Consider the following 48,866-nt stretch of genomic DNA (forward strand, 5'->3'; position numbering starts at 1 on the left):
CCCAGGCCGCGTCGCTCAAAACCAAACGATCCATCACACCCAAGGCGACCTCCCCAAAAGAAGCCTTGAATCTGATTTGCACTTAAATGGGAATCCTTAGAGTCCACACCACCTAGAGGTCCTTACGCCGCCGCGAGCAGCGCGCTCGCATGGTCGAGCACCCGCTGTTTGACGGCATCGGCATCGGATGGCTTCACCTTTGCGCTGACGGTCAATTCCACGAGCGGCGCGGCGGGATCGGCGGCGATCACCTTCGACACATTGACCGACGGCGCGGTCCGCTCGTCGATGCGCGGATCCTCGCGCAACTCCTTCAGGATCTGGTCGGCCAGCGCATTGGCCGAACCGGCCCTGACGGGAAACATCACCTTGACCTCGCCTGTGCCAGGATAGGCGTTGTGATTGATGATGGCCGCGCCCCACACTTGCCCGTTCGGAAGCAGGATCTGCGTATTGTCGGCCGCGACGAGCTCGGTCATGAACAGCGACAGTGATCGCACCTTTCCGGTCTTGCCGCCGACCTCGACGTCATCGCCGATGTGGAAGGGCCGAAACAACAGCAGCATCACGCCGGCAGCGAGATTGGAGAGCGTGCCCTGCAAGGCAAGACCAATGGCGAGTGATGTCGCGCCCAGCACGGCGACCAGACTCGCGGTCTGGATGCCGAAGAGCTGAAGCGCGGCGATGCCGACGATCGCCAGCACGCCGTAGCGCGCGACGCTGGCAACGAACAACGTCACGAGGGGATCGACCCGGTGCCCGACGTTCAGCATGCGGGTGACGAAGCGCTGCATTGTGCCGGCCAGTACCAGCCGATCGCGAGCAGCAGGATCGCGTAGACCGCATTCAGCCCATACAGGACGAGCGAAGCTTTCAGCGTATCGAAATTGATGGTCATGGCGGCTTCCACCCGGACAATCGGTTGAGAACTCACCGCGACGCGAAACGATCCCTTCGTTGCGCGCCATCCGGGCTACGAGAGCTTGCATTACAGGTCTTCTCTTTTGAAAAAGCACGCAAATTTTGTCGAAATCGATCATCATCATTGCGTTGCAAAAGGGCGACCAAGCGTCATCGTTCGGTTCCGAGCTTGCGCGCAACTATATTGGCGCAATAATAGCGGACTACGTTGTGGCCTGGAATCAACCCGGTCCTGCTTTCTGGAGGGCGACGGCGTGTTCGCTCGCTACACTGCTCTGGCAATCGTCATTGCCGCCTTGGCCGCCTTTGATAGTGCAGCCGCACAAACGGCCAACCAGCCGCCGGATACGATGGCGGCGCGGGTGGAAGCCTGCACGCCCTGTCACGGCAACAAGGGCGAAGGCACCAGCGATGTCTATTTCCCGCGACTCGGCGGCAAGCCGGCCGGCTATCTCTACAACCAGCTCCTCGCCTTCCGCAGCGGCCGGCGCAAATATCCGCCGATGAACTATCTGCTGGAGTTTCTGCCTGACCCGTATCTGGAGGCAATGGCGGAGTATTTTGCCAACGAGCATCCGCCACTGCCGCCGCCGGCGCCGAGCGAGGTCAGCAAGGAAGTCCTCGCGCAGGGCGAGTTGCTTGCAACCCGCGGCGATGCGGGGCGCAACATTCCTGCCTGCGTCAGCTGCCATGGCCCAGGACTGACGGGTATGCAGCCCGGCATCCCCGGCCTGCTTGGCCTGCGCGCCAATTACATCAGCGCCCAGCTCGGCGCCTGGCGTTACGGTACCCGCACCGCGAAATCGCCCGACTGCATGCAGGTCGTCGCGGGCCATTTGACCGAGGCTGACGTCACCGCCGTTGCGGCCTGGCTCGCGACGCGGGCGGCGCCCGCCAACCCGGCGCCCGTGCCGAAAGGCACCTACGCGCTGCCCTTCGGCTGCGGCAGCCAGCCCAACTGACGAGGCGGATGATGGGCTCGAAACTGTCGATCGCACTCCTCGCACTCGCCGCGTTCACCACGGCCGCGCAGGCGCAGGACAAAACCAGTGACATCATCGCGCGCGGCGAATATCTCGCCCGTGCCGGCGACTGCACCGCCTGCCACACCGCGCCGGACGGCCGCCTGTTCGCCGGCGGACGCGCCATGCCGACGCCATTCGGCACGCTCTACACTTCCAACATCACGCCTGACCCGGAAACCGGGATCGGCAAGTGGAGCGCCGACGACTTCTACAAGACCATGCATAGCGGCCGCTTTCCCGACGGCGGGTTGATCTATCCGGCCATGCCGTTTGCGTCCTACACGAAGGTCACGCGCGCCGACAGCGACGCGATCTTCGCCTATCTCCGATCGATCCCGCCGGTGAACCAGAGGAACCGGCCGCACGAGCTGCGCTTCCCCTATGACAACCGCCAGCTCATCCTCGGCTGGCGCACGCTGTTCTTCAGCGAGGGCGAGTTCAAGCCGGATCCGAAGCAATCGGCGGAATGGAATCGCGGCGCCTATCTGGTCGAGGGCCTCGGCCATTGCGGCATGTGCCATTCGCCGATCAACGCGCTCGGCGGCACCTCACAATCCGACGCCTTCAAGGGCGGCCTGATTCCAATGCAGAACTGGTACGCGCCCTCGCTCACCTCGAGCCGCGAGGCGGGACTCGGCGACTGGAGCATCAAGGACATCACCGATCTGCTCCAGACTGGCGTTTCGGCGCGCGGCGTCGTCTACGGCCCGATGGCCGAAGTCGTGCACAACAGCCTGCAATATCTGAGCGACGAGGACATCAGGGCGATGGCCGTCTACCTGAAGGGCATCTCGGAGCCCTCGCCGCCTCCGCCGGCAAGCTCGGCGCTGCCGACCACCGAAAGCAGCCTGCTGATCAGCCTCGGCAAGACCGTCTACGACAAGCACTGCGCGAGCTGTCACGGCCTTCAGGGCGAAGGCAAGCCGCCGCACTGGCCGCCGCTCGCCAACAACCAGTCGATCGAGATGCAGTCGGCCGTCAATCCGATCCGTATGGTGCTCAATGGCGGCTATCCGCCGGGCACCCAGGGCAATCCGATGCCCTACGGCATGCCGCCGTTCGCCGGACTCCTGTCCGACAACGAGGTCGCCGCCGTCGTTTCCTACATCCGCACGGCCTGGGGCAATCGCGGCACGCCGGTCTCGGCGCGCGAGGCCAACGAGCTGCGCTCTGCACCGCTGAATTGAGATCCGCCATGTTCAATTCCGATCCGCCGACCAGTCCAGCCGCCGCAGATCAGGCCGTCGACGAAGTCGTCGCACGTGGCCCATCCGGCGCGATCGTGCTCGCGGGCATTGCCTCGGCCTGCGTGGTCGCGATGTGGCTGGCGTTCTATCTGTTCGTCTTCCTGCCGCGCGGGTCGCTGCAATGAGCGCAGAGGAAACCCATCACAGCGCAGACGTTGCAGCCCGCGTCGAACGGCGCTGGGCCGCCATTTTCGTCATCGTCATCGTGATGATGGCCGTCCTGGCGGCGTTCGCCGGTATCCATCGCGCGACCATGCCGCAGCCGCGCGTGGAGACCACCGACCCGTCTCGCCTGCATCTGTCCGGCGAGTTCGTCGAGAGCAATCTCGGCAGCGTGCTGGAAGCCAATGGCAACGTGACCGTGCGCGCGATCGGCCAGCAATATTCTTTCACGCCGGCCTGCATCGTGGTGCCGGCCGACACGCCGATCACAATGCGCGCTACCAGCGCCGACGTCGTGCACGGCATCCTGATCCAGGGCACCAACATCAACACCATGCTGGTGCCGGGCTACGTCTCCGAGCAGCTCATGCGCTTTACGAAGACCGGCGACTATCTGATGCCCTGCCAGGAGTTTTGCAGCTTCGGCCACGAGGGCATGTGGGGCAAGGTCAAGGTGATCGACAAGACCGATTTCGCGAACCGCGCGAAGGCAGGCGGGAGGCTGAGCTGTGTTGGTGAATAGGAAGCTCATTCTCGCCCATTTCTGGTTTGCATTCGCCGTGTTCGGCGTCGCGCTCACGCTCGGCGCCTGGCAGATGTTCATTCGCAGCCCGATCGGCACCTGGCTTTCCAACCCCGAGCTCTATTACCGCTCGCTGACCGCGCACGGCACGGTGATGGGCTATGTCTTCCCGACCCTGGTCGCGATGGGCTTCGGTTATGCCATCAGCGAGTCCGCGCTGGAGCAGCGCCTGGTCGGCGTCCGCTGGGCCTGGGCCGGGTTCTGGCTGATCGTCGGCGGCAGCATCATGGCCGTGATCCCGATCGCGCTGGGGCGCGCCTCGGTGCTCTACACGTTCTATCCGCCGCTGATCGGCAACCTCTTCTACTATCTCGGCGTCGTGCTGGTCGTGGTCGGCTCCTGGATCTGGGTCGCGCTGATGTCGATCAATCTGCGCGTCTGGCGAAAGGCCCATCCCGGCGCACCGGTGCCGCTGGCGATGTTCGCCAATGTCGCGGGCTCATATCTGTGGGCATGGACCGCGGTCGGCGCCGCGCTCGAGCTGTTGCTCCAGATCATTCCCGTTGCGGCGGGGCTGAAGGCCACCATCGACGCGGGACTTGCCCGCGTGTTCTTCTCCTGGACGCTGCACGCCATCGTCTATTTCTGGCTGATGCCGACCTACATTGCCTACTACACCATCGTGCCACGCGCGATCGGCGGCCGCGTCTATTCCGACAATATGGCGCGGATTGCGTTCATCCTGTTCCTGGTGGTGGCGATGCCGATCGGCATGCATCACACCTTCGCCGACCCGCAGGTCGGTGCCGGCTTCAAGTTCGTCCATTCGGCCTTCACGGCGCTGGTCACGCTGCCGACGTTTCTCACCGTCTTTACGATCTGCGCATCCGTCGAGATCGCTGCGCGCCTCCGCGGTGGGCGCGGCATGTTCGGCTGGATCAGGGTGCTGCCCTGGGACAACCCGATGATGCTGGCGCTTGCGTTCTCCTTCGTCATGCTCGGCTTCGGCGGCGCCGGCGGACTCATCAACATGAGCTATCAGCTCGACGCGTCGATCCACAACACGCAGTGGATCACCGGCCACTTCCACCTGATCTTCGGCGGCGCCATCGTGATCATGTATTTCGCGATCGCCTATGATCTGTGGCCGCATCTGACCGGCCGCGAGCTGAATGATCTCCGCCTGATCCGCACCCAGCTCTGGCTGTGGTTCATCGGCATGATCGTCACCACCTTCCCGTGGCACTGGGTCGGGATTCTGGGCATGCCGCGCCGCATGGCCTATTTCGACTTCGGCGATCCCGCGATCGCGCCGCAGGCGCTGTCAGTGACCTTCTCCGCGATCGGCGGCTTCATCCTGCTGGCGTCGGGCATCCTGTTCCTGGTCATTCTGGCCCGCGGCATGCGCGCGCCTCAGGCCGAGGCCGGCAGCTATCGCTTCGCGGTTGCTGTGCATCAATCGGCGACGGTTCCGGTCGCACTCAACACGCACGCGCTGTGGGTGGCGCTGATGATCGCCCTCACCATCACCAATTACGGCTATCCGATCCTCACCTTGGCGACCACCGAGGGCACGTCGGTGCCCGCCGTCTATGTGGGAGCGCAGTGATGAGCGCGCGCGACCTCTTCACTTTCCGCAATCCCCATTTCACGCGAGGCGTCGGCATCACCGCCGCGATCCTGATCGTGACGGCGATTGTCGGCTTCATCGTGCTGCCCTTCGCGCAGCCCTGGGTCCAATTCGCAAATGTCTGGGATGCGATCTGCAGCGCCGCCGGTGTGCCGCAGCGCTTGGCAGGCGTCGCAGCCCCCGAGCAGGCCAAGCGCCTGTCGGAGGTCGTGCTGACCTCACACACTCTGTCGCGTCCGAGCCAGGAGGCGATCGGCCGCGGCGCGACGCTGGCGCAGCGCTGCGCGATCTGCCACGGCCCGACCGGCCTCAGCCGCGCGGATTCGCCCAACCTTGCGGGCCAATACGCGGCGGTGATCTACAAGGAGCTGCATGATTTCCGCTCCGGCGCGCGCACCAATGCCGTGATGTCGCCATTCGCGGTCAACCTGACGGACCAGGAGATCGCCGATCTCTCCGACTATTACGCCTTTCTGCCGCGGCTTCCCGCCTATCATCCGACGCCGCAACTGCCCAAGCCCAGCATCGTCATCTACGGCGCGCCAATGCGCGGGATCGCGCCCTGCGGCTCCTGCCATGGCAGCCTCGACAACAAGACCGGCAGCCCATGGCTGGAGGGACAGTCGGAGGCTTATTTGAAGGCGCAACTCCAGGCCTTCGCGTCCGGAGAACGGCGCAACGACATCAGCCAGCAGATGCGCAATATCGCACGCGCGATGACGCCGCAGGAGATTGAGCAGGCGGCGGCCTATTACGCCTCGCAGCCGCCGGATATCGTCAAGGCGGTGGATTGAAGTAAGCAACTCGTGCCCCGGACGCAGCGCAGCGCTCCTTCAGCGGTGCGCTGCAGAGCCGGGGCCCATCTATCGGAGTCTAAGGCAATGGGTCCCGGCTCTGCGCAGCAACGCTACGCGTCCGGGACCAGAGCTGCAACTACCTACGACGAAGCCAGCTTCGGCCGGCCGTAGATCGCATCCGCCCGCTTCTCGAACGCGGCTGAAAAGCGCGCGAACGCGGCGTCGAACATCGAGCCCATCAGCATCGCCAGCATCCGGCTCTTGAACTCGTAGGCGAGGAAGAAGCCGACGTCGCAGACGCCCTCGCCCCCCCTGCTCATCCTTGGGCTCGAACGTCCAGCGATTTTCCAGCTTTCTGAACGGCCCCTGCAGATACTCGACGAGGATTTTCAGGTTGGCGCGGTCGAGCGTGACGCGACTGGTGAAGGATTCCTTGACCAGCTTGAACGACACCGTCATGTCGGCGACCAGCACCTCGGTGCCGTCGGGCTTCGCCATGCGCTGGCGCACCTTCAGCGCGCTGCACAGCGGCACGAATTCCGGGTAGCGCTCGACATCGGCGACCAGATTAAACATTTCGGACGCGCTGTGGTTGACGCGGTGCTTGCTCGAAACTCGATGCATTGGATGTCAGCGGGCCTGAGCGGCCCGCGCTGCCTTCAGTCTTGCGAAATCCTCGCCCGCGTGATGCGACGAACGGGTGAGCGGGCTCGCCGACACCATCAGGAACCCCTTGGTGTAGGCAACCTTCTCGTAGGATGAGAACTCGTCCGGCGGCACATAGCGCATCACCGCATGGTGCTTGCGGGTCGGCTGGAGATATTGCCCGATGGTCAGGAAGTCGACGTCGGCCGAGCGCAGATCGTCCATCACCTGCTGCACCTCGTGGCGCTCCTCGCCGAGGCCAACCATGATGCCGGACTTGGTGAAGATCGTGGGGTCGATCTCCTTGACCCGCTGCAACAGCCGGATCGAATGGAAGTAGCGCGCGCCGGGTCGAACCGTGAGGTAGCGCGAGGGCACAGTTTCCAGATTATGATTGAAGACGTCGGGCTTGGCCGCGGCGACAACCTCGAGCGCGCCGTCCTTGCGCAGGAAGTCGGGCGTCAGGATCTCGATCGTCGTCGACGGACAGGCCGCGCGGATGGCTCGGATGGTCTGGGCAAAATGCTCGGCGCCGCCATCAGCAAGATCGTCGCGGTCGACCGAGGTGACCACGACGTGGGCGAGACCCAGCTTGGCCGTGGCCTCGGCCACATGCTCAGGCTCGGCCGCATCCAGCGCGTTTGGCAGGCCGGTCTTGACGTTGCAGAAGGCGCAGGCCCGGGTGCAGGTGTCACCCATGATCATGAAGGTCGCGTGCTTCTTGTCCCAGCACTCGCCGATGTTCGGGCAACCGGCCTCCTCGCACACCGTGTGCAGGCCATTGGCGCGCACGATGTTGCGGGTATCGGCATAGCCGCGGGTGTTGGGCGCGCGTACGCGGATCCAGTTCGGCTTCGGCGGTGAAGCCGAATCGGGGCGATTCACCTTTTCAGGGTGACGCGGGCGCAGCGGGTTCGAGATGGTATCGACAATAACGACCATGGGGTGTCCGGTCTGTTCAGGTCTTACCTAGTCGGTCTCGCCACGCATCGCAACCCGGCTCGCGCCGCTTCATGGAACATGGCAGATATGGGCAATATCTTGCTCTGTTCTCTGGCGATTCTCACCTCGAATGGCTCCAAACTCGAAGACCTCTACCCCGCGGCTTGGCAAGCCGCTGAAGCGTGCCTTTTTCGGGCGCAGCGTCCATGAGGTCGCGCCCGACCTGATCGGAGCGACCATGCTGGTCGACGGCGTCGGCGGCATCATTGTCGAGGTCGAGGCCTATCATCATACCGAGCCTGCAGCGCACTCCTTTAACGGTGCGACGCCGCGGAACCAGGTGATGTTCGGCCCGCCTGGCTTTGCCTATGTCTACCGCTCTTACGGCATCCACTGGTGCGTGAACTTCGTCTGCGAGAAGGAAGGCTCTGCCAGCGCCGTACTGATCCGCGCGCTGGAGCCAACGCACGGCATCGCCGCGATGCGCCGGCGCCGCCATCTCCAGGACCTGCACGCACTGTGCTCAGGACCGGGCAAGCTGACCGAAGCGCTCGGCATCACCATCGCGCACAACGCCCTGCCGCTGGACCGGCCACCGATTGCACTGCATGCGCGGACGGCGGACGTCGAAGTCGCAGCAGGCATCCGGATCGGTATCACCAAGGCCGTCGAGTTACCCTGGCGCTATGGCGTCAGGGGTTCGAAATTCCTAAGCAAGCCGTTTCCGAAGTGATTGTCGTTCCGGGGCGCATCGAAGACGCAAACCCGGAACCCCGAGAACCTCGGGTGCGCAATTGCGCACCGGAGTTCGATGCTGCGCATCGCCCCGGAATGACAGCAAAGTCACGACGCCTGCTTCAGCCGCTCCAGCGCCTCGAGGAGCTTGGCCTTGCGCGCCAGCGCCGCCTCGCGCTTTTCGCGCTCCTCCTCGACGACCTCCTCGGCCGCATTGGCGACGAATTTCTCGTTCGCCAGCTTGGACTCGGCGCGCTTGATGTCGGCGTCGGCTTTCGCGATCTCCTTGTCGAGGCGGGTGCGCTCGGCGGCGACGTCGATCACGCCCTTGAGCGGCAGTGAGGCGACCTCGCCGCGCACGAGGAGCTGGACCGCGCCGTCAGGTGCGCGGTCGGCGAAGGAGATGTCGGACAGCCGGGCCATACGCTTGATGACGTCGGTCCAGCGCGGTGCGCGTTCCCTGGTCTCGGCCGAAGCGCCTGCGAGCACCAGCGCCGTCAGCGTTGCCGGCGGGATGTTCATCTCGGCGCGCACCGAGCGGATCTGGGTGATGAGGTCGATGACCCAGCCGATCTCGGCTTCCGCCTTTGGATCGGTGAAATCGGCATGGTCGAAGATCGGCATGATCAAGGCCGGCGAGATCAGCGGATCGGTTGGCCCGGCCGCCGCGGCCAGCATTGCGAGCTGCTCCGGCGTCGGGTCGGCCGGCTTCAGCGGCCATGATGCCAGTGCGAGCAGGCCCTCGCGCTTGGCCGTCACCTCCCACAGCTCTTCGGTGATGAAGGGCATGAAGGGGTGCAGCAACTTCAGGATCTCGTCGCGCGCCCAGGCGACCATGGCGCGGGTTTCGTCCTTGGCGGGGCCATCCGGACCGAGCAGCACAGGCTTTGCGAGCTCGACATACCAGTCGCAATAAACGTTCCACACGAAGCGATAGATCGCGCCTGCGGCATCGTTGAAGCGGTAGGCTTCGATCGCCTCGGTCACCTCGCGCGTGGTGTGCGCACTCTCGTGCGCGATCCAGCGGTTCAGGGTCTCCTTCACCTTCGCCGGCTCGAAACCGTCGGGCACGGCGCAGTGGTTCATCTCCGCAAAGCGGGATGCGTTCCAGAGCTTGGTCGCGAAATTGCGGTAGCCCTCGACACGGCTGGTGGCGAGCTTGATGTCGCGCCCCTGAGCGGCCATCGCAGCCAGCGTGAAGCGCAGCGCGTCGGCGCCGTATTCGTCGATCAGGTGGAGCGGATCGATGACGTTGCCCTTCGACTTCGACATCTTGGCGCCCTTCTCGTCGCGGACGAGAGCGTGAATGTAGATCGTCGAGAACGGCACTTCCTTCATGAAGTGCAGTCCCATCATCATCATCCGGGCGACCCAGAAGAAGATGATGTCGAAGCCGGTCACCAGCGCATTGGTCGGGTAGTAGCGCTTCACCTCCGGCGCGTCTTCGGGCCAGCCGAGCGTCGAGAATGGCCACAGCGCTGAGGAGAACCAGGTGTCGAGCACGTCTTCATCACGCGTGATGAAGCCTTCGCGCTTGTTGCGGTCGAGCGCCATCTCGCGCCCCTGCTCCGGCGAGATGACCTCCTGCTCGACGTAATAGCCGAGCGCGTGGCTGATCGCCTCCTCCTCGGTCTCGGCGACGAACACCTTGCCATCCGGGCCGTACCAGGCCGGGATCTGGTGCCCCCACCAGAGCTGGCGCGAGATGCACCAGGGCTGGATGTTCTCCATCCATTCGAAATAGGTCTTTTCCCAGTTCTTCGGCACGAAGCTGGTTTCGCCCGAACGAACCGCTGCGATCGCCGGCTTGGCCAGCGTCTTGGCGTCGACGTACCATTGGTCGGTCAGGTACGGCTCGATCACCGTGCCGGAGCGATCGCCATGCGGCACCATGTGGGTGTGCGGCTCGATCCGCTCGACGAAGCCGAACGATTCCAGCCGCTCGACGATGCGCTTGCGCGCAGCGAAGCGGTCGACCTTGTGAAACTCCTCGGCGAACTGCGAGGCGCCTTCGGGCAGGTCGCGCAGATAATCCTCGTTGTCGAGGAGATCGAGACAACCTTCCTTGTCGATGACGCTGATCCGGCCCAGGCCGTGGCGATTGCCGACCTCGAAATCATTGAAGTCATGCGCCGGCGTCACCTTCACCGCGCCCGAGCCCTTGTCCGGATCGGAATATTCGTCGGCGACGATCCGGATCTTGCGGCCAACCAGCGGCAGGATCACGTTCTTGCCGACCAGCTTCTGATAGCGTTCGTCGTCGGGATGCACGGCCACGCCGGTATCGCCGAGCATGGTCTCGGGCCGTGTGGTGGCGACGACGATGAAGCTCGAGGGATCCTCGGGGCTGAACGTCTTGCCCTCGATGGGATAGCGCAGGTACCAGAGGCTGCCCTTGACCTCGGTCTGCTGCACTTCGAGATCGGAGATCGCGGTCAGCAGCTTGGTGTCCCAGTTCACCAGCCGCTTGTCCTTGTAGATCAGGCCATCACGGTGCAGCTCGACGAACACCTTGACGACGGCCTTGGACAGACCCTCGTCCATGGTGAAGCGCTCGCGCGACCAGTCGCAGGAGGCGCCGAGCCGCTTGAGCTGGTTGATGATGGTGTCGCCGCTCTCGGCCTTCCACTGCCAGACCCGCTCCAGAAACTTCTCGCGGCCCATCTCGCGGCGGCCGGGCTGCTGGCGCTCCATCAGCTGTCGCTCGACCACCATCTGGGTGGCGATGCCGGCATGGTCGGTGCCGGGCTGCCACAGCACGTCGCGGCCGCGCATCCGCTCGAAGCGGCACAGGATATCCTGGAGCGTGTTGTTGAGGGCATGGCCCATATGCAGCGAGCCCGTCACGTTCGGCGGCGGGATCACGATGGTAAAGGGCGCCGCGTCGCGGCGGTCGGGACGGCCGGCCTTGAAGGCAAGGCTGTCCTCCCACACGACGGACATACGGGCTTCGATATCGGCGGGCTGGTAATTTTTCTCGATCATGGGGCTGCTAGAAAGCCGCGCGAGGGGGGCAAGTCAACGAAAAGGTCAACGGATAGCAAGCGGCAATGGGGCTTCCCGGCGCGGTCGGAAGGCCTGTCATCACGCACAAGCGGGGCTTTATGAGGGCTCTGCGGCCGGGTTTCTACCTTCCGCCGCGCGAGACTCGCTCGATTTCGGCCTTCACGATGCGTTCAACCAAGCCCGGCAGGTTGTCGTCGAGCCAGGACTTGAGCATCGGACGCAGCATCTCCTTGACCAGGTCCTCCAGTGTCCGCGCATTGCTGCTGAGCACGGTATGGGCCAGCGAGTTGAAGGCGGACTCGACCGCCGAGACCGTCGATTGCGCGAGGATCGGCTGCTGCGGCGGAAGCGGCGGCGCATCGAAGTCCACCGGCGCATAGGACGGCGCTGGGCGCGGCTGTGGCGATTCGGCGAATTCGAGATCGTCGCGCGGATCGACCCGGTGGAAGCTCGGCGGCGGAGGCGGTGTCGGGTCCATCGCCATATCGTCGGTCAGTTCGAGCACGTCAGGCTCGGGCTCGGGCTCGGGTTCCGGAGCACGGACCTCGGGCGCAGGCGTGGCGGCGTCGAGCCCGGCCAGCAGCGCGTCGATATCGTCCTGGCCGTTGGGTGAATCCGTCGCGGGCGCAGTGGGCGCAGGTGTTGGTGCCGGCTTTGCGGCCGATGGAGGTTCGGGCTTCTCTTCGGCAGGTTTGGCCGGCGCGGCCTTGGATGGCGGAATGTTCTTGATCGCCTGCGGCTTTGGCGACGCAGCGGGCGCCGCAGCTTTCTCGGGCTTGGCGGCTTCCGTCGGCGGCGGCTTGGCCTCATCGTCGGCAATGATGCGCCGGATCGAGGCCAGAATCTCCTCCATCGAGGGTTCTGTAACCTTTGCAGGCTGCGTCATCTCCGACTCCACATGATCAACGCCCTCGCATGCGCTGTTTTACACCAAGCACGACAGGATTGGCCGGTTTCGGACAGGAGCCCCGACATTTTCGTCGCGACAACCCGACTTGTCCCCAGTTCACGGCTCAACGTGCAGCGGTGCGGCCCCTGCCCTCGGCACTCAAGCTTTACGCACACGACAAACGGATGCGGGACGAATCGACCCGCAACTTCTTGGCAAGGCTATGTCAGGGATTTTGACGATTGCAAGCAAAGCGCAGGTCGGCCTCGACTATCTGCGAGGCCGACCTGATTGCGGCGATCAGCGCCCGTCCGGCGTGCGAACACCGGCCCAGCTGTCGCGGACCTGCTGGTAGTGAACGCTGGGATCGTAAATCGTGGTCGCCAGGCCGAGGACCTGCGGTGACAGCCGGCCGACGGCGGCGAGGACGTTGTAAGACGCAACGACCCGGTCGTGCTGCGCGGTGACCAGCGCGACGCGCGCATTGACCAGCGCCTGCTGCGCATTGAGCACGTCGAGCGTGGTACGTTGGCCAGCCTTGGCTTCTTCGCGCACGCCATTCAGCGCGATCTCCGACGCCGTGACCTGTGCCTGCGCGGATTGCACCTGCGCCTTGCCGGCCTGCAAGTTCCCCCACCACTGCACCACGGTCGCGCGGGCCTGGTCGCGGGTCGTTTCGAGGTTGAGACGCTGCTGCGCCAGGTTCTCTTTCGATTGCCGGATCAGCGAATATTCTGCGCCGCCCTGATAGATCGGCACGGAGGCTGTCGCGATGGCGGAAGCGGTCGTCTGTCGGAAGATCGTGAGCTGCTGCTGGTATGCTTGGGTGACGCCAGCCTGGACCGAGACCGTCGGCAGCAGCGCGCCTTCGGCGACCTTGACCTGTAGATAATTGACGTCGATGCCGAACATTGCGGCCGTGACGTTCGGATTCTCGACAAGGCCGAGCTCGACCGCCGAGGCGAGGGTTGCAGGAAAGAAGCGGTCGACCGGCGAGCCCGGCGCGAGATTCGTCGGCTCGTTGCCGATGATGCGGCGGAAGTTCGCCCGCGTCGTGGTGAGATTCGCTTCGGCTTGCAGTGCCTGCGTCTTGCCCGCCGCCAACTGCGCTTCGGATTGCGCCACGTCGGTACGCGTCACCTCGCCGACGTTGAAGCGATCGCGCGTTTGCTTGAGCGTCTGTTCGAGCACGCGCACGTTGCTGCGCTGGACCTCCAGCGTGGCGGCGTCGCGCAGATAGTCCATGTAGATCGTGGCGCCGTTCAGCAGCACGCTTTGATCGAGGCTGCGCAGCGCTTCGCGCGAACCGGACACCTGGCTCTCTGCCGCGCGCGTCCTGTTGGCCGTCTGATTGCCGTTGTAGAGCGTCTGGTTGATGGTCAGGCTGGCGCTGTTGGGCTGAAGGTCACCATGAATCGGCGGGCCCTTCTGCAACGGCTGGGTATCCTGATATTGAAAGCCGGCGCTCGCCGTCAGCGCGACCTTGGGGCGATAGCCCGACAAGGCTTGCGGCACGTTCTCGTCGGTGGAGCGCACCTGGGCGCGCTGTGCATTGAGCTGCGGGTTGTTCTGATAGGCACGTACCAGCGCAGCCTCGATCGTGTCCGCCAACGCAGGCGTCGGCCCGGCAAGAGCCAGCAACAGGACCGAAACCGCAGCTCCGGTGAAGAGCTTCACCCCATGCATCCCAAAAATTCCGTTCATCTAACGCCCGACTCGTGCCCGCGAGCTGGGTTACCGTCTACCGAGTGGAGTCGTTGCCCCGTCGCAACATAGGACGCGGATTGGCGCGACGGAACTACCTCAAGGCCGTTCCCGGTGGAAACTCTTCACGTGCAGCATCCCGGCCACACTTCTGATTAAGAATGGGATTTTAACAGGCTATGCCCGTTAGAATACAAAAGCAGCGGCCCGTTCCAGCCCCGGAAGGACCGGGGCTGCGGCATCGAACAGCGTCCGATGGCCGAATTCCCCGTGGTTATGGGTCACAATCATGGCCCGCGGCGGCTTGGATTCGGCAGACACCCCGACCAGCCGCCCGCCCTCCTTGAGCTGTCCGAGCAGCCCTTCGGGCGTCACCTCGACGGCACCATTGAGGACGATCACGTCATACGGAGCGGCAGAAGGGTCACCCTCGGTGCAGGCCGCGGCCTTGCAGGTGACATTGGTGAGCCCGAGGGCAGCAAAGGCGTCCTTGGCTTTCGCCGCCAGAGCCGAATCGCATTCGGTCGCGGTGACCTGGCGCGCAAGCTTGGCCGTCAGGGCGGCGAGATAGCCCGTGGCGCAGCCGACGACCAGCACGTTGTCACCCTCGCCGATTTCGGCGGCCTGAAGCAGCTTGCCGGTCAGCTCCGGCTTGATCAGGAACCGCTTGGCGGCGCCCTCGCTCACATCGAGGTCGAGGTCGAGGTAGGCCAAAGCCTGCCTGCTGGCCGGCACGAAGGCTTCGCGCGGAACCGTGAGCATGGCGTCGAGAATACGGCGATCGGTGACGTCATTGGTGCGCACCTGGCCATCGACCATTTTTTGGCGCGCGGTCGAGAAACCGGACATTTGCGGACCCTGAAATGCGGACGATGCCGCGGACGAAAGTTGGCGGCATCTTTGGAACAGGCTTGGGGAAAACGCAACATGGCCGTTGCCCCCGAGGGGCCGGCGTCTTCCGCGCTCACCGCATATCGAGGGTCGAAACGGCCTATTCGATCGTGACCGCGAGCCGGCCGATCAGCGCGGCGACTTCGTCCAGTCGCGCCGAATCGTGTGCCTCGACGGCACGCGCGAGACAGGCCAGGCATTCATCATCACTGAGTTCGGGAACGTCTGCCGGCAGAATCGAGGGGGCCATATGGGAACGGTCGACCAGGATGTCTGGCATAGGAATCAGCTCCGTAATAATCCGGCACACACGAAGCTCGATTTGGATTGAGTCGATTTAGCGCCGCCCGCGTGGCGCGATGGCGCCATTCCACACATCTGCTTGAACGCGATTCTGCCTGGATTTGGCTGGAAGCGACGTCGAGAAATTGCTCGATCGACCTAGCGCGCCGCATCAAGGCGCAGCTACAAACGATTGAATTTGCGGCAAAATTTGGCTCCCCGGGCTGGATTCGAACCAGCGACCATCCGATTAACAGTCGGATGCTCTACCGCTGAGCTACCGAGGAAAGGGCGAACCAGTCGTTCGCGCGCGCTGCGTATAACAAAGCCGGTTGCGCTTGCAAAGGACGAATTCATCATCGTCCGCAACGCGTCGAGGAAGGGCCTTGAGCGGCCCCTCCTCCGGGCCATGTCAGGTCAGACTATTCGGCGATGAAGGACGTGGTCTTGGTGCCGGGGTCGTAGTGCAGCCGCAGCACGTTGAACTTGCAGAGGTTGACGTTCTTCCACAGGACCGACTCGTCATAGTTCTGCCAGTCGACGCGGATGTTCCAGACGCAGCCCTCATCGTCCTCGTCGAACTCGACATACGTGCTCGCCTGGTTCTGCAAAACCTTGTCGAGCTCGTTCTCCCATTCGTCCATGCCATCGTCCGGCGCGTTGAAGCCGAGAAACTTGATGGCATAGCCGGTCTCATTGACGACGGAGACGTTGCGAGAGTCAGCCGCGAACGACGGCGCAGCGGCGATCGAAAGACCGATCGCGATCAGTCCGGACAGAAAATACTTCATATAAAAATCCCCCGATCGAAACAGGCTTTCAGCGCCTGACGTCGATCGGCGCAGTCGCTGCGGCAACAAATGGCGTTGCCTCAAAGATTCGCCCGGCGCGCGATCGAAAGGCTCAACACGCGATCGATCCGCACTACGGCTCGTTGCGCGACGCGAGACGTGCAACGAGCGAGTTCTTATCGATTCGAATTCTCCGCAGCAATGAATGGGCATTCATAGATCGGCGGTGTTTGTTTTCTCCGGTACAGGCGCGGGCACCGCGGCGCCGTTTGCTCTTCCCGGTCACGGCGCCGACCAGCGCCTTCGCGGGATCGTCGCCGGGCGCAAAGCCGCTCTGGCGCAGGATCTCGTCGATCATCGGACGCAACGCGTGCACCTTGACGAGCTCGCCGGCGAGCCCTTCGCCGAAGCCGACCCCTCCGTTGCCGGCGCCGCTCCCGTTGCCGCCGAACGCGCCGCCGGTGTGCAGGATGCGGACGGATCATGGCGCCGCGGGTGCCTTCTCGGCAAAACCCCCGAAGCTTTGAAAAGAAGCGGCTTCAACGCAAACCACTTCTCGCAATTCTCAAACGAAATAATTTTTCAAGCTGACAGATATCTGTCTACTCTCGATCAATGCACAGCTTGTCCGCAACATATTCACAGCCTCGCTTCGGCAGATTTGTGTTGCAGAGGCAAACCACTTGCTGCGCACGAATCCACAGGGACTATCCACCGGCCTGGTCGAACACTGTGCGGCAAGCCTCGCTCAGGCTGGCCCGGTTGCGGCGCAGGCAGGCCGTGATCGCGCGGACATTGGGGATCTCGCCCGCGCAGAGCCGGTAGACGTCGGGGGTGCAGGCCCGGCGCTGCTCCGGTGTTCCCTGCGCATGAGCCGCGGAGGCGAACAGCGTCAGGAACAGCCCGACCGTCGAAGCGCGCCGCGCCGGGCTCCTCACGCCCGCAAACCGCAAGAACCTCGCCTTCATGACCAAGTCTCCTGTCTGCCTTGCCCGCCCCCGGCCCGCATCGGCCGATGTCGCGCGAAGAGATAGGAGAAACAAACCGCGGGGGATGTGACTTCTTTCACACTGGCGGCGCCCCCGGATCCTCATAGGATTCCACAGGATTTTTCAGGAATCGCTAACCAATCGGACCTCGATCGCCGGATCGTTAAAATGCGAACGATCGGGTCAATCGAGAGACAAACCGGCTTTGCGACATTGCGCCATCCGCGTTCCGGAGGGTGTGATGAGCGAAGCCGAATTCAACTTGCTGCTGGATACCGTCCGGGACGCCATGGTCTATGAAGATTTGGCGCCCGTACCGGAGGAGGAATTCGTGCCCCGCTCGTGGTCGTACGACGCAACGCCCAAGGCCGCCAATGACAATGAGGGCGCCTGGCCCCTCCTGCCGTTTCCGGACGGCTGGTACGCGGCCTGCTGAGACCGCCGCCTAAGCCGTCACCGCAAAAGGGATTCGCTCGCCTTGCGAGCCCGTTGATACAAAGCCCTGCGTCGCCCCTGGGCGCAGCCAGATCAAGTCTTGGCGCGCTCCTCGCCGTCCTGCGGCGCCCGGTCGGGTGCGGCCGGCGGAAAGATGCTGTCATAGATCGCGCGGGCCTCACGAATGAGGCGAGCCCGTTCCAGCTCAGATTTCGGGACAAATCGGACGACGTCGCCCACGTGCTCTCCAGCGCTCGATTGTTGGGATATGCATCAGCCAGCCGATGCGAACTTTATGCCATCGGCCCTGAATCGGAAGTTGCAAGCGCCGTGAGCGCGGCCCGACGACAAGCTTCGCTGGCGCGCTCTGCGGGAACGCGCGCCGAAGTCAGATTTATGCTGTAAAATCAGACGCTTGTGATGGAGGCCACGACCAGAATTGAACTGGTGTACACGGTTTTGCAGACCGTTGCGTAACCACTCCGCCACGTGGCCTCACTTAGAAAAACGTCTTAGATATCAGTAAGTAGTCGGCACTTTTACACGTGGGCGAAAACGGTCCGAGCCCCGACAGAAGTCCCCACACCTTGGAGGCGGTCCGTTGGTGTGGTTGTGCCATCGCATATAGGTCGGCTTTGGGTAGGTCAACCCGCAGCCGAAATAGCCCCTCGGGAAGTCTAGCGGCGTTGCCCACACCCACGGCTGGCGCGGTTGCGGCCGCCAGGAATCGATAATTTGCCGACGGGCCCGGCGCCGCTTTGGTGACGGCAAGCCTCGTCCAATCGTGCGCCCTCCTACCTGCGCAGATGTTCATCCCCAAGGTCGTATTTCTAAACATCTCCAATTGTTGCTGACTGTGAACTTGCGTGGTACGCGCAGCAGCGCTGGCGCACAGTCGGGAGGCTGCCCCGAATTATCCAATGACCCACTCGACGGCGACATATCGCCCGCACATTGACGGGCTCCGGGCCGTCGCCGTGATGGTCGTGGTGCTCTTTCACGCATTCCCCGAGATCGTCCCGGGCGGGTTCATCGGCGTAGACGTCTTCTTTGTCATCTCTGGCTTCCTGATCTCGGGAATTACCTTCGACCAAGTCAGCGACGGCTCCTTTACGCTCTCTGACTTCTACGCCCGACGTGTCCGGCGAATCGTTCCAGCGCTGCTACTGGTAACGGGTATAACCGTCGCGGCTTCATGGCTTGTCCTTCTGCCAAGTGCCTTTGCGCATTTCGGCCAACAGGTTCTGGCCAGCTCGCTCTTCGGCGCCAATTTCTTTTTCTGGCTCCAATCGGGCTATTTCAGCCCCGACGCGAGTTCGTTCCCACTTCTGCACCTCTGGTCCCTCGGCGTCGAAGAGCAATTCTACATCGTCTGGCCGCTCCTAGCGCTGGTATTGGCGAAGCCGCGACAATGGCTCGTCGCAATCCTGCTAATCGGCGGGGCCTCTTTCCTGCTTTCCGTGATGCTCGCCGATCATCGCGAGTTCGATTTTTACCTGCCTGCCACCCGCGCATGGGAACTGATGGCCGGGGCTGCTTTGGCGTGGCTCGACAGCCGCGTGCCGGCAATGAAGAAACTGCCCATCTCCAGCTTCCTTTTCGGAATTGGGCTTGCTCTGATCACGGCCAGCTCTTTCCTGTTCGACCAAACGGTCCAATACCCAAGCTGGCGCGCGGCAGTGCCCGTCACTGGCGCCGCGCTGATCGTAACGGCTGGAGCGCAAAGCCGCTTCGCCGCTTTCGTTCTCTCCAACCGCGCGGCAGTCTTCACAGGCCTCATCAGCTATCCACTGTATCTATGGCATTGGCCGGTCCTCGTGCTGGCAGCCGCAGCGAAATTCATGCCGCTGACGCCCCTTGAGCGCGGCGCCGCCGTTGCGATCGCCTATGCGCTCGCGGCCGCAACGTTCCGATTTGTCGAACTCCCGATTCGGTCGAAGCGCGCACCGCGCACGCACGTCGTCACATTGACTGCCGGACTTGCTGCGATCGCAGTTGTGGGGGCCATCATCACCGGCGCGGACGGTTTCCCAAACCGCTTTCCAGCCGATTTGCTGATTGCCGACAGCGAGCGACCCGCCGCATGGCGGGTGGACGAATGCCTCCTGAATCTGGCATCACAAACTCAATTCGTTCAAAGCTGCGTCGAAAACCGCCGACCGCTGGTCGCGGTGTGGGGCGACTCGACGGCCGCCGCGCTTATGCCGGGAATGCGGGACATACAAAGCCGATCGCCCTTCGGGCTGGCGCAATTGACAGCCAGTAGCTGCCAGCCGCTCCTGACTGGCGGGCCTCCAAGCTGCGAGGCCAACAATCGGCGCGTTTTGGCACTGATCGAACAGGTGCACCCAGACGTAGTATTGCTTGCCGGCTTCGGCCCGCTTGACGAGGCCGAGAAGGAAGGTTGGGCCGCTACGGTGGCAGCTCTGAAAGGCATTCGCACGCGTGTCGTTGTGATCGGCCCAGCCCCCCTATGGAAGCGCGGCTTGCCCGAACAGTTTCTCAGTTATTACATCTCTCACCGAGACCGACTTCCAGAGCGATCCATCACTCAAGTAAAGAATCTGTGGGACGAACGCTCTGCCAAACAATTCTTCACACAACAGAACGTCGAGTACGCTTCGGCATGGGATCGGCTCTGCAATGCCGATGGCTGCCTAACCAGAATCGATGAGAAGGGGCTCTCGGCTCTGGATGGCGTGCATCTCAGCGCAATTGCGTCCATTTTTCTTGTCAATTCGATCAACAACGACGTGGCGTTAGCGCCGAGGGTAACGGATCACAGCGGAAAGGAATAACGAGTGGCAGCATCCGGCCGCTCCGCACTGGCAATCAATCGTACGGTTGGTGGTGGCTCGAGTCAGGCTCGCTTGCCCCGCCGGGCACCGCGCCGGCGGTCCCTCGCCGCTGGCTTCGGTGCCAGTTCCGGCATCTCGGCTTGAACCTCGCGATAGCGCGCCAGCATCCGTTCAAAACTTGCATGCAGCGTCTCGGAGATGTCGGGCCGCCGCTCGAGGCTGGCCAGGATCGACGCGGCCGCCTCAATGGTCGAGAGACCGTCGCGGCGCGGCTCGCGGCGCAGACGCCCGTAACGCGAGGGATGCGCCGGGTTGAGGATCACGCGCTGGCATTTCAGCATCCAGGGATTGCGCCACCACAGTGCCTTGGCTTGGCTCCAGGTGCCATCGAGCAGCACCACGCCCTCGATCTTGTTCAGGATGGCACGTTGGTTCTCCGCGACCTCGCCCTTGCGGCTCAGCGCGACGATCTCACCCTCGGCCTCGAGATCGGCGGCGCGCGCCGAGCCGAGATAGAGCACGGCCCAGCGCGCGGCATTCTCGACCGGCCGCCCCAGCGCCTTGGACAGGCTCGGCCAGGACAGGCCGACGCGCACAGTGGCATCGGAGAAATGCCTCGCCAGCAGCCGCGCGGTGCCGAGCGCCCTGTCCTGCTCCTGCGGATGCTGGAGGATCAGGAGCCCGAGGCGATTTTCAATGGGCGTGACACTGTCGCAGATGCACAGCGGCATCGGCTTCTGGCAGTGCGGGCACTCGGGGATCAGCTCGGCCGGCGCGGCGGCCGTGTCTGGCGGGTTCGACATAGGCGCCGCTATACGCTCGAAGCGGCGCGTCAACAACCTATTCCGCCGGCGCGGCGAGCGGCCGCGGCTCGGAGCGCCGCCGCAGCCGGTCGATCAGCAGGTAGATCACCGGCGTCGTGTAGAGCGTCAGGATCTGCGAGACGAGCAGGCCGCCGATGATGGTGATGCCGAGCGGGCGCCGCAGCTCCGTGCCGGGCCCGGTTGCGATGACCAGCGGAATGCCAGCGAAAAGCGCTGCCATGGTCGTCATCAGGATGGGACGGAAGCGCGCCTGGCAGGCCTCGAAGATCGCCTCCGCCGAGGACAGGCCGCGCTGGCGCTCGGCATCGAGCGCGAAGTCCACCATCATGATGCCGTTCTTCTTGACGATGCCGATCAACAGGATGATGCCGACGAAGGCGATCACCGTCAGCGGCGTGTTGGTGAGCTGCAGCGCGAGCAGCGCGCCGAGGCCGGCCGAGGGCAGCGTCGAGATGATGGTGAGCGGATGGGCGAGACTCTCATAGAGCACGCCGAGCACGATATACATTGCAACCAGCGCGCCGAGGATCAGCAGCGGCTGGCGGCCGCTCGTCCTGGCGAAATCCTCGGCATTGCCGTCGAAACTGCCGCGAATGCCTTCCGGCATGTGCAGCTCATCGACCGCGCGCTGGATGTTCTGCGTGGCGGCCTGGAGCGGCACGTTCGGCAAGAGGTTGAACGAGACCGTCGTCGAAGGAAACGATTGCGAATGATAGACCGCGAGCGCGGCGAGCTCGCGCGTTGCGTGCGCCACGGCCGATAGCGGCACCTGCGTGTCGTTGGCGCCGGCGACATAGATCCGTTCGAGATTGGATGGATCGACCTGGAACTTCGGGTCGATCTCCAGCACGGTCATGTACTGATTGCGCTGGGTGTAGATGATCGATATCTGCCGCTGCGAGAACGCGTTGTTCAAGGCGTTGTCGATGTCCTGCACCCGGACGCCAAGCGCCGAGGCCCTTTGGCGGTCGATGCTCAGCGTGAGCTGCAACCCGTTCGGATCGCGATCGCTAGAGATGTCCGTGATGCCTTCGACCGTCTCCATGCGCTTGGTCACGATTGGAGCCCATTTTTGCAACAGGCCGAGGTCAGTGCTGACGAGCGTATATTGGTAGTTGGAATCGCTTTGCCGTCCGCCAGCGCGGACGTCCTGGGCGGCGAACATGAACAGGCGAATACCGGCGACCGGATAGAGGGCGCGGCGCAACCGGTCGATCACGGCTTCGGTTGAGACGTATCCGCGGTGTTCCGGCGGCTTTAGGCTGATGAACATGGTGCCGCGGTTTGCGCCCTGGCCTCCGGGGCCCCCGCCGCTCCCGACCACTGAGCCAAGACCAGCCACGGCTGGATCGGCGAGAACTATTTCGGCGAGTTGTTGCTGCAAACTCAGCATCGATTGGAACGACGTGTCCGCCGACGCGCGTGTTGCGCCAATGACGAAGCCGGAATCATCGGTCGGGAAATAGCCCTTGGGGATCTTGATATAGAGCGTGACCGTGAGGCCGATGGTGGCGAAGAATACCAGCAGCGTCAGCAACGGGAATTCGAGCGCGGTACGCAAAGTGTTGGTGTAGGACGCGACAATGTGCGACAACGAGCCCTCGATGACGCGGTCGAACAGCGTCGCAGTCCCCGAGGGGGGCTGCCGGATGTAATGGGCGCAGATCATTGGTGTGACCGTGAGCGACACCAGCGTTGACACGACGATCGCAAAGGTCAGCGTCAAAGAGAACTCCCGCAGCAGCCGGCCGACGATGCCATCCATGAAGATCAGTGGCGTGAACGCCGCGACCAGCGACAGGCTGATTGAGACCACGGTAAACCCGATTTGCCGGGCGCCTTCCTCCGCCGCTCGGAGTGGCCGCATACCGCGCTCGAGATTGCGGTACATGTTCTCGATCATGACGATGGCGTCGTCGACCACGAAGCCGACGGAGATGGCCAGCGCCATCAGCGATAGATTGTCGATCGAGAAGCCCGCGATCCACATGCCGGCACAGGTCCCTGCCAGGGCCAGCGGCACCGAGATGCCGGCTGCGATCGTCGGTGTAAGCCGGCGCAAGAAGAAGAATACGACGACCATGACGAGGAGCGCCGTCGCCAATAGCGTCCACTGCATGTCCATAACGCTGGCACGGATCGTGCCGGTGCGGTCGACCAGGGTGGAAATCTCGACGCCGGCCGGAATCCACTGCTTCAGCTCGGGGATAAGCGTCCTTACCCTGTCGACGGTATCGATGACGTTGGCATCGCCTTGTTTTCTGATCTCGATCAGAACCGCGGGCTGCTTGTTGAACCAGGCAACCGAACGCACATTCTTCACGGAATCTTCGATATCAGCGACGTCGGAGAGCCGCACAAAATTGCCGCTCGAACTCTTGATGACAATGTCGCGGAACTCTTTCGCCGTGCGCATCTGGCGATTGAGCGACAAAGTCTCGCTCTGACGCTCGCCGTTGAAGATGCCGACGGGACCGAGCGGATTGGCGTTGATGATTGCGGTCCGGACGTCGTCGGTGGCAATGCCGGTGTTGGACAGCGCGACGGGGTTGAGCTGCACCCGCACCGCCGGCTGATCAGCCCCGCTGACGGTGACATTGCCAACGCCCGGCACCTGCGCGATGCGCTGCAACAGCACGGTGTCGGCGACATCGTAGAGAGCGACCGTCGAGAGTGTCTTGGAGGTGAGCGCGAGGACGTAAACGGGGGCGCCGGAGGTATTGGCCTTTCCAAATCGTGGCAGCGAAGGAAGATCACCAGGCAGATCAGGCAGCGACGCGTTGATTGCGGCTTGTACGTCCCTGGCGGCGCGATCGAGACTTCGACCGATGTCGAATTGCAGGAGCACGCTGGTGAGACCGAGTGTGCTCGTCGAGGTGATCTGGTTGACGCCAGCGATTTCGCCGAGCCGCCGCTCGAGGGGCGCGGCCACGGTGCTTGCCATGATCGAGGGATCTGCGCCTGGACGAAACGCGTAAACGAAGATCGTGGGGAAATCGACGTTCGGAACGGACGCCACCGGCAAGAACCGGTAGGCCACGATGCCAAGGAGGAGTAGCCCGATCGAAAGCAGCGTCGTGCCAACCGGGCGTCGAATGAAGGGCTGTGAGATCGACGGCATCGGCTTTACGTCGTTACCTCACGGGTAAGGAAATGCTTTAGGTCTGACCGTGGCCAATTGTGCGAGGCAATTCTTGGAGCGTCTCAGCCAGTGCCGAGGCGCGTCTTTCTATAGCCCCGGTCCAAAATCGCCTGCCACCAATGCCTGTTCTCGCAATACCAGCGAACTGTCTTGGCAAGCCCTGTGTCAAAGTTCTCCTCCGCACGCCAGCCGAGTTCTCCCTCGAGCTTCGACGCATCGATTGCATAGCGGCGATCGTGGCCTGGCCGGTCCTTGACGAAGGAAATCAGTCGGCGCCGCACGCCGTCGCCGCTGGGGACTTCCTCATCGAGGAGATCGCAGATGCTTTGCACAACGTGAAGATTGGTCCGCTCATTGCGTCCGCCGACATTGTAGGTTTCGCCGGGCGCCCCGCGTTCCAGGACCAGAGCCAGTGCCTTGGCGTGATCCTCGACGAACAGCCAATCCCGCACGTTCTGGCCATCGCCATAGACGGGTAGGGATTCTCCGGCCATTCCCTTGATGATCATGTGAGGGATGAGCTTCTCGGGAAAATGGTACGGGCCGTAGTTGTTTGAGCAGTTCGTCACCAGCGTTGGCAGCTCGTAGGTCTCACGCCACGCGCGCACCAAATGATCCGAGGACGCTTTGCTGGCCGAATACGGCGAATTGGGAGCGTAGGAGGTCGTTTCATTGAACAGGCCGTCGGAGCCAAGCGACCCGAACACCTCGTCGGTGGAGATGTGCAGGAAGCGAAACAGCGCGCGCCGCGCCGGAGAGAGCGATCGCCAGTGGCGCAGCGCTTCCTGAAGCAGCGTGAATGTGCCGACGATGTTAGTCTGGATGAACTCGGCTGGAGCGTCGATCGAGCGGTCGACGTGGCTTTCCGCCGCGACATTCATGACCGCGTCGGGCTGATATTTCTCGAACAGCTTTCGCAGCGAATCCGCTTCACAGATGCATTGCCGTTCGAAGGCGTAGCGCGGATTCTCGGTTGCGCCTGGCAGCGATGCCAGGTTGGCGGCATAGGTCAGCTTATCGATGTTGACGACGCGAGCGCCGGTGTCGCGAAGGAGATGGCGGATTACCGCCGATCCGATGAAACCTGCGCCGCCTGTGACGAAGATCGTTGCTCCGGCAAAACGCACCTGAAAATCCCCTAATTAAATTGGTCCCCGGCCGAACGACTGGGAGACCGCCTTCAAATACTCACCATAGCTGCTTTTCGCGGTCTTCTCGGCCACTCTGTTGAAATCGTCCAGCGAAATATATCCTTTCCGAAGCGCGATTTCCTCAGGGCATGCGATGCGCATGCCCTGCCGCTGCTCCAGGATCTGCACGAAGTGGCTGGCCTCAACCAGGGAGGCGTGAGTGCCGGTGTCGAGCCAGGCAAAGCCGCGGCCGAGAACTTCGACAAAGAGATCGCCGCGCTCGAGATAAGCGTTGTTGACGTCGGTGATTTCGATTTCGCCGCGCGCAGACGGGCGAACATTGGCCGCGATATCGAGCACGTCATTGTCGTAGAAATAGAGGCCGGTCACGGCCACGTTCGACTTTGGCTGGTTGGGCTTCTCCTCGATCGAGAGGGCTTTTCCCGTGCTGTCGAACGCGATGACGCCGTATTGCTCGGGTGACTGGACGGCATAGCCGAAGACCGTCGCGCCGCTTCGGCGTTCGGCGGCTTTGGCCAGCATTTCGGGCAGGCCGTGGCCGTAGAAGATGTTGTCGCCGAGGATCAGCGACACGGCGCTGTCGCCGACGAAGTCGCGCCCGACGATGAAAGCGTCGGCAAGGCCACGCGGGGTTTCCTGGGTGGCATATGAAAGCTTCAGGCCGAAGCCTGCGCCGTCGCCGAGCAGCCGCTGGAACAGGGATTTGTCGGGCGGTGTCGTGATAATGAGGATTTCGCGGATGCCTGCCAGCATCAGGGTCGACAGCGGATAATAGATCATCGGCTTGTCGAACACGGGCAGCAGTTGCTTGGAGACCACCGTCGTGACGGGATAGAGCCGCGAACCGGTCCCGCCGGCAAGAATAATCCCTTTCATGGCCCCCTCGCAGATTTACCAAGCGGAAACTATCAAATAGTGTGCGACGCACAAGTCTGGTATTCCGACACGGTAAATGACGTTCTGGGCGAATTGGCTAGATGCAGGCATTTAAAACGGAGCTGGACGGGGTTCTGATTTTGGAACCAAAACTGTTCGGCGATCAGCGCGGTTTCTTCCTCGAGACCTATCAATTCGCGCGCTACGCCGCGCATGGCGTGACGCGGCCGCTGGTGCAGGACAACCTGTCGCGGTCGAGCCGCGGCGTCGTTCGCGGGCTTCACCTGCAAAATCCGAACACACAGGGCAAGCTCGTCAGCGTGCTCCGGGGCAGGGTGCTGGACGTCGCGGTCGATGTCCGCCTCGGCAGCCCGACTTTCGGCCGGCATGTCGCCGTCGAGTTGAGCGAGGAAAACCGCCGTCAGCTCTGGGTCCCGCGCGGCTTCGCGCACGGCTTCTCGGTTCTGTCCGAGACGGCTGATTTCTTCTACAAATGCGACGACTATTACAGCCCGCAGGACGAGATCTCGGTGCGGTGGGACGACCCGGCGATCGGGATCGACTGGAAGGTCGAGACGCCTTCGCTATCCGCCAAGGACGCCTCAGCGCCTCTGCTCGCCGACGTCAAGAACCTGCCGGTCTACGGACAAGTCTGATGCGCATCCTTGTGACGGGTACGAGCGGGCAGGTCGGGGGCGCTCTGTTGCCGCTGCTCGAGGGCCAGGGCAGCGTGCTGGGGCCGAAGCGGGATGCGTTCGATCTGTCGCGGCCTGAGACGCTCGGGGAGACGCTCGATGCACTGAGGCCAGATCTGATCGTCAACCCCGCGGCCTACACCGCCGTCGACCGCGCCGAGGACGAGCGCGAGCTCGCATTCCGGGTGAACGCCGAGGCGCCGGCGGCGATGGCGAAATGGGCGGCGCGCCACGGCGTGCCGATGATCCATGTCTCGACCGACTACGTGTTCGACGGTTCGGGCACGGCGCCCTGGCGCGAGGACAGTGCGCCGAACCCGCTGTCGGTCTATGGCGCGAGCAAGCTCGCCGGCGACCAGGCGATCATCGCGGCCGCGCCTGCGCATCTGATCGTGCGCACCTCATGGGTCTATGCTGCGAAGGGCGCCAATTTCCTCAACACGATCATTCGCCTCGCCAGGGAGCGCGAGGAGCTCCGTGTCGTCGCCGACCAGGTCGGCGCGCCGACCCCGGCGCGGGTGATCGCGGAGACAGTCGCCAGTGTGCTGGGCGCGGCGCAGGGCGATCCCGCCAGGATGCTCGGCGAGCGCGGCGGCATCCTCAACGTCGCGTGCAGCGGCGAGACCAGCTGGCACGGATTTGCGACGGCGATCGTGGACGGGATGCGGGCGCGGGGCGTGGAGCTCAAGTGTGAGCGCATCACCCCTATTTTAACGGCAGAGTTTCCGACGAAGGCGAAGCGGCCGGCGAATTCGAGGCTGAGGCTTGCGCGCCTCGAGGAAGCCTTCGGAATTGACGTGGTGTTCTGGGCTGCGGCTCTCGACCGCGAATGCGAGCGTCTGGTCGGCAACGTCTGATCGACGCGCGTCCTTGGCCGTGTCCCGGGCCGCGAGTGCGTGCGCACGGATCATGGCCAGTCTGACGATGCGGCTCGTCGCTATGTCTTGACGGTCGGCGCCTGGACAGTTGGGAGGCCAAAGCCCCTTGTAAAGACACTGTGGCGAAAGTGGTCTCCCAGCACGTGCGGAATCGTCTGGTGCTTCCTTCCGCTCACGAGGTTTCTCAATCTGAACAGGGCGAGGCCCGCAAGCGTGCAGCCATCGACCAGGGCAGCGTAGAGGGCGCCGTGGTTCTTCAGAAAATAGCGTCGCCGCGCCTCGAGCATATAGGCCGGCAGGCGCCGCGGCGTGCGGTTCACGCCGGTCGATTGACCGACCAGATGGACGACCCGGCTGGATGGCACATACCAGGTGGGCCAACCCTTCTTCCTGGCGTTGAAGCAGAAGTCGATGTCGTCGAAATAGGTGAAGTAGCCCTCGTCGAGCAGGCCGATGTCGGCGAAGACCTGTCGCCGCACGATCATGCTCGCGCCGGCGACCCAATCGGTGGGGATCGGCTCGTCCACGACGGGGGGCGCGACGATCCAGCGGCTGAGCAATCTGCTGACGAGGCCAAGCCGGAGCGAGCCCTCGAATTCGCTCGCCGCCGACTGGAAGCGGAAAGCCGAGCGTTGCGGCGTGCCGTCGGGATCTTCCAGGCGGCTGCCCGCAATTCCGACTTTCGCATTCTGCGCCATGAAGTCGACCAGCGCCTTGATCGCATTCGGCCGGACGACGGTATCGGGGTTGAGCAGCAGGACGTAGTCGGGCGGCTGCGCCGAGCCCAGCGCCGGCCGGATGAGGACGTTGTTGCCCCCGCAAAATCCGAGATTGGTCTCGCTCGCCATCAGCGAGCACCAGCCGTCCCAGCCGTTCGCCTCGATCGCGTGCTGGATGCGCAGCGCCTGGTCATCGCCGCTCCCATTCTCGCAGACGGCTACGCTTGTGCCGGGGACGCCGGCGATCTCGTCCTGAAGGGAACGCAGGCAGTCGATGGTCAGCTCGGCGACACGGAAATTTACGATGACGATCAATAAGCTCATGAAAAAAGGTACTTTTCAGAAATCCCGCGGGGAGACCCGGCGCTTCAGGACTATCTCATGGGGGCTATCGCAGGCAATGGCGCGGCGCGCGCCACCTGCGGTTCTGCGCCACCGACCGGTTAACAGGTAAATGACACGAGAATGTCCGCCAATCGGAGTTCGTCGCTGCTAACGAGCGGCCGCCAGTTAGATTTAAAATAAGAACCCGAAGCTCCCGTTTTGACCATATCAGAATTAACTCATTGAATTTGTCGGCCGAAAACGGCAATGTCGATTTAACGTCTAGCCGGCATTTTCGACTGATCCTGCGAGGCAACCAGATGATTGTGAACTCCTTGGACCGAGAAGCTCTCCGAGCTCAATTTAGGTCGGCAAAGCCTTTTCCATTCGTGACGATCGAAAACTTCCTCGAGCCTTCCGCGGCCGCCGCTATCTCGGCGGCTTATCCCTCCTTCGAGGAGGCTTTGGCCAAAGGCGTGTCCTTTCAGGCGGTGAACGAACGCAAGAAGGTGCAAATCACCGATGCGGCCAAGTTTCCTGCGCCAATCGCGCAGTTGAATGACGCAATTGCATCCGCCGAATTCCTTTCGGATCTTTCATATATTACTGGTATTCCGAATCTCTTAGCTGACCCGCAGCTGGTCGGAGGCGGCATGCATATGACGGGACCTGGCGGTCGTTTGGACGTCCACCTCGACTTCAACTACATGGAGGATCGGCAGCTCCATCGCAGGCTCAATTTGCTGGTCTATCTGAATCCCGAATGGAAGGAGGATTGGGGCGGCCAGATTCAGCTTTGGGACAAGGACGTAAAGAACTGTGATGCTTCGTTTATTCCAAAATTTAACCGATGCGTCATCTTTGAGACGAGCGACATCAGCTATCATGGCGTGATGCCCATCTCCGCCGCTGCGCCCGGCCCCAGGATTTCCTTCGCGACGTATTATTATACCAAGGAGGCTCCGGCTCACTGGACCGGCGTTGCGCACAGCACCATTTTTAAGGCCCGGCCTGAAGAGAAATTTCGCGGCCTGGTGCTGATGCCGGCAGAGTCGATCAAGCGCGGCGTCGGTTCGGCAATTCGCCAAGCTCGTCGGAAAATCAAAAGCTTTGTCGGCGGGTAGCATCTGGAAGACTACACCGTGGCAAATCTACTGGGGGTGGGGCAGATCTATCCATTGTTGATGCTTTCGATAGGTTAGATTGATCAACAAGAAACCCAGGCTGAGTTCCTTGATTATTACGCCGAACTACTTCGCTTATGCCGCGCTTCTGCTGTGGCCATTAGTATCGATCTACTTGTTTGCCACAAGACCTGTGAGCCAAGCGCTGCTTTGGACTATCCTGGGCGGATACCTAGTTCTTCCAGTCGGGACTGAGATAAAGCTTCCCGGCGTGCCAGCGCTCGACAAGAACTCCATCCCCGCGCTAGTCGCGCTATTGGGGTGTTGGTCCTTTGCTCGCAGGCCTTCCCATTTACCCAAGGGTATCGGCCTTGTGGAGGTCTTACTCGCGGCGCTTCTCATTGGGCCCTTCATCACATCTGAGTTTAATCCAGATGCGTTGCAGGTGGGTGGAATCTACGGCTCTTTTGTTCTACCCGGAGTTGGGCACTACGATGCACTTTCAGCCTGCGTGGCTCAGCTAATCGTGCTAATCCCATTCATGCTCGGCCGTCGGTATCTCGGAGGTTTGAGAGATTGCGATACCATTTTCCGAATAGTGACCCTTGCTGGACTCGCCTACACTCTTCCTATGCTGCTTGAAGTGCGCCTCAGCCCTCAGTTGCACACTTGGATATATGGCTATTTTCCGAATTCATTTGAACAGCAAGTCCGCGATGGCGGGTTTCGGCCGGTTGTGTTTCTAGGGCACGGACTCAAAGTTGCCTTCTTTGCGATGATGGCAGTGCTTGCCTCGGCTGCCTTGTGGCGATGCCGCGAGAAAATACTGTCTCAGTCTGCTGCTGTTTCTACGGCCTGGTTGGCTGGAACGCTGCTTCTTTGCAAGTCGCTTGGTTCTTTTGTTTATGCGATGGTCTTGACGCCAGTGATCCTTTTTATGCGCCCGCGTCTTCAGGTGCGGCTTGCTGCCCTTCTGGTTTCACTGGCGCTTGTGTATCCAATGCTCAGAGCGACCGATCTTTTTCCGAGCGATCTTCTGCTAGATGCGGCGGGTGCTGTCAGCGTGGAACGTCAGACGTCATTGAAGGTTCGTTTTGACCAGGAAAAGATGCTTCTCGCGCACGCTTCGGAGCGTCCTTGGTTTGGGTGGGGACGATTTGGCCGCGGTAGGGTCTATGATGAGACTGGAAAAGACATCAGCATAACTGATGGCCACTGGATCATTACGATGAGTACGTTTGGATTGTTTGGTTTTATTGCAGAGTTTGGACTCTTGTCTCTTCCGGTGTTTCGTAGCTTGCGAGCCGTGGGCCGGATGCCTGAGCGAGAACAGGTTTTCTTGGCTTCGCTTTCGCTGGTGGTGGCAGTTGGCCTTGTAGACCTGTTACCGAACGCCACCATCAATCCTTTCAGCTGGCTGCTCGCGGGCGCTCTGCTTGGTCAGGCTGAGTCGATCCGCGTTGTTGGGACTAAGCCTATCGCGAATAAGCGGCAGCGACTTCGAACTGTGTCCTCAGGTGAGGAACTGCGTGCAGATCGTTAGCAGACCGACCAAGCTCTGTTGATCTAATCCTAGTTTGGTGAATTATCGGATAAATCTGGAGGGGAACTCGCTTACTGCGGATCAACTAGATTTCAATTTCATGCTGATAAGCTCCATCAAAGAGCCTGCGTTTGATGATCGCCAAGATAGGACCAGATGATGGATAGTTACTTTGACGTAAACAGGCGGGAACTTATCCAGCTGCTAGGAGGGTTAACCGCTGCTTCAGCCATCCCAGCCGACATCGCGTTCGGCGCACCGGCGCCGCTCGTGGCCCAGAACGCCGCAGCCAGCCTTGGTGCGACCGCCGCATCATTCAACAATGGCAAGACTCAAATCAACTTCAATTTTCCGAGTGGCAACAGCGGAGAGTATCCCTTCCTCAACTTTATGAAAGCGGGCGGTACTTGGCGCTATGCGTCAAATAACAACATGGTCGATCCCCGCGATCATGACGCAAATGGCTATCCCACAGTTGTTAGAAATGGCGGTCAATATCTCGTCACATTCATTCCATCGCAAGTTTCCCGACCGGGCAACTACGTGCTCACTTGGGATGGTAATGGGACGGTTTACATCCTGGGAAAGAACACCCCCGTCAGTGGAAGCAAGTCAAGCACTGGGGGCAGTGGGCGCTACGTGTTCTCGACGACGGAAACCCAGCTTGGAATCGGTATTCTGTCGATCTCAACGCCCCGCATCACGAATCTAAAATTGTTCCATGCTGCTGATGAAGCTGATATCCAGGCTGGAAAAATGTTCGGACCGCAGTTTAAGGCTAAACTGCTCCAAGCGAATATTGGTGTCTATCGATTTCTCAATTGGCAGTACGGAAACAACAGCAATCTCACGACCTGGTCGACGCGCAAACCTGTTGGATATGTAAGCTACGGCGGGCAGGAACTTCGCGCGAGCCTTTGTGCTGGTCTTACGTCAAACACCGGCGATGATTTTGCTCTCAATTTCGGTACGGGAGGTCCATCGGACAAACAGACAGTCATCCTTCAATTGAATGCGAGCAAAATATTCCCGAAAACTACCGTAACTTTTGGAGCCGGGTCAGTTGTCGTTTGGAAAGCGCATGGTCTTGGCCTAAACGACCCGGTCGGATTTGGCGGATCAACTCTGCCGGCGCCGCTCACTTCAAGTGGCAACTATTACGTCTGCAACGTAATTGACGCGAATACAATACAGGTCTCGTCCACTCCTCGAGGTGCAAACATTGCCTTGAGCGGGCAAGCGTCGGGCGATTGCTTTGGGAATCGTCAGCCAACGTTAAGTCTGAATTCCACAACGAAAATCCCGTTGAAGGACCCATCTGGGAATACGCTAGGTACGGCCAACAGTCCAGTTGCCGGACTTTTTGCAACTGTGGTGTACGATGCCGCGCTGGGGTCGTGGCTAACTTTTGGCGGCGGAAGCGCGACCGGAAGTGCGGGCCTTTCGGCCGGTGTTCCTCCCGAGGTCTGTGTGCAACTTTGTGCGGAGATGGGGGCACATCCATACTTTGTTCTGCCACCGTTGGCGGCGGACCCCCTCACTGACTTCGCCTCCAGTCTTGCGACCTACATTCGAGACAATGGACCAGCATGGATGGTCCCTCGCTTCGAAGGATGTAACGAACTTTGGAACTTCGCGGCGGGCTTCAATCAGACGGTTTACGCCGTGGCAAAGGCCAATGCTTACGGATGGGGACCAGACTACCACAATTGGATGGGCAAAGTGATGTCGGTCCTAGGGCAGGCGGTCAGCAAGGTCTATTCAAACAATCGCTCAAGGTACCAAGTGCTGTGCGGCGTCCAAACCGTTCTATTCAGCACTTTGCCGATTAAAAGCCAGGATCCCAGACTTACCTCTGCTAAATTTGTCTCCAATGGTGGGTCTCCCGCCGCAAACTGGGTGACGCACGTCTGCTGCGCGCAATACATCGTACCGTCAGTACAAGGCGGCTTGCTCAACGGGGGACCACAAGAGATTGTGCTCGCCACCGCCTTCGCGGCGGGAGATCAATCGGCGCCTACAACGTACGTGAATTCGTTAGCGGCAGGAACCGGATTCGCGAATCTCGCAAGTGTCGCCAATTACTATAAGAACATCGCGACGTGGGCGGCCGGTCTAGGTGTGAAAAAGATGTGTGGCTATGAAGGAGGTTATTCTCCAGACTACGGCACTAATCTTCAAGTCAACGCTCTCCGCGCAGCTGGGAAGAACGTTGCAACGCTACAGGGATATACAATCACGAACTACAATAATTTCCTCTCTGCAGGAGGCGAGTTCCCTTCCTGCTTTCAACTCGGAGGTTCGTCGCCTTCAAGCAACGTCTGGTCCGTGCTTGAAGACGTCTATCAGCAATCAGCGCCTCCACAATGGTCGGCGATCGTCGCCTTCAATAAGAAATAGTTTCCGACGGAGCAACGGAATCGAGAGCGCCCGGCCAAGTTTGATAGGCTACAAGATCACCGTGAAAATGGCTGATCTTGTAGCCATTGGAAGCCAGCCTCAAGATGCATTGGCGTTGTTCGTGATAAGGCAAAGCGAAAAATTCGATATTGATGAGGGACGTGCGTAGAGCCTTGGCGTCAAACTGCGCTAGAACTTTCCAATCGTATCCTTCGACATCAATCTGGATGATATCTACGCGTTCTAGATTGTTCTCTCTGAGTAGGGTGTTCACTGATTTCGTAGGGATGCCAATCGCTCGTATCCGAGAATCTGCGTGTGAGACGCCTACGCCCGTCAGAGCCCGCAACAGTTGCTCTCTTGAAAACGAACAGAGACGATGCGTACGCGGATTAGAGTGCACTAGCTCGTTGTCAGGCACGTAGAACGGAACATCGTCGCAATCTGACTCGCCAATCGCCAGATTTAGCAATTTAACATTGCTATGTCCTTGGTACGTCTGTTGTAACTTCTGGAACGCTAGGGGATGCGGCTCTATCAACAAGGCAGGCAGCCCGTGTTCTACGATCAATCCGCGAACGGGATCATTTGTTGAGCCATCATTGGCGCCAATTTGTAGGACAAAAGGGTGACGGACGCGCTTCAAGAGATCGCCGGCACATAGCTGGAGCACATCGATCATCGGATAGTGAGGTAGAGGCTGTCTGATTTTTCGAATTTCTAGATTTGTGTGACGGAGGAGGCTGTTTGTGATGAGGCTTAAAAATGATCTCATGGAATTCTTCCGTGCGCGATGCCTGGCCAATAATATTCGACCTATGAAGTTTGCTCTTCGTGCTGCAGGCCCAAATGCTCCTGAGGGCTAGCTTCAAACATTATCGCGCTGTTGTAGCGCGATCGGCAACCTGATTTAAGAGCTTGGCCGCCACTCATTGAGACTGGCATTTGTGCAACTTAGTACAGCACGGCGCTGTCCTTGAATTTGTTGACCTGCCGTTGCCGCGAAAGCTTGAGGAGCCTCCGATAGAGGCGTGTGGGATACGAAGCGTTCGCGGTGAACGGGGCATACTTCTCTACCAACTCGCGGCGATCGTTGGGAAGCTGATCGAGGTACTTTCTCGCCCAGTCGAGTCCTTCGCGGTAGAGGGCATTATGGTAGTGAAGGATTTTAACCTGGTGCATCGGGATCAGGTTTGCGTTCTCCTTTGCGAGCGTATTGATGTTGAAGTTCATGCGAGCGGCGAATTCTGAATGTTGTAGCCCGAGCTTTTGCACTGCCAGCGAAATGGAAACTTGATCTTGATGGTATATTCCGGCGGTCTTGGAGCCGATGCTGCTTGAGAGTAACTTCTTTATGATGTCGTAGTGTGCGCCTCCAAGGCGCGATGCGGTGGCATAGCTGTAGATTCCAGTCTGCCAGTAGGCCCGAATACGTCTACCTTCGGGAAATGAAGTTATCTCTGGAAAGCGTTCGAAATCGATCTCGATCAATTCGCAAAGCTTGCGCCAATACGGCGCATTATCGTCGATGCCGTCCGATCCAAGATATCCCTCTCCTGCGCGCGCAATGAACTGCGATCCATTCGCTGGAGAGAGGCAGTCAAGCGGCTGTAGTACAACCATGTCGCCGTCCATCCATGTGATGTTTGGCGTTGCAACTCGGGTCTCGAGCTGGGACATGACGCAACTTTTGTTGGCGTTATTCCACCAATCGAGTTCGGTGTTGAATGGTTTGTCGATGAACTCCACGCGGAGGCGCCGGAACTCGCTCAGCGTTCTTGAGCTGATCTTCGGTCCGCGCCGAGGTTTGGCGGCGATGATGTCAAGGCTAGATGCCGGTCCCCCAAAGGTCCTGATGGACTCGGCAAGTAGGAGAACTTGGGCCTCTAGGGGTCCTGCCTCGACGCAAGTGACAATGGTCGTGCTGCTCATTGTTCAACCAAATTGATTGTTCTTGTTTCTTGGGATCTGACGGCCGCCTACAGAGATCAGCTATGTATCGAGGACAACAAATTTCCTGCGATTAGACCAACAGCCGCTGCGGGCAACGGCAACAACTCCCGGGGTGCATCGAGAATGCCGACCTTTGCACTGACGAACAGGATCGCAATAGTGCAAGCTACGCTGCTCAAAACCAGCCCCACTAATGCACCTTGCAAGCCAAGTATCCAGAAGCCGGCAGGCATGGCGACCAGTATCAAAGTAAGACGAAGTACGGCTACCGCATAGTTGATTTTAGGCATGTTGAGAGCCATGAAAGTTTGAAGTGCAAGTTGGAAAGGCGTCATGATGAGTCCTATTGACAGGACTTGGAGCATCCAGCCTGCATCTGCGTATCGAGCATCGTAGAGAAGGGCTATCAGTCTCGGCGCAAACGAGCCGAGAAATCCCGTTGCTGCATACGCTAAAGACGCTACTACTGGGTGAATTTTATAGTATGCTCGTTTCAAGTTATCTGGGCGGTTGCGAACGACCTCACTTATTGCGGGGTAGGCGATGCCTGCTACCACTCTCATGAGGAGTTGCTCAATTGAGAGGAACATGTTGAACGCGATTGCGTAGATGCCCAAGGTCGTAGGGTCGACCATTGCCGCAAGTAAGAGGCGATCCAGGTTTGCAATGAGAGAACCGACGATCGAGGTTAGCAAGATCCATTTCCCGAATTGCATGATCTCGCGAATGACGGGGCGATTCCACTCCCAGCGGCTTTTGTGACCTGGTAACATGAAGTGGCTTAGGCAACTGCTCGTAGTTGCGGCAGAAATGCTTCCTGCAACTAGAGCCCATATTGATCGATCAACAGCGATCCACCCGAGCATGGAGGCCAGCCCGGCAATCTGCGCAGCGACCTCAATCAACGTCAGTTTTCCAATCTGAAGGTCCCGGCTCGCCTGGTAAACCTTCGTGGAAGCAAAGCCGGTGATGATTGCAGTCACTGATACCGACGCTATGACGTACGGGACACGGGGATCGGCATATACACTGTCAGTCGATATCCACCCGTAATGGGTCACGACGCCCACAACAATGGCGACAGCAAGTGCCGCAAGGCCAAGTTGGAAACCGCGTAATATCTGGATGGTCCAGATTGTATTCAGGAAGCTAGGGTCGCTTCCGCGTTTGCTCTGGATGACGCTTTGCTTCAAGCCAAGATCGCTGAACACGGCCAGGGTGGACATGATAACCGTTGCGACTGCCATGACGCCAAACATGTCGGGCGCCAGCAGTCTGGTCATAATAAGGTTGCCACCGAACCGAATGACCTGGCTCGCGCCGAAACCTCCGAGGCTCCAAACGCTGGCGTTGATCACGCGTCGCCGCAGGGGGATCTGGTGGTTTCCAGCAGTCACTTCATGGCGTCTATTCATGAACCATGAATCTGCATTGTGCCTCGTGCTTCCGTCGATGGTTTGACCGGACCATTCGTAAGAGCCGTCTCTCTGCAAGCCGAAGCAACCCGCCGGCGCGTCGATTCAGCGGTAGCCGGGGCTTCAACCACGCCGCAACGTCGGGCCTAAAGGTCCGCAGCTCGTTAAGGAACCAGTCCGAACCGCTCTCTGAACTTAGTGTGTGGTGATAATGAAGAATATGAGCCTGGCGAGCCTCGTCCCTAGAGTAGGAGGGGGACGAGGGTGCCATTTGATAGTTGCACAATTGCGACAAATTGCGCCAGCGCAGCTTGAGTTCGGCGACCGAAAACGCGAGGGCGACATCGTCGCCGGGTTGCGGTAGCTTTCGACTAAACGCAACTCTGCTGCCGAGCATGGTTTCAAGGTCGTTTACAAAACGCGCTCCTATGCCGCGTCCTCGGCGGAAGGAATAAACACCCGAGTGCAATCTAAGGCGTACTCGCTGATTATCCCGTTGAGTAACCACCCAAGGCAGATTGTCGACTGAAGTCTGGTATGCATCCGCCAGGGCCCGCCAATAGGCGTCGAAGGGGTCCTCGGGACCAGTAGACCCGACATTCTTGTTGATGGCGCCACACGCGAAATCTTCGTTCGGCTGCAACAGAAGTGGTTCGGGCGAGGAAACCACCAGGACATCAGAGTCCAGCCATATGACCTGCTCAGTCTTCGCGAGCTCGTCGCCGAGCTTGGCCGCCAAGCCCTTGTTCATGTAAGTAAACCATTCCGATGAATTCCTCTGATCCTCACGTATGTATCTAACGCCTAGCTCGTCAAATCTGCGGTAGGTAAAGAGCGTCAGTGAGGGACCTCTGCGAGGTGTCACGGCCAGCACCGGTGCTTGCGCTTGGCTTCCGCCAAATTGGCGGAGGCATTCGATCGCGAGCAAAGTTTGACTCTCAAGAATCCCCGATTCAATGCAGAACAGAAAGGTCGCTGTGGGGGGCGGATTCATCTGCATTAATTCTCGTTCCAAAGTATTAGACAGGAAACGCTACTTTGAGATTGCCTTCACTGCAGGGAAATACTCAGCAAAAAACCTGTTCAAGCGCACGACGGAGCTCAGTGACTAAGTTGATCTAACTACAATATAAGACGAAACCCCGCAACATGCTGTGCCTCTGTGCTCTTGATAGTATGAAGGAATTGCTCGATGACGGATGGCATCAAAATACGACCGCCGAGAATTCTCTTCGCCGCCGGTCCCGGGAATGTAATCGACGCTCACAGGTTCTGGCGCAAGGGGCTTGCGGATCCCAGCCAAATGTCGGTGACGTTCTCAAGTGAGTTCGAGGCTTTTTGTCGAGATAGGGGGGGCGGCCGCTTTGCTCGTCGCCTCAAGATATCCACCTTGCAGATTGGTGGATGGGCAATTTAAAATCGAGCATAGGCCGAAAGCCAAATCGCGTGGTATTCTCTATCATCTCGTCGAGATCGGATATGGGCTGCGGCTATTGATTTCGGCCGTTCGCTTCCGAGCGGACTACGCCGTCGTTCAGTCGGGAACGACCCACTACTTTGTCTTGATGCTGTTTTCGATATTTTCGATTAAAGTGATACCGGTTCTTCACAATACGCTGTGGCCCTCCGGATTTCGTCCTCGGTCGATCCTGAAGAGACTTTTGGGCCACGCTGACGCGCTCTTCTTCCGATATTGTGCCAACGCCACAATTTGCGTTTCGCCCGAATGCGCTCGTCAAGTTAAGGAGGCGACGGGAGGTCGCACCGCCGGAATATTGACCATCGTGCCTCAGTTCGACCGAACAGCGTTTTCGCTCCACCCTCCGCCATCGATCGCAGTTCCTTTTCGGCTTCTCTTCGCAGGGCGGATGATTCGGGAGAAAGGTGTTTTCGACCTGCTGGACATGATAGCGATTCTTGAGCGCAGACGGCCTGGTCTCGTCAGTTTGTGTGTGTGCGGGGATGGACCGGATTTGGAACTCTTGAGACTAAAGTGCGATGAACTTGGTCTTGGTCGAGCAATTGACATTAAGGGACGCGTAGAACCTGAAATCCTAAGGCAATTGTTGATTGAGAGTCATGCGGCCATTATTCCGACGCGGAGTGGATTCGAAGAAGGGTTAGCTATGACGGCCGTCGAGCCAATTTTGCTGGGACGACCGATCGTAACCAATCCAGTGGTGCCGGCATTAGAGCTGTTGCGATCAGCGTCGGTGAGCGCCAAAACCGACGACGTCCTGAGTTACGTCGAGGCAATCCTTTCACTTGTGGATTCTCCCGCGGTTTACGAGCGGCTTACTTTGGCTTGCGCGGACCTCAGGGAGCAATTTTTCGATCATGGGAGGTCTTTCCACGCAGCACTGGAGAAGGCCATTCCACAGGGAGAGAAAGCAGAAGATTAGTGGCTGGTTATCGAGAATTCCGCATTGCGAGCCTATCAATCGATTTTGCGCCAATCTCAGTTGACCGACCGCCGCGGTAAAGCATTTATTTCCTCGGAGGCCATGAAGTAACGACCGAGTTGGCGGAAATTTCGGAGTGCGCGGGTATGGTCACCGCTCCAAGTATCTTTGCGCCGGCTCCGACATCGACGTGGCCTTCCAGGACGGGTACTCCACCGCCACGGTGCGTCCCGATCGTCACCTGCTGGAAAAGCAAGCAATTCACCCCGATGATGGCGTCTGGATGAATCACGATCCCATTGGGATGCGGCATCAGAAGCCCGCCCCCAATGTTGCAAGTTAAAGGTATGTCCGCGCCCGTCACCACGCTCCAGAAGCGGTGCTCGAGGACGCAAAGACGTCTGCGCAGCATCGAGAGGGCTCCCCCTCTCTTCACGTGCTTCTGGTACCCGCGGATCGTCTTTAAGAGTTGTCGGCTTGGTTGCCAGAACGACGTGACCTCCTCGCGCGACCAATCCGGAGTGGTCGCGCTCATCTGCGTGGGGGAGTCGTGCGGAATCTCCATGTCTCGTCCAGTTCGCGCGCTGAGTTGATGTTGGGGCAGTTAGATCAATCACTTGCCCGTCTTCGCCGCCTCTCCTGCAATTTGCACGGTTCTACTTTGCATTGGGTTGCTTTTCACATTTTATGATCGAGTCATGATCGAGGGCTCCGCCGATCCTCCGCGTCACTTGTATTCAATGATCTGGCTCCGCCCCTTGAACAGCCGGTCGGCCGCAAACCTGAGCTGGCCTATGCCTTCCGCAAACCGTCCCAGCAACTCCAGGGAGGCAAATCCGATGCGGTCCTGCAGGCCGCCCGGCTGCCGCGGGATGCGGCGCAGCAGCTGGAGGGGGTAGATCAGCAGCAATGCGAGGCCGCCCGCGCCGAACGCGATCACGGCGAGCGCGCAGGCGAGCGGCAGCCAGATGCCCCACAGCCAGGCGCGACGGCTCTCCCACACCCAGAGCTGCTCGGGCGGGGCGCCGTGGCAAAATCGCCCCAGCGCAAAGGCGTAGCCGCTGCGCACGTTGCGGCGCCACCATTGGCCAAACCGCGTCATCGCGGCGTCATGCCGCGTCATCTCAGGGTCGATCCGCCAGATCGTCCAGCCGGCCGCGCGCAGGCGGACGCACAGCTCCGGCTCTTCGCCGGCAATGAAGTCGTCGCGATAGCCGCCGACCTGGTCCAGCGCCGCCAAACGCATCATGACGTCCCCGCCGCAGGCCCGCGCCTCGCCGAGCGGTACGTTCCACTCGGCATCGCAGATGCGGTTGTAGATCGAACGTTCCGGATGCCGCTCCCTGCGCCGCCCGAACGCCGCCGCGGCGTCCGGCTGCTGCTGCAGGAAAGCGATCGCAGCGCCGAGCCAGCCCTCGGCGAGCTCGCAATCGCCGTCGACGAATTGCACGAGCTGCAACTGAGGGGCCAGTTCTTTCAGTCGCCGAAACCCTGCGTTGCGGGCGCGTGCGGCCGTGAAGCCGGCGCTGGTGTCGAGCTCGACCACGTCGATCCCCTGGCCTCGCGCCCAGGCGACCGACCCGTCGCTCGAGCCGGAGTCGACATAAACGATCGCTTGAGCCTGACGGGCAGACGACAGGCAGCGTTTCAGGCGATCGCCCTCGTTACGCCCGATCGCCACGACGCCGCAGGCATACGGGACGGACCTAACGCTCCCGGTCACAGCGCCGCGCCCCTCCGCGCTTCCGGTCGGCGGGGCTTGATGATGGCGGGCACGCCGATTGCGATCGAGTTCGCTGGTACATCCGAGAGCACGACTGCGTTCGCCCCGATCACGACGTTGTCGCCGACCTTGATCGGGCCCAGCAACTTGGCGCCGGCGCCGATATCGACATTGTCGCCGATCTCGGGCGCGCAAGGTTCGTCAACCCGGCGCAATCCGACGACGACACCGTTTCGGATCCTGCAATTGTCACCAAACCGGGCATAGCCGCTAACAATAATCCCGCCGAAATGATCAATCACAAAGTTGCGCCCGATGATGGTCTCACAGGGCAGCTCGATCCCAGTCAGTATCTGAACGAACTTGTAGAGGACCTTGTAGATCAGCGAGAAAGGCTTCCGCAGCACCGCCGGGCGTATGCCGTAACGCCAGCGCCCGAACCGATATACCAGCATGACCCAGAAGCCCTGGGCTCCACAGTCGCTGCCATGCGCCGCAAAATCGGCCCTGACATTTTCGAACATTACTTACGCCAGCCGCAAATAAATAACCTCGGACCGCCCGTCCGGTCCCATGCCAGTTTGACAGCCTATCGCGGCAGACCGTTCATGTGCAAGATTAACTACTGGCCGTGAGTCCAAACGGGTCCCCCTAAGCTCCAGCAAGGTAAATCGGTTCCGGCACTCCGAGGGGCGGCCGCATTAATCACCGCGATTAAATCGGCTTCCAGACGTCGCCTGTCGTATGTTATTTGGATCTTGTCTTAAAAAGTAATGGAATTTGGGGCGGTTCGCCCAGCCGATTAATACGTCAGTTCGTGAGATCTCGATTTTGAGCACTATCCAGACTGCCCATTTCGGTCCGCTAAGCGCGCCTGCCACGCGCTTGGAACCGCAAATCTTGGACGGGGGGGACCATCATCGGGAAGTCACGCGCGACTTGTATGGACTGCTCGGGCTACCTGTCGATGCCGTTGACTTCCGAACGCTTATCCGAGCGATGGACACGGCTGCTGCGAAACGCGAACCACTCCTCATCTCGACACCGAACGTCAACTTCCTTATCAAGAGCCAACAGAATGAGGCGTTTCGTGACAGTATGCTGCTGAGCGATCTCTGTCTCGCAGACGGCATGCCCCTAATCTGGATCGCGAAGCTTCTCCGGGTTCCTATTCACGAGAGGGTGGCCGGCTCCGATCTTTTCGGTAGGCTGAAGTCCAGGACGGAAAATCGGTTGCGCGTGTTTCTGTTCGGTGGAACTGGAGATCTCGTCGAGAGGGTCGGTGCGAAGCTGAATGCGGAGAGAGGTGGGCTCGAATGTGTCGGCGTATTGAATCCGGGCTTTGGGTCGGTGGACGAGCTGAGCTCACCTGATATTATTTCCCGGATAAATGCGAGCGGAGCCGACCTGCTCGCGGTCTTCTTGAATGCGGAGAAGGCGCAGGCTTGGCTCTTACGCAACCATCACAGCCTCACGGTTCCGATCCGGGCGCAATTCGGCGCGACAATTAATTTCGAAGCTGGGACGATTCGGCGGGCACCGCCGCTTCTGCGAAGCACGGGGTTCGAGTGGCTCTGGCGAATTAAGGAGGAGCCTCATCTTTGGCGGCGGTATTGGGCCGATGGCAAAGCGCTGCTTCAGATCCTCTGCACTTGCGTCCTTCCACTTGCGATCACCGCCAGGCTGACGCGACAACGGGCAGAGTTTGCAATTCACGCCGTTCAACATGACGAGCGTGTGACGCTTAGTCTCTCGGGCTCAGCTACCTCGAACAAAATCGATTCTTTGCTTCCCTTCGTTCGGCAGGCGATGAAGGAAAGCAAGGCCGTTAACATTGATCTCGCCGGTGTCCACCATTTAGATAGCCGGTTCTTCGGTGTGCTGATGGGCGTCAGAAGGCAGCTTGCGCGAGCAGGTTTGTCGTTGACAATCACGGGCGTTTCTGCGCGCCTGCGGCGAATTTTCCGGCTGAACAGGTTTGAATTTCTTCTATCCGATGGGTAATCCTGCGCGGGCGCAGGCCATCTCGGTGCGATCGCGAGCAAGCAAAAGTTTGGATACCAAAATGAAAACTGGCCTTAAGTTGGAATCTAGCTTTGTCCGGAGGACGGGCTGGAAGCTCTTTGGCTTTGTCTTGGCGACCACCTTCCTTACCGGTTGTGGCTCACCAGAGCAGCGTTCGCAAGATTACTATGAAAGCGGCATGGCTCTCATCGCCAAGAACGATGATCTCGGCGCGAGGCTCGAGCTTCTTAAGGCCGTCAAATATAAAAGCGACAAGGTTGAAGTCTGGAAAGCACTGGCTGGAATCGACGAGCGTACGAAGGCCAATTCATTGTTTCTCGATCTGCGGAGGATTGTCGAGCTTGATCCTAAAGACATCGATGCGAGAGTGAAGCTCGCAAGGGTCATGGTTGCCGGCGGAGGCGCCGAGCCGGCGATCAAGATTCTCGACGCGGCCAACAACGGCGACAAACCGAATGCCGCGCTCCATGCGGTCCGGGCACTGGCGCTGGTCAGAATGAATGATCCCGCTGGCGCAGTCCGCGAAGCGCAACGTGCCTATGAAATTGATCCGACCAATATCGACGCAGTGACCTTGCTCGCCTCGAAAAAGCTCGCTGACGGCGATAGTGGCGGCGCCATAAAAATGCTGGATGCGCTTCCGTCGCAGGCTCAAGATGCGGATCGCCTGCGCGCGACACGATTGCGGATCGATATTCTTGTCAGGAAGGGCGACCTGGCCGAAGCGGAAAAACTGGTACGCCAACTGGTTGCGGACTATCCGCAGGACGCCTCGTATCGCGTTCAGCTGATCCAGATCCTCACGGCTGAACGAAAGTTCGATGATGCCGAGAAAGAGTTGCGCGCACGGATCGCATCCAATCCATCCGACAGTAAGGTCGAGTTGGACTTGGTTCGTTTCCTCAATACATTCAAGGGGGTCGACACCGCTAGGGTCGAACTCGAGTCCCGTATCAAGGCGGGCGGCGACACGTTTGACTTCAGATTCGCTCTAGCAGACCTCGATTTCGTTGGGAATCGTCAGAGCGATGCGATTGCCGAGTTGCAGAGGCTCGCTTCAGAAGTCGATAACGCCGATCGTAAACTCAAGGTACAGGTCAGGCTTGCTGAAATGCTGATCGCCAGGGGAGATAAAGCCACGGCGGAGCCTCTGATATCTGAAGTTCTAGCGAAGGACCGTCGAAACTCCGGCGCGCTTCGTCTTCGCGCAGCCCTCAGCCTAGACAGGGGACAGGCGGACAGCGCCATTGCGGATCTGCGCGAAGCATTGAATGACCAGCCAAAATCACCCGAATTGTTGCTCGCGCTTGCCCTTGCATACGAGCAAGGCGGGAAGCCCGAACTGGCAGACCGTCAGTACGCGGACGCGCTGAAGAATTCGAACCTCAATCCAGAGGTAGCCCTGAGATACGTTGCCTTCCTTCAGCGCCGGAACGATGCGGCGCGCGCCGAGGATGTTTTGACCGAGGTCGTCGCTCGGTATCCGGGTAACCTGCAAGCCCTCTCGTCGCTCGCGCAGGTCAAGCTTAGTCGTCAGAACTGGGACGGTGCCCTCGCAATTGCGCAAACCATTGCGGCCAACAAAGATGGTCGTGTCGTTTCCGACCAGATCAAGGCTGCAGCTTTTGCTGGCCAACAGCGCATTGGGGAGAGCGTTGCTGCGTTAGAAGACGCACACAAGGCCGCGCCGGAGGCGATCCAGCCGGCCGTTGCGTTGGCGTCGACCTATATTCGAGCGGAGCGAGCTGCTGACGCAGTGGCGCTCTTGCAGGAGATGAACAAGCGCTATCCCGGCAACGCGGAACTTTTGGTCATTCTCGGGCAGAGCAGACTGGCGCAAAAGAACGATCAGGATGCGATCGCTAGTTTCCAGGAGGCAATCAAGCAGAAGCCCAAGGACCCGTCCGGCTATAGCGCCCTGTCTGAGTACTACATCCGCGTCAAGAATTACGATGCCGCCGATGGTGTTTTGCAAAGCGGTTTGAAGGAGAACCCTCAGAACATGAGTTTGAGGATGTCATCCGCAAGTCTTCAGATCCTGAAGAACGATAATGCGGCGGCAATTTCTCAGTACGAGTCGATCCTAAAGGACCAACCTCAGGCGCAGTCCCTGGTGGTGATCAACAATCTGGCGAGCCTCCTCCTCGATACGCGGTCTGACAAGGAAAGCCTTGACCGGGCTGCCGCACTAGCCGAAACGCTAAAGGCGTCCAACGTACCACAGTTCCAGGACACGGTTGGTTGGGCTCGTTTCAAGCAGGGCGATATCAAATCGGCAATCGCCATTCTGGAGCCCGCGGCCGCGAAGTCACCGAGCCTCTCCGCGGTGCACTATCACCTCGGCCTCACCTACGCTGCGGACGGACAGGCTCAAAAAGCCAAAGAGGAGCTGGAGACGGCCGCCAAGCTCGAACCGGATGGCACCGAGCTCAAGAAAAACATCCAGGATGCGATGAAGAAGACCCTCTAATTTCCGTGCGGAAGCACGAGGAAGTTGTGGGTGGCAACGAACAGCACGCTGTGTGAATCTGCGGGACCGGTCCCAGAAACTGTCGGTGTACCGGTCAGCGGGTCGAAGATCGTCGTCCCTGTGCTCGCGAAGCGGTGCTGGTAGCGGTAGGTGAACTGCAACGATACATCGCGTATCGGATTGTAAGCATAGGTTGCGGAAGCTGAAACGTAGTCGGTGGTCGTCGTGGTAATCTGCCGGTTGCCACTTGCCGAGAAGGTTAGGTTCTCGCGGCTATTGATCAGATAGTTCACACTGGCGCTGACCGTGTCTCGCTTGAGCAGCGAGCCGACGACGGTCGGACCGACCGACTGGCTGGCAATGACTGACAGCGTCGCTGTCTTCATGAACTTGTAGGTCAAAATGGCATCGCCGATCCAATCGAGAGCCGTGCTCCCGACAGGAGTATTCAAATTCACTCCACCGATTGCGGACGCCGAGACGCCGCGATCGGTCACCAGATACGCAGCGCCGATATTGCCCCTGAAGGAGAGTAGGGACGAGAGCGCAGTGTCCACGCCGACCTGATTCCGAAAGATGCCGACCTGCGTGCTAAATGCGTTGTCGTAGTCGAGCAGTTCGGCTTCGGATGACAAGTTGACACCCGTCGTGGAATTGAGCCCATGGCGCCACGATCCTCGTGCCAATGTATCCGTAAATGGGACCCCCCCCGCTTGACGGCTCGTAGTAGGTTCGGGTCGATGTTGCAAACAAGCTGACGGTGTCGCGCGCGTTGAGCGCTCGATCGATGCCGCCAGTGGCCGTGAACCGGTCTAGGAAGCCGGTAGCAGGCGTGGCAACGCCGAGGTCATTCAATATCGCCAGTGCCGTGCTCTGCTGGCTCCACACGGCTTCGACGAATTCACGGTCGAACGGATTCTTCCCGGACTGCTCGTAGCGAGCTTTCGCGCGGTAGGAGAGAAACTCGGTGGACGTTCCTTCGACGCCTGGTCCCCAATATTTTCTGTAAGAGCCGTCGCCATCCAAGGTGAGCTTGGACGTTGGCGTAAGAGCCTCAGCCGTCCCGGAAAGGGTCGAATACGAGCCGACTGAGCCTGCCGGGGGACGTTTTCAAGAACTGGTTGCTGTTCAGCTCGACCGTCTCGCTTTCAGAAGTTCTAAGCGACCAATCCCACGCAAATGCGGTCGCCGGTGCTAGCCCGAACGAGATCGAGACCGCAATCGCAATCCTCTTCACAGTTGGTCCCGCCCCCGGGTGCACTTAAGCCTGCGTCTTAGTCGAAGAATCCTCGCTCCGGGACCATGATCACGTCGCCCGCCCTCAAGGCGATGTTGCCTTCGAGATCGGCGCCGGCCTCATAAGCCCTATAGTTGAACACGTAGATTGTCTCGTCGCCGCCGGGGGCGCGCCGACGCACCTGAATTCGCTTCTTCGCAGCATAGGGACCGAGGCCGCCGGCAAGCGATATGGCCTGCATCAACGTAGTCGGCTGCCGGACGACGTAAGGTCCGGGCCTCAAGACCTCTCCGGTAATGAAGATCTTAGGCTTCAAGTCCTCTTCCGGAACATCCTTGGGAGCGTTGGCCAAGGCGACCGTCACGTCCAATGCGTCGTCCTTGTAATTCGGCCGCAACTTCGTCTTGAGAACGTTTTCGAGCGCGAGAGGGGTTAACCCACGAGCCCGGATATGCCCGGCGAGCGGAAAGGCGATCTCCCCGAGCGGATCAACGACAACGGTGCGGTCGAGCTTTGGATCCTGCAAAACGGTGATCGACAGGGTGTCGCCAGGCTTGAGTGTCTGTGAAAAGGCCGACGTGGCGAAAATAGACATCAACACAGCCAGCAAAACCGTCCGCATGTTTTTTTCCTCTTCGCGAAGGGCGCAGATGCGCGAAGTAAAGTGTTAATCCTAATCTTTGCTGAATAACTCAAGCCAAGACGCCCCAACGAACCGAGGGCAATATTCAGAAATTAATGGCTTTCAGCTACTTAGGGAACCCGGGAGAGCTGTTTAACGGGAAAAATGCTATACTGTTGCTTGTCTGCAATAACATCGCGGACCAGCTGCTCGCCGATGACCTTTTGGTCATTGGCGAACCCGTAGACCAGCGCGGTGTCGCATAGAACGTTGATCATTCGTGGAATCCCGCCGCTGGCGGCTCCGATTAATGTACAGGCTTCCTGGGTGAAAAGCGGGCGAGGGGCGCCGACGGCATGAAGGCGGAAGGCGATGTAGTTGGCAATTTCACGGGTATCCAGTGGCCGCAAGTGGAAGTCGGACGAGATGCGCTGGGCGAACTGGTGCAGCTTGGGTAGCAGAAGCAAATCCCGCAACTGCGGTTGACCGACAAGTATAAGTTGCAGAACCTGGAATTTGTCCGCATTGATGTTGGATAGCATCCGCAGGTGCTCAAGCGCTTCCGGCTCGAGATTTTGCGCTTCGTCAATAATCAGAACCGTCCGTCGGCCAGTGGCGTATTGGCCGTGGAGAAAGTCCTGTAAGTTTTTGAAAAGATGGGGATAATTCCCATCGAACGGCTGGCCCAAAGCCATCAGAATCCACTGAAGCAGCTCCTCGCGTCCCTGCGGTGAACTTGAGATCAGGCCGAGCGTCAGCGTCGGACTGAGTTTCTTGAGGAGGTGGCGCACGAGGGTTGTCTTCCCCGAGCCGATCTCCCCCGTGATGACCGTAAACCCGGCATTGTTCATGATGCCAAACTCCAGCATCGTGAATGCCATTGAGTGCATCTTGCCCCAATAGATCAGATCCGGATCGGGCAGTATCGAGA

45 protein-coding genes, 2 tRNA genes and 1 pseudogene are annotated in these 48,866 nt (G+C 60.2%); 18 read left to right on the forward strand and 30 right to left on the reverse strand.

Annotated features, from left to right (window positions below; all coding sequences use genetic code 11):
• Positions 1-122 precede the first annotated feature (122 nt).
• On the reverse strand, positions 123-794 hold the full coding sequence (locus tag AC630_RS28365; protein WP_245330545.1) for a mechanosensitive ion channel family protein: 672 nt from the start codon (positions 792-794) through the stop codon (positions 123-125).
• Positions 767-898: a hypothetical protein gene (locus AC630_RS47880; protein ID WP_283808458.1), complete on the reverse strand. Its 132-nt coding sequence runs from the start codon at positions 896-898 to the stop codon at positions 767-769. The genes AC630_RS28365 and AC630_RS47880 overlap by 28 nt, the downstream gene beginning before the upstream one ends.
• 373 nt (positions 899-1,271) lie before the next feature.
• Here AC630_RS47880 and AC630_RS28370 point away from each other — a divergent pair, with 373 nt between their 5' ends.
• Genes AC630_RS28370 through AC630_RS28390 form a run of 6 tightly spaced genes read left to right on the forward strand, consistent with a single transcriptional unit; the run spans position 1,272 to position 6,302 of the window.
• On the forward strand, positions 1,272-1,883 hold the full coding sequence (locus tag AC630_RS28370) for a c-type cytochrome (RefSeq protein ID WP_502691545.1): 612 nt from the start codon (positions 1,272-1,274) through the stop codon (positions 1,881-1,883).
• An 11-nt stretch (positions 1,884-1,894) separates the two neighbouring features.
• Complete coding sequence (locus tag AC630_RS28375; protein ID WP_074121785.1) at positions 1,895-3,133, forward strand: cytochrome c; 1,239 nt, start codon at positions 1,895-1,897, stop codon at positions 3,131-3,133.
• An 8-nt stretch (positions 3,134-3,141) separates the two neighbouring features.
• Complete coding sequence (locus AC630_RS45675; RefSeq protein WP_167561299.1) at positions 3,142-3,318, forward strand: hypothetical protein; 177 nt, start codon at positions 3,142-3,144, stop codon at positions 3,316-3,318.
• Entirely contained in the window at positions 3,315-3,878 is a 564-nt protein-coding gene (locus tag AC630_RS28380; RefSeq protein WP_074121786.1) for a cupredoxin domain-containing protein, read from the forward strand. The genes AC630_RS45675 and AC630_RS28380 overlap by 4 nt, the downstream gene beginning before the upstream one ends.
• The gene (locus AC630_RS28385; RefSeq protein WP_074121755.1) at positions 3,865-5,487 is read left to right on the forward strand and encodes a b(o/a)3-type cytochrome-c oxidase subunit 1; all 1,623 of its coding nucleotides are present in this window, start codon (positions 3,865-3,867) and stop codon (positions 5,485-5,487) included. The genes AC630_RS28380 and AC630_RS28385 overlap by 14 nt, the downstream gene beginning before the upstream one ends.
• Positions 5,487-6,302: a c-type cytochrome gene (locus tag AC630_RS28390; protein WP_074121756.1), complete on the forward strand. Its 816-nt coding sequence runs from the start codon at positions 5,487-5,489 to the stop codon at positions 6,300-6,302. The genes AC630_RS28385 and AC630_RS28390 overlap by 1 nt, the downstream gene beginning before the upstream one ends.
• Positions 6,303-6,445: 143 nt before the next feature.
• Here the strand turns inward: AC630_RS28390 and AC630_RS48440 are convergent, their stop codons facing one another.
• From AC630_RS48440 to lipA, 3 genes and pseudogenes are all read right to left on the reverse strand, one after another.
• The gene (locus AC630_RS48440; RefSeq protein ID WP_502691543.1) at positions 6,446-6,625 is read right to left on the reverse strand and encodes a hypothetical protein; all 180 of its coding nucleotides are present in this window, start codon (positions 6,623-6,625) and stop codon (positions 6,446-6,448) included.
• Positions 6,573-6,929, reverse strand: a pseudogene (locus AC630_RS28395) (type II toxin-antitoxin system RatA family toxin); the annotation flags it as partial. The pseudogene AC630_RS28395 and the gene AC630_RS48440, both read right to left, overlap by 53 nt.
• A gap of 6 nt (positions 6,930-6,935) precedes the next feature.
• Positions 6,936-7,892: a lipoyl synthase gene (gene lipA, locus AC630_RS28400; protein ID WP_074121758.1), complete on the reverse strand. Its 957-nt coding sequence runs from the start codon at positions 7,890-7,892 to the stop codon at positions 6,936-6,938.
• 130 nt (positions 7,893-8,022) lie between these two features.
• Between lipA and AC630_RS28405 the strand changes: the two genes are divergently transcribed.
• Positions 8,023-8,625: a DNA-3-methyladenine glycosylase gene (locus tag AC630_RS28405; RefSeq protein ID WP_074121759.1), complete on the forward strand. Its 603-nt coding sequence runs from the start codon at positions 8,023-8,025 to the stop codon at positions 8,623-8,625.
• Between the two features lie 110 nt (positions 8,626-8,735).
• Here the strand turns inward: AC630_RS28405 and AC630_RS28410 are convergent, their stop codons facing one another.
• The 9 genes from AC630_RS28410 to AC630_RS28450 form a co-directional block, all read right to left on the reverse strand.
• Positions 8,736-11,612 carry a valine--tRNA ligase gene (locus AC630_RS28410; RefSeq protein WP_074121760.1) on the reverse strand — a complete coding sequence of 959 codons (2,877 nt, stop codon included), beginning with the start codon at positions 11,610-11,612 and terminating at the stop codon, positions 8,736-8,738.
• A 142-nt stretch (positions 11,613-11,754) separates the two neighbouring features.
• Positions 11,755-12,519, reverse strand: coding sequence for a PopZ family protein (locus tag AC630_RS28415; RefSeq protein ID WP_074121787.1), 765 nt, complete (start codon positions 12,517-12,519; stop codon positions 11,755-11,757).
• 303 nt (positions 12,520-12,822) lie between these two features.
• Positions 12,823-14,208, reverse strand: coding sequence for a TolC family outer membrane protein (locus tag AC630_RS28420; protein WP_074121761.1), 1,386 nt, complete (start codon positions 14,206-14,208; stop codon positions 12,823-12,825).
• 204 nt (positions 14,209-14,412) lie between these two features.
• Positions 14,413-15,075 (reverse strand): protein-L-isoaspartate O-methyltransferase family protein, encoded by a 663-nt coding sequence (locus AC630_RS28425; RefSeq protein WP_074121762.1) that lies wholly within the window; start codon positions 15,073-15,075, stop codon positions 14,413-14,415.
• Positions 15,076-15,217: 142 nt separating this feature from the next.
• Positions 15,218-15,397: a hypothetical protein gene (locus tag AC630_RS28430; protein WP_074121763.1), complete on the reverse strand. Its 180-nt coding sequence runs from the start codon at positions 15,395-15,397 to the stop codon at positions 15,218-15,220.
• Between the two features lie 214 nt (positions 15,398-15,611).
• A tRNA-Asn gene (locus AC630_RS28435) sits at positions 15,612-15,686 on the reverse strand.
• 135 nt (positions 15,687-15,821) lie between these two features.
• Positions 15,822-16,190 carry a hypothetical protein gene (locus AC630_RS28440; protein WP_074121764.1) on the reverse strand — a complete coding sequence of 123 codons (369 nt, stop codon included), beginning with the start codon at positions 16,188-16,190 and terminating at the stop codon, positions 15,822-15,824.
• A 133-nt stretch (positions 16,191-16,323) separates the two neighbouring features.
• Positions 16,324-16,548 carry a hypothetical protein gene (locus tag AC630_RS48445; protein WP_502691544.1) on the reverse strand — a complete coding sequence of 75 codons (225 nt, stop codon included), beginning with the start codon at positions 16,546-16,548 and terminating at the stop codon, positions 16,324-16,326.
• Between the two features lie 349 nt (positions 16,549-16,897).
• Positions 16,898-17,158, reverse strand: coding sequence for a hypothetical protein (locus tag AC630_RS28450; protein WP_074121788.1), 261 nt, complete (start codon positions 17,156-17,158; stop codon positions 16,898-16,900).
• A 262-nt stretch (positions 17,159-17,420) separates the two neighbouring features.
• Between AC630_RS28450 and AC630_RS28455 the strand changes: the two genes are divergently transcribed.
• Positions 17,421-17,615 carry a hypothetical protein gene (locus tag AC630_RS28455; RefSeq protein ID WP_074121765.1) on the forward strand — a complete coding sequence of 65 codons (195 nt, stop codon included), beginning with the start codon at positions 17,421-17,423 and terminating at the stop codon, positions 17,613-17,615.
• A gap of 92 nt (positions 17,616-17,707) precedes the next feature.
• On the opposite strand, the gene AC630_RS45680 is transcribed toward AC630_RS28455, so the two are convergent.
• Both AC630_RS45680 and AC630_RS28460 read right to left on the reverse strand, forming a co-directional pair.
• On the reverse strand, positions 17,708-17,854 hold the full coding sequence (locus AC630_RS45680) for a hypothetical protein (protein ID WP_167561300.1): 147 nt from the start codon (positions 17,852-17,854) through the stop codon (positions 17,708-17,710).
• A 181-nt stretch (positions 17,855-18,035) separates the two neighbouring features.
• Positions 18,036-18,109: transfer RNA gene (locus tag AC630_RS28460), tRNA-Cys, on the reverse strand.
• 425 nt (positions 18,110-18,534) lie between these two features.
• On the opposite strand from AC630_RS28460, the gene AC630_RS28465 reads away from it, so the two are divergent.
• Complete coding sequence (locus AC630_RS28465; protein ID WP_074121766.1) at positions 18,535-20,412, forward strand: acyltransferase family protein; 1,878 nt, start codon at positions 18,535-18,537, stop codon at positions 20,410-20,412.
• A gap of 62 nt (positions 20,413-20,474) precedes the next feature.
• Here the strand turns inward: AC630_RS28465 and AC630_RS28470 are convergent, their stop codons facing one another.
• The 4 genes from AC630_RS28470 to rfbA form a co-directional block, all read right to left on the reverse strand.
• The gene (locus tag AC630_RS28470; protein ID WP_074121767.1) at positions 20,475-21,215 is read right to left on the reverse strand and encodes a tRNA-uridine aminocarboxypropyltransferase; all 741 of its coding nucleotides are present in this window, start codon (positions 21,213-21,215) and stop codon (positions 20,475-20,477) included.
• A gap of 37 nt (positions 21,216-21,252) precedes the next feature.
• On the reverse strand, positions 21,253-24,357 hold the full coding sequence (locus AC630_RS28475; protein WP_074121768.1) for an efflux RND transporter permease subunit: 3,105 nt from the start codon (positions 24,355-24,357) through the stop codon (positions 21,253-21,255).
• A gap of 83 nt (positions 24,358-24,440) precedes the next feature.
• Entirely contained in the window at positions 24,441-25,505 is a 1,065-nt protein-coding gene (gene rfbB / locus AC630_RS28480) for a dTDP-glucose 4,6-dehydratase (RefSeq protein WP_074121769.1), read from the reverse strand.
• A gap of 15 nt (positions 25,506-25,520) precedes the next feature.
• The gene (rfbA, locus tag AC630_RS28485; protein ID WP_074121770.1) at positions 25,521-26,405 is read right to left on the reverse strand and encodes a glucose-1-phosphate thymidylyltransferase RfbA; all 885 of its coding nucleotides are present in this window, start codon (positions 26,403-26,405) and stop codon (positions 25,521-25,523) included.
• Positions 26,406-26,506: 101 nt separating this feature from the next.
• On the opposite strand from rfbA, the gene rfbC reads away from it, so the two are divergent.
• Both rfbC and rfbD read left to right on the forward strand, forming a co-directional pair.
• The gene (gene rfbC / locus AC630_RS28490) at positions 26,507-27,061 is read left to right on the forward strand and encodes a dTDP-4-dehydrorhamnose 3,5-epimerase (protein ID WP_074121771.1); all 555 of its coding nucleotides are present in this window, start codon (positions 26,507-26,509) and stop codon (positions 27,059-27,061) included.
• Positions 27,061-27,957, forward strand: a complete 897-nt coding sequence (gene rfbD / locus AC630_RS28495; RefSeq protein WP_074121772.1) for a dTDP-4-dehydrorhamnose reductase — start codon at positions 27,061-27,063, stop codon at positions 27,955-27,957. Before rfbC ends, rfbD begins: the two co-directional genes overlap by 1 nt.
• Positions 27,958-28,037: 80 nt before the next feature.
• Here rfbD and AC630_RS28500 read toward each other — a convergent pair whose 3' ends face one another.
• Positions 28,038-29,021: a glycosyltransferase family 2 protein gene (locus AC630_RS28500; protein ID WP_074121773.1), complete on the reverse strand. Its 984-nt coding sequence runs from the start codon at positions 29,019-29,021 to the stop codon at positions 28,038-28,040.
• 242 nt (positions 29,022-29,263) lie between these two features.
• On the opposite strand from AC630_RS28500, the gene AC630_RS28505 reads away from it, so the two are divergent.
• The 3 genes from AC630_RS28505 to AC630_RS44355 all read left to right on the forward strand — a co-directional run bounded on the left by AC630_RS28505 (position 29,264) and on the right by AC630_RS44355 (position 34,088).
• Entirely contained in the window at positions 29,264-30,145 is an 882-nt protein-coding gene (locus AC630_RS28505) for a 2OG-Fe(II) oxygenase (RefSeq protein ID WP_245330546.1), read from the forward strand.
• Between the two features lie 79 nt (positions 30,146-30,224).
• Complete coding sequence (locus AC630_RS28510) at positions 30,225-31,688, forward strand: O-antigen ligase family protein (RefSeq protein ID WP_083636430.1); 1,464 nt, start codon at positions 30,225-30,227, stop codon at positions 31,686-31,688.
• Positions 31,689-31,844: 156 nt separating this feature from the next.
• Complete coding sequence (locus AC630_RS44355; protein ID WP_143198390.1) at positions 31,845-34,088, forward strand: hypothetical protein; 2,244 nt, start codon at positions 31,845-31,847, stop codon at positions 34,086-34,088.
• Here AC630_RS44355 and AC630_RS28515 read toward each other — a convergent pair.
• From AC630_RS28515 to AC630_RS28530, 4 genes are all read right to left on the reverse strand, one after another.
• Positions 34,075-34,863, reverse strand: coding sequence for an FkbM family methyltransferase (locus AC630_RS28515; protein WP_083636431.1), 789 nt, complete (start codon positions 34,861-34,863; stop codon positions 34,075-34,077). The two genes, AC630_RS44355 and AC630_RS28515, sit on opposite strands and share 14 nt — an antisense overlap.
• A gap of 179 nt (positions 34,864-35,042) precedes the next feature.
• Complete coding sequence (locus AC630_RS28520) at positions 35,043-36,020, reverse strand: GT-B fold glycosyltransferase domain-containing protein (protein ID WP_074121776.1); 978 nt, start codon at positions 36,018-36,020, stop codon at positions 35,043-35,045.
• Positions 36,021-36,076: 56 nt separating this feature from the next.
• Positions 36,077-37,456, reverse strand: coding sequence for an oligosaccharide flippase family protein (locus AC630_RS28525; protein ID WP_083636432.1), 1,380 nt, complete (start codon positions 37,454-37,456; stop codon positions 36,077-36,079).
• The gene (locus AC630_RS28530; protein WP_074121778.1) at positions 37,449-38,456 is read right to left on the reverse strand and encodes a GT-B fold glycosyltransferase domain-containing protein; all 1,008 of its coding nucleotides are present in this window, start codon (positions 38,454-38,456) and stop codon (positions 37,449-37,451) included. Before AC630_RS28530 ends, AC630_RS28525 begins: the two co-directional genes overlap by 8 nt.
• A 400-nt stretch (positions 38,457-38,856) precedes the next feature.
• Between AC630_RS28530 and AC630_RS28535 the strand changes: the two genes are divergently transcribed.
• Both AC630_RS28535 and AC630_RS45685 read left to right on the forward strand, forming a co-directional pair.
• Positions 38,857-39,858: a glycosyltransferase family 4 protein gene (locus AC630_RS28535; RefSeq protein ID WP_143198392.1), complete on the forward strand. Its 1,002-nt coding sequence runs from the start codon at positions 38,857-38,859 to the stop codon at positions 39,856-39,858.
• A 136-nt stretch (positions 39,859-39,994) separates the two neighbouring features.
• Entirely contained in the window at positions 39,995-40,201 is a 207-nt protein-coding gene (locus AC630_RS45685; protein ID WP_167561301.1) for a hypothetical protein, read from the forward strand.
• A 384-nt stretch (positions 40,202-40,585) separates the two neighbouring features.
• Here the strand turns inward: AC630_RS45685 and AC630_RS28545 are convergent, their stop codons facing one another.
• Together AC630_RS28545 and AC630_RS28550 are read right to left on the reverse strand one after the other, a co-directional pair.
• On the reverse strand, positions 40,586-41,581 hold the full coding sequence (locus AC630_RS28545; protein WP_074121780.1) for a glycosyltransferase family 2 protein: 996 nt from the start codon (positions 41,579-41,581) through the stop codon (positions 40,586-40,588).
• On the reverse strand, positions 41,578-42,105 hold the full coding sequence (locus AC630_RS28550; RefSeq protein ID WP_074121781.1) for a serine O-acetyltransferase: 528 nt from the start codon (positions 42,103-42,105) through the stop codon (positions 41,578-41,580). Before AC630_RS28550 ends, AC630_RS28545 begins: the two co-directional genes overlap by 4 nt.
• Positions 42,106-42,520: 415 nt before the next feature.
• On the opposite strand from AC630_RS28550, the gene AC630_RS28555 reads away from it, so the two are divergent.
• Positions 42,521-43,585 carry a WecB/TagA/CpsF family glycosyltransferase gene (locus AC630_RS28555; protein WP_143198393.1) on the forward strand — a complete coding sequence of 355 codons (1,065 nt, stop codon included), beginning with the start codon at positions 42,521-42,523 and terminating at the stop codon, positions 43,583-43,585.
• A 61-nt stretch (positions 43,586-43,646) separates the two neighbouring features.
• Positions 43,647-46,076, forward strand: coding sequence for a tetratricopeptide repeat protein (locus tag AC630_RS28560; protein WP_074121782.1), 2,430 nt, complete (start codon positions 43,647-43,649; stop codon positions 46,074-46,076).
• Here AC630_RS28560 and AC630_RS28565 read toward each other — a convergent pair.
• The 3 genes from AC630_RS28565 to AC630_RS28575 all read right to left on the reverse strand — a co-directional run.
• Positions 46,073-46,711, reverse strand: a complete 639-nt coding sequence (locus AC630_RS28565; protein WP_074121783.1) for a hypothetical protein — start codon at positions 46,709-46,711, stop codon at positions 46,073-46,075. The genes AC630_RS28560 and AC630_RS28565 overlap by 4 nt on opposite strands.
• A 639-nt stretch (positions 46,712-47,350) precedes the next feature.
• Positions 47,351-47,935, reverse strand: coding sequence for a polysaccharide biosynthesis/export family protein (locus tag AC630_RS28570; RefSeq protein WP_074121784.1), 585 nt, complete (start codon positions 47,933-47,935; stop codon positions 47,351-47,353).
• Between the two features lie 131 nt (positions 47,936-48,066).
• Positions 48,067-48,866: ExeA family protein (locus tag AC630_RS28575; RefSeq protein WP_074121792.1), on the reverse strand; the 800-nt coding region annotated here is incomplete at its 5' end.

Source organism: Bradyrhizobium sp. AS23.2, from assembly GCF_001908185.1.
Taxonomy (GTDB): domain Bacteria; phylum Pseudomonadota; class Alphaproteobacteria; order Rhizobiales; family Xanthobacteraceae; genus Bradyrhizobium.

Excerpts from the sequence above, each read along its gene's own strand:
- AC630_RS28365 (WP_245330545.1), bottom strand. The coding sequence starts at position 794 with ATGCAGCGCTTCGTCACCCGCATGCTGAACGTCGGGCACCGGGTCGAT.
- AC630_RS47880 (WP_283808458.1), bottom strand. The coding sequence starts at position 898 with ATGACCATCAATTTCGATACGCTGAAAGCTTCGCTCGTCCTGTATGGG.
- AC630_RS28370 (WP_502691545.1), top strand. The coding sequence starts at position 1,272 with ATGGCGGCGCGGGTGGAAGCCTGCACGCCCTGTCACGGCAACAAGGGC.
- AC630_RS28375 (WP_074121785.1), top strand. The coding sequence starts at position 1,895 with ATGGGCTCGAAACTGTCGATCGCACTCCTCGCACTCGCCGCGTTCACC.
- AC630_RS45675 (WP_167561299.1), top strand. The coding sequence starts at position 3,142 with ATGTTCAATTCCGATCCGCCGACCAGTCCAGCCGCCGCAGATCAGGCC.
- AC630_RS28380 (WP_074121786.1), top strand. The coding sequence starts at position 3,315 with ATGAGCGCAGAGGAAACCCATCACAGCGCAGACGTTGCAGCCCGCGTC.
- AC630_RS28390 (WP_074121756.1), top strand. The coding sequence starts at position 5,487 with ATGAGCGCGCGCGACCTCTTCACTTTCCGCAATCCCCATTTCACGCGA.
- AC630_RS48440 (WP_502691543.1), bottom strand. The coding sequence starts at position 6,625 with ATGAGCAGGGGGGGCGAGGGCGTCTGCGACGTCGGCTTCTTCCTCGCC.
- lipA (WP_074121758.1), bottom strand. The coding sequence starts at position 7,892 with ATGGTCGTTATTGTCGATACCATCTCGAACCCGCTGCGCCCGCGTCAC.
- AC630_RS28405 (WP_074121759.1), top strand. The coding sequence starts at position 8,023 with ATGGCTCCAAACTCGAAGACCTCTACCCCGCGGCTTGGCAAGCCGCTG.
- AC630_RS28410 (WP_074121760.1), bottom strand. The coding sequence starts at position 11,612 with ATGATCGAGAAAAATTACCAGCCCGCCGATATCGAAGCCCGTATGTCC.
- AC630_RS28415 (WP_074121787.1), bottom strand. The coding sequence starts at position 12,519 with ATGACGCAGCCTGCAAAGGTTACAGAACCCTCGATGGAGGAGATTCTG.
- AC630_RS28420 (WP_074121761.1), bottom strand. The coding sequence starts at position 14,208 with ATGCATGGGGTGAAGCTCTTCACCGGAGCTGCGGTTTCGGTCCTGTTG.
- AC630_RS28425 (WP_074121762.1), bottom strand. The coding sequence starts at position 15,075 with ATGTCCGGTTTCTCGACCGCGCGCCAAAAAATGGTCGATGGCCAGGTG.
- AC630_RS28430 (WP_074121763.1), bottom strand. The coding sequence starts at position 15,397 with ATGCCAGACATCCTGGTCGACCGTTCCCATATGGCCCCCTCGATTCTG.
- AC630_RS28440 (WP_074121764.1), bottom strand. The coding sequence starts at position 16,190 with ATGAAGTATTTTCTGTCCGGACTGATCGCGATCGGTCTTTCGATCGCC.
- AC630_RS48445 (WP_502691544.1), bottom strand. The coding sequence starts at position 16,548 with ATGATCGACGAGATCCTGCGCCAGAGCGGCTTTGCGCCCGGCGACGAT.
- AC630_RS28450 (WP_074121788.1), bottom strand. The coding sequence starts at position 17,158 with ATGAAGGCGAGGTTCTTGCGGTTTGCGGGCGTGAGGAGCCCGGCGCGG.
- AC630_RS28455 (WP_074121765.1), top strand. The coding sequence starts at position 17,421 with ATGAGCGAAGCCGAATTCAACTTGCTGCTGGATACCGTCCGGGACGCC.
- AC630_RS28465 (WP_074121766.1), top strand. The coding sequence starts at position 18,535 with ATGACCCACTCGACGGCGACATATCGCCCGCACATTGACGGGCTCCGG.
- AC630_RS28470 (WP_074121767.1), bottom strand. The coding sequence starts at position 21,215 with ATGTCGAACCCGCCAGACACGGCCGCCGCGCCGGCCGAGCTGATCCCC.
- AC630_RS28475 (WP_074121768.1), bottom strand. The coding sequence starts at position 24,357 with ATGCCGTCGATCTCACAGCCCTTCATTCGACGCCCGGTTGGCACGACG.
- rfbA (WP_074121770.1), bottom strand. The coding sequence starts at position 26,405 with ATGAAAGGGATTATTCTTGCCGGCGGGACCGGTTCGCGGCTCTATCCC.
- rfbC (WP_074121771.1), top strand. The coding sequence starts at position 26,507 with ATGCAGGCATTTAAAACGGAGCTGGACGGGGTTCTGATTTTGGAACCA.
- rfbD (WP_074121772.1), top strand. The coding sequence starts at position 27,061 with ATGCGCATCCTTGTGACGGGTACGAGCGGGCAGGTCGGGGGCGCTCTG.
- AC630_RS28500 (WP_074121773.1), bottom strand. The coding sequence starts at position 29,021 with ATGAGCTTATTGATCGTCATCGTAAATTTCCGTGTCGCCGAGCTGACC.
- AC630_RS44355 (WP_143198390.1), top strand. The coding sequence starts at position 31,845 with ATGATGGATAGTTACTTTGACGTAAACAGGCGGGAACTTATCCAGCTG.
- AC630_RS28515 (WP_083636431.1), bottom strand. The coding sequence starts at position 34,863 with ATGAGATCATTTTTAAGCCTCATCACAAACAGCCTCCTCCGTCACACA.
- AC630_RS28520 (WP_074121776.1), bottom strand. The coding sequence starts at position 36,020 with ATGAGCAGCACGACCATTGTCACTTGCGTCGAGGCAGGACCCCTAGAG.
- AC630_RS28525 (WP_083636432.1), bottom strand. The coding sequence starts at position 37,456 with ATGAATAGACGCCATGAAGTGACTGCTGGAAACCACCAGATCCCCCTG.
- AC630_RS28530 (WP_074121778.1), bottom strand. The coding sequence starts at position 38,456 with ATGCAGATGAATCCGCCCCCCACAGCGACCTTTCTGTTCTGCATTGAA.
- AC630_RS28550 (WP_074121781.1), bottom strand. The coding sequence starts at position 42,105 with ATGTTCGAAAATGTCAGGGCCGATTTTGCGGCGCATGGCAGCGACTGT.
- AC630_RS28560 (WP_074121782.1), top strand. The coding sequence starts at position 43,647 with ATGAAAACTGGCCTTAAGTTGGAATCTAGCTTTGTCCGGAGGACGGGC.
- AC630_RS28570 (WP_074121784.1), bottom strand. The coding sequence starts at position 47,935 with ATGCGGACGGTTTTGCTGGCTGTGTTGATGTCTATTTTCGCCACGTCG.